52 protein-coding genes, 1 tRNA gene and 1 riboswitch (1 of these 54 cut by a window edge) are annotated in these 54588 nt (G+C 31.8%); of the genes, 14 read left to right on the top strand and 39 right to left on the bottom strand.

Annotated elements, in window-relative coordinates; all coding sequences use genetic code 11:
• The 3 genes from DP68_RS05925 to DP68_RS05915 form a co-directional block, all read right to left on the bottom strand.
• A partial coding sequence (locus DP68_RS05925) for an acyl-CoA dehydrogenase family protein (RefSeq protein WP_035307408.1) occupies nt 1-296 on the bottom strand: 296 nt, incomplete at its 3' end.
• Nucleotides 297-309: 13 nt separating this feature from the next.
• The gene (locus DP68_RS05920; protein ID WP_035307406.1) at nt 310-1095 is read right to left on the bottom strand and encodes a short-chain-enoyl-CoA hydratase; all 786 of its coding nucleotides are present in this window, start codon (nt 1093-1095) and stop codon (nt 310-312) included.
• Between the two features lie 263 nt (nt 1096-1358).
• Nucleotides 1359-1994: a redox-sensing transcriptional repressor Rex gene (locus tag DP68_RS05915; protein WP_035307404.1), complete on the bottom strand. Its 636-nt coding sequence runs from the start codon at nt 1992-1994 to the stop codon at nt 1359-1361.
• Nucleotides 1995-2175: 181 nt separating this feature from the next.
• Here DP68_RS05915 and abc-f point away from each other — a divergent pair, with 181 nt between their 5' ends.
• From abc-f to DP68_RS05900, 3 genes are all read left to right on the top strand, one after another.
• Nucleotides 2176-4101 carry a ribosomal protection-like ABC-F family protein gene (abc-f, locus tag DP68_RS05910; protein ID WP_035307402.1) on the top strand — a complete coding sequence of 642 codons (1926 nt, stop codon included), beginning with the start codon at nt 2176-2178 and terminating at the stop codon, nt 4099-4101.
• 87 nt (nt 4102-4188) lie between these two features.
• A complete protein-coding gene (locus DP68_RS05905; protein ID WP_052085665.1) occupies nt 4189-5154 on the top strand; it encodes a DMT family transporter in 966 nt (321 codons plus the stop codon).
• A complete protein-coding gene (locus DP68_RS05900) occupies nt 5135-5461 on the top strand; it encodes a DUF1904 domain-containing protein (protein WP_035307400.1) in 327 nt (108 codons plus the stop codon). The genes DP68_RS05905 and DP68_RS05900 overlap by 20 nt, the downstream gene beginning before the upstream one ends.
• A gap of 25 nt (nt 5462-5486) precedes the next feature.
• Here the strand turns inward: DP68_RS05900 and proC are convergent, their stop codons facing one another.
• From proC to tsaD, 7 genes are all read right to left on the bottom strand, one after another.
• Nucleotides 5487-6296, bottom strand: coding sequence for a pyrroline-5-carboxylate reductase (proC, locus tag DP68_RS05895; protein ID WP_035307398.1), 810 nt, complete (start codon nt 6294-6296; stop codon nt 5487-5489).
• Nucleotides 6297-6462: 166 nt separating this feature from the next.
• Nucleotides 6463-7431: a dipeptide ABC transporter ATP-binding protein gene (locus tag DP68_RS05890; protein WP_035307396.1), complete on the bottom strand. Its 969-nt coding sequence runs from the start codon at nt 7429-7431 to the stop codon at nt 6463-6465.
• A gap of 2 nt (nt 7432-7433) precedes the next feature.
• A complete protein-coding gene (locus tag DP68_RS05885; protein ID WP_035307394.1) occupies nt 7434-8411 on the bottom strand; it encodes an ABC transporter ATP-binding protein in 978 nt (325 codons plus the stop codon).
• A gap of 11 nt (nt 8412-8422) precedes the next feature.
• Nucleotides 8423-9313 carry a nickel transporter permease gene (gene nikC / locus DP68_RS05880; protein ID WP_035307392.1) on the bottom strand — a complete coding sequence of 297 codons (891 nt, stop codon included), beginning with the start codon at nt 9311-9313 and terminating at the stop codon, nt 8423-8425.
• Nucleotides 9314-9329: 16 nt separating this feature from the next.
• Nucleotides 9330-10334 carry an ABC transporter permease gene (locus DP68_RS05875; protein WP_035307390.1) on the bottom strand — a complete coding sequence of 335 codons (1005 nt, stop codon included), beginning with the start codon at nt 10332-10334 and terminating at the stop codon, nt 9330-9332.
• Between the two features lie 145 nt (nt 10335-10479).
• Nucleotides 10480-12051 carry an ABC transporter substrate-binding protein gene (locus DP68_RS05870; protein WP_035307389.1) on the bottom strand — a complete coding sequence of 524 codons (1572 nt, stop codon included), beginning with the start codon at nt 12049-12051 and terminating at the stop codon, nt 10480-10482.
• A gap of 444 nt (nt 12052-12495) precedes the next feature.
• Nucleotides 12496-13521, bottom strand: a complete 1026-nt coding sequence (tsaD, locus tag DP68_RS05865; protein ID WP_035307387.1) for a tRNA (adenosine(37)-N6)-threonylcarbamoyltransferase complex transferase subunit TsaD — start codon at nt 13519-13521, stop codon at nt 12496-12498.
• A gap of 214 nt (nt 13522-13735) precedes the next feature.
• Here tsaD and DP68_RS05860 point away from each other — a divergent pair, with 214 nt between their 5' ends.
• Nucleotides 13736-14356 (top strand): RusA family crossover junction endodeoxyribonuclease, encoded by a 621-nt coding sequence (locus tag DP68_RS05860; protein WP_035307386.1) that lies wholly within the window; start codon nt 13736-13738, stop codon nt 14354-14356.
• 33 nt (nt 14357-14389) lie between these two features.
• Here the strand turns inward: DP68_RS05860 and DP68_RS05855 are convergent, their stop codons facing one another.
• On the bottom strand, nt 14390-15655 hold the full coding sequence (locus tag DP68_RS05855) for an FAD-dependent oxidoreductase (RefSeq protein WP_035307385.1): 1266 nt from the start codon (nt 15653-15655) through the stop codon (nt 14390-14392).
• Between the two features lie 186 nt (nt 15656-15841).
• On the opposite strand from DP68_RS05855, the gene DP68_RS05850 reads away from it, so the two are divergent.
• Nucleotides 15842-15917 (top strand) — tRNA-Trp (locus DP68_RS05850).
• Between the two features lie 134 nt (nt 15918-16051).
• Here DP68_RS05850 and DP68_RS05845 read toward each other — a convergent pair.
• The 3 genes from DP68_RS05845 to DP68_RS05835 all read right to left on the bottom strand — a co-directional run bounded on the left by DP68_RS05845 (nt 16052) and on the right by DP68_RS05835 (nt 18100).
• Nucleotides 16052-16429, bottom strand: a complete 378-nt coding sequence (locus DP68_RS05845; protein ID WP_035307383.1) for a hypothetical protein — start codon at nt 16427-16429, stop codon at nt 16052-16054.
• Nucleotides 16430-16803: 374 nt separating this feature from the next.
• Complete coding sequence (locus DP68_RS05840; protein ID WP_035307381.1) at nt 16804-17184, bottom strand: zinc-ribbon domain-containing protein; 381 nt, start codon at nt 17182-17184, stop codon at nt 16804-16806.
• 7 nt (nt 17185-17191) lie between these two features.
• Nucleotides 17192-18100 (bottom strand): metal ABC transporter substrate-binding protein, encoded by a 909-nt coding sequence (locus tag DP68_RS05835; protein ID WP_035307379.1) that lies wholly within the window; start codon nt 18098-18100, stop codon nt 17192-17194.
• A 141-nt stretch (nt 18101-18241) separates the two neighbouring features.
• Here DP68_RS05835 and DP68_RS05830 point away from each other — a divergent pair, with 141 nt between their 5' ends.
• The 4 genes from DP68_RS05830 to rimI all read left to right on the top strand — a co-directional run bounded on the left by DP68_RS05830 (nt 18242) and on the right by rimI (nt 21201).
• Complete coding sequence (locus DP68_RS05830; protein WP_035307377.1) at nt 18242-19492, top strand: HD domain-containing phosphohydrolase; 1251 nt, start codon at nt 18242-18244, stop codon at nt 19490-19492.
• Nucleotides 19493-19584: 92 nt separating this feature from the next.
• Nucleotides 19585-20043, top strand: a complete 459-nt coding sequence (tsaE, locus tag DP68_RS05825; protein ID WP_035307375.1) for a tRNA (adenosine(37)-N6)-threonylcarbamoyltransferase complex ATPase subunit type 1 TsaE — start codon at nt 19585-19587, stop codon at nt 20041-20043.
• Entirely contained in the window at nt 20040-20753 is a 714-nt protein-coding gene (gene tsaB, locus DP68_RS05820; RefSeq protein WP_035307373.1) for a tRNA (adenosine(37)-N6)-threonylcarbamoyltransferase complex dimerization subunit type 1 TsaB, read from the top strand. The genes tsaE and tsaB overlap by 4 nt, the downstream gene beginning before the upstream one ends.
• Nucleotides 20719-21201: a ribosomal protein S18-alanine N-acetyltransferase gene (gene rimI / locus DP68_RS05815; RefSeq protein ID WP_291547581.1), complete on the top strand. Its 483-nt coding sequence runs from the start codon at nt 20719-20721 to the stop codon at nt 21199-21201. The genes tsaB and rimI overlap by 35 nt, the downstream gene beginning before the upstream one ends.
• Before the next feature lie 171 nt (nt 21202-21372).
• Here the strand turns inward: rimI and tyrS are convergent, their stop codons facing one another.
• From tyrS to DP68_RS05800, 3 genes are all read right to left on the bottom strand, one after another.
• A complete protein-coding gene (tyrS, locus tag DP68_RS05810) occupies nt 21373-22593 on the bottom strand; it encodes a tyrosine--tRNA ligase (RefSeq protein WP_035307371.1) in 1221 nt (406 codons plus the stop codon).
• Nucleotides 22594-23006: 413 nt separating this feature from the next.
• Nucleotides 23007-23444: a hypothetical protein gene (locus DP68_RS05805; protein WP_035307369.1), complete on the bottom strand. Its 438-nt coding sequence runs from the start codon at nt 23442-23444 to the stop codon at nt 23007-23009.
• A gap of 219 nt (nt 23445-23663) precedes the next feature.
• Nucleotides 23664-24812 (bottom strand): RNA-binding domain-containing protein, encoded by a 1149-nt coding sequence (locus DP68_RS05800; RefSeq protein ID WP_035307367.1) that lies wholly within the window; start codon nt 24810-24812, stop codon nt 23664-23666.
• 339 nt (nt 24813-25151) lie between these two features.
• Here DP68_RS05800 and DP68_RS05795 point away from each other — a divergent pair, with 339 nt between their 5' ends.
• Both DP68_RS05795 and DP68_RS19435 read left to right on the top strand, forming a co-directional pair.
• Complete coding sequence (locus DP68_RS05795) at nt 25152-25313, top strand: zinc-ribbon domain-containing protein (RefSeq protein ID WP_035307364.1); 162 nt, start codon at nt 25152-25154, stop codon at nt 25311-25313.
• A 150-nt stretch (nt 25314-25463) separates the two neighbouring features.
• The gene (locus tag DP68_RS19435; RefSeq protein ID WP_186428922.1) at nt 25464-25616 is read left to right on the top strand and encodes a lmo0937 family membrane protein; all 153 of its coding nucleotides are present in this window, start codon (nt 25464-25466) and stop codon (nt 25614-25616) included.
• A 134-nt stretch (nt 25617-25750) separates the two neighbouring features.
• On the opposite strand, the gene DP68_RS05790 is transcribed toward DP68_RS19435, so the two are convergent.
• The 9 genes from DP68_RS05790 to DP68_RS05750 all read right to left on the bottom strand — a co-directional run bounded on the left by DP68_RS05790 (nt 25751) and on the right by DP68_RS05750 (nt 33181).
• The gene (locus DP68_RS05790) at nt 25751-27343 is read right to left on the bottom strand and encodes a peptide chain release factor 3 (RefSeq protein WP_035307361.1); all 1593 of its coding nucleotides are present in this window, start codon (nt 27341-27343) and stop codon (nt 25751-25753) included.
• A 333-nt stretch (nt 27344-27676) separates the two neighbouring features.
• On the bottom strand, nt 27677-27904 hold the full coding sequence (locus DP68_RS05785; protein WP_035307357.1) for a thioredoxin family protein: 228 nt from the start codon (nt 27902-27904) through the stop codon (nt 27677-27679).
• A gap of 56 nt (nt 27905-27960) precedes the next feature.
• The gene (locus DP68_RS05780; RefSeq protein WP_035307354.1) at nt 27961-28977 is read right to left on the bottom strand and encodes a permease; all 1017 of its coding nucleotides are present in this window, start codon (nt 28975-28977) and stop codon (nt 27961-27963) included.
• A 36-nt stretch (nt 28978-29013) separates the two neighbouring features.
• Nucleotides 29014-29361 carry a metalloregulator ArsR/SmtB family transcription factor gene (locus DP68_RS05775; RefSeq protein WP_035307351.1) on the bottom strand — a complete coding sequence of 116 codons (348 nt, stop codon included), beginning with the start codon at nt 29359-29361 and terminating at the stop codon, nt 29014-29016.
• Nucleotides 29362-29542: 181 nt separating this feature from the next.
• Complete coding sequence (gene arsB / locus DP68_RS05770) at nt 29543-30613, bottom strand: ACR3 family arsenite efflux transporter (RefSeq protein ID WP_035307348.1); 1071 nt, start codon at nt 30611-30613, stop codon at nt 29543-29545.
• A 44-nt stretch (nt 30614-30657) separates the two neighbouring features.
• Nucleotides 30658-31068: an arsenate reductase ArsC gene (locus DP68_RS05765; RefSeq protein ID WP_035307346.1), complete on the bottom strand. Its 411-nt coding sequence runs from the start codon at nt 31066-31068 to the stop codon at nt 30658-30660.
• 38 nt (nt 31069-31106) lie between these two features.
• Nucleotides 31107-31478: a metalloregulator ArsR/SmtB family transcription factor gene (locus DP68_RS05760; RefSeq protein WP_035307343.1), complete on the bottom strand. Its 372-nt coding sequence runs from the start codon at nt 31476-31478 to the stop codon at nt 31107-31109.
• A 155-nt stretch (nt 31479-31633) separates the two neighbouring features.
• Nucleotides 31634-32644, bottom strand: coding sequence for a tryptophan--tRNA ligase (gene trpS, locus DP68_RS05755; protein ID WP_035307341.1), 1011 nt, complete (start codon nt 32642-32644; stop codon nt 31634-31636).
• 162 nt (nt 32645-32806) lie between these two features.
• Nucleotides 32807-33181 carry a desulfoferrodoxin gene (locus tag DP68_RS05750; RefSeq protein ID WP_035307339.1) on the bottom strand — a complete coding sequence of 125 codons (375 nt, stop codon included), beginning with the start codon at nt 33179-33181 and terminating at the stop codon, nt 32807-32809.
• A gap of 273 nt (nt 33182-33454) precedes the next feature.
• Between DP68_RS05750 and DP68_RS05745 the strand changes: the two genes are divergently transcribed.
• Nucleotides 33455-33661, top strand: a complete 207-nt coding sequence (locus tag DP68_RS05745) for a hypothetical protein (RefSeq protein ID WP_035307338.1) — start codon at nt 33455-33457, stop codon at nt 33659-33661.
• A 59-nt stretch (nt 33662-33720) separates the two neighbouring features.
• Here the strand turns inward: DP68_RS05745 and lysA are convergent, their stop codons facing one another.
• Together lysA and DP68_RS05735 are read right to left on the bottom strand one after the other, a co-directional pair.
• A complete protein-coding gene (lysA, locus tag DP68_RS05740; protein WP_035307335.1) occupies nt 33721-35016 on the bottom strand; it encodes a diaminopimelate decarboxylase in 1296 nt (431 codons plus the stop codon).
• A 118-nt stretch (nt 35017-35134) separates the two neighbouring features.
• Nucleotides 35135-35302: riboswitch (Lysine riboswitch) on the bottom strand.
• 119 nt (nt 35303-35421) lie between these two features.
• Complete coding sequence (locus DP68_RS05735) at nt 35422-36723, bottom strand: M18 family aminopeptidase (RefSeq protein ID WP_035307332.1); 1302 nt, start codon at nt 36721-36723, stop codon at nt 35422-35424.
• A gap of 168 nt (nt 36724-36891) precedes the next feature.
• On the opposite strand from DP68_RS05735, the gene DP68_RS05730 reads away from it, so the two are divergent.
• Both DP68_RS05730 and DP68_RS05725 read left to right on the top strand, forming a co-directional pair.
• Nucleotides 36892-38076 carry a cation diffusion facilitator family transporter gene (locus DP68_RS05730; protein ID WP_035307329.1) on the top strand — a complete coding sequence of 395 codons (1185 nt, stop codon included), beginning with the start codon at nt 36892-36894 and terminating at the stop codon, nt 38074-38076.
• A gap of 159 nt (nt 38077-38235) precedes the next feature.
• Nucleotides 38236-39318 carry a PRK06851 family protein gene (locus DP68_RS05725; RefSeq protein WP_035307326.1) on the top strand — a complete coding sequence of 361 codons (1083 nt, stop codon included), beginning with the start codon at nt 38236-38238 and terminating at the stop codon, nt 39316-39318.
• A 43-nt stretch (nt 39319-39361) separates the two neighbouring features.
• Here the strand turns inward: DP68_RS05725 and DP68_RS05720 are convergent, their stop codons facing one another.
• The 11 genes from DP68_RS05720 to DP68_RS05670 form a co-directional block, all read right to left on the bottom strand.
• The gene (locus tag DP68_RS05720; RefSeq protein WP_035307324.1) at nt 39362-41506 is read right to left on the bottom strand and encodes a UvrD-helicase domain-containing protein; all 2145 of its coding nucleotides are present in this window, start codon (nt 41504-41506) and stop codon (nt 39362-39364) included.
• Between the two features lie 61 nt (nt 41507-41567).
• Nucleotides 41568-43490, bottom strand: coding sequence for an ATP-dependent zinc metalloprotease FtsH (ftsH, locus tag DP68_RS05715; RefSeq protein WP_035307322.1), 1923 nt, complete (start codon nt 43488-43490; stop codon nt 41568-41570).
• A 198-nt stretch (nt 43491-43688) separates the two neighbouring features.
• Nucleotides 43689-45050: a sodium:alanine symporter family protein gene (locus DP68_RS05710; RefSeq protein WP_035307320.1), complete on the bottom strand. Its 1362-nt coding sequence runs from the start codon at nt 45048-45050 to the stop codon at nt 43689-43691.
• A gap of 168 nt (nt 45051-45218) precedes the next feature.
• Entirely contained in the window at nt 45219-46826 is a 1608-nt protein-coding gene (sulP, locus tag DP68_RS05705; RefSeq protein WP_291547613.1) for a sulfate permease, read from the bottom strand.
• 225 nt (nt 46827-47051) lie between these two features.
• The gene (locus DP68_RS05700) at nt 47052-47942 is read right to left on the bottom strand and encodes a glycine betaine ABC transporter substrate-binding protein (protein WP_035307314.1); all 891 of its coding nucleotides are present in this window, start codon (nt 47940-47942) and stop codon (nt 47052-47054) included.
• A gap of 146 nt (nt 47943-48088) precedes the next feature.
• Complete coding sequence (locus DP68_RS05695; RefSeq protein WP_035307312.1) at nt 48089-48910, bottom strand: proline/glycine betaine ABC transporter permease; 822 nt, start codon at nt 48908-48910, stop codon at nt 48089-48091.
• Nucleotides 48907-50094, bottom strand: a complete 1188-nt coding sequence (locus tag DP68_RS05690) for a glycine betaine/L-proline ABC transporter ATP-binding protein (RefSeq protein ID WP_035307309.1) — start codon at nt 50092-50094, stop codon at nt 48907-48909. Before DP68_RS05690 ends, DP68_RS05695 begins: the two co-directional genes overlap by 4 nt.
• 224 nt (nt 50095-50318) lie before the next feature.
• A complete protein-coding gene (locus DP68_RS05685) occupies nt 50319-50951 on the bottom strand; it encodes a TrkA C-terminal domain-containing protein (protein WP_035307306.1) in 633 nt (210 codons plus the stop codon).
• A 52-nt stretch (nt 50952-51003) separates the two neighbouring features.
• Nucleotides 51004-52107 (bottom strand): Ger(x)C family spore germination protein, encoded by a 1104-nt coding sequence (locus DP68_RS05680; RefSeq protein WP_035307303.1) that lies wholly within the window; start codon nt 52105-52107, stop codon nt 51004-51006.
• Entirely contained in the window at nt 52104-53195 is a 1092-nt protein-coding gene (locus DP68_RS05675; protein WP_035307301.1) for a GerAB/ArcD/ProY family transporter, read from the bottom strand. Before DP68_RS05675 ends, DP68_RS05680 begins: the two co-directional genes overlap by 4 nt.
• Nucleotides 53196-53205: 10 nt before the next feature.
• Nucleotides 53206-54588, bottom strand: the 3' portion of a protein-coding gene (locus tag DP68_RS05670) for a spore germination protein (protein WP_052085663.1). The gene runs 81 nt beyond the window's last position; 1383 of the gene's 1464 nt are visible here — the last part of the coding sequence; the start codon falls outside the window, past its right edge; its stop codon occupies nt 53206-53208.

The raw sequence follows: 54588 nt of genomic DNA, 5'->3' as shown, positions 1-54588 counted from the left end.
TTTATTACTGATGCACATAATGAAGTGTGAGCTGAAACAATAACACCTGTTGAAGCGCAAACTCTTGATAATTCTTCAACTGTTATTGCATAGGATATAACGTCTCCACCTGCTCCACCATATTCCTTTGAAAATGGTATTCCCATCATTCCAAGTTTAGCCATCTTCTTTACGTTTTCCATAGGAAACTCTTCTGTTATGTCGATTTCTGCTGCTAGTGGCTTAACTTCAGTTTCAGCAAACTCTCTTACCATCTGTCTTACAAATTCTTGTTCTCTTGTTAATGAAAAATTCATTATACTTTACCTCCTATCTATTTTTGAAGTTCTTTTCTTTTCTCTTTTCAACAAATGCTGTCATACCTTCTGTCTGGTCTTCAGTTGAGAAACATTCTCCAAACACTTCTGATTCGTAGGATAACGCTGTATCTATATCACATTGCATTCCTCTGTTTATAGCTGCTTTAGAAAGCATTACAGCTACAGGTGCATTTGCTGCTATTTTATTAGCTAAAGCTTTAGCTTCATCCATTAGACTTTCTACTTCTACAACTTTATTTACAAGTCCAATTCTTAAAGCTTCTTCAGCATTTATTATGTCTGCAGTATATATTAACTGTTTAGCCATTCCCATTCCTACAAGTCTTGGTAATCTTTGAGTTCCACCAAAACCTGGAGTAATTCCTAGGCCAACTTCTGGTTGTCCAAATTTTGCCTTTGTAGTAGCTATTCTTATATCACAAGCCATAGCTATTTCGCATCCGCCACCAAGAGCAAATCCATGAATAGCTGCTATAACAGGTTTTTCTAAAGTTTCTAACTTTCTGAATACTTTATTTCCAAGTATTCCGAATTTCCTGCCTTCCATTGTGTTTAACTCTTTCATTTCAGTGATATCTGCACCTGCTACAAATGCCTTATCTCCACCACCAGTAAGTATAACTGCTAATACTTCATTATCATTTGCTAAATCATCAACTATTATGTCTAATTCCTTTAAAGTTTCTGAATTTAGTGCATTTAAAGCTTGAGGTCTATTGATTTTAACAATAGCAACCTTGCCTTCTTTTTCAAGGATAACATTTTTAAATTCCATATCAAATTGTCCTCCCTATAATTTTTTTATAAATCTTGTTAATATTATAACAAACATTTATAAAAAATAAAATATCTATACTCATTTTTATTATATAACGTAGAAATTTACTTTTCAACAAAAAAGTTTATATTTTTTTAAATAAATTAAAAAAATAATTTGGAAATAACATTAGTTTATTCCAAATTATATTGATTTATAACACATTAAATTGTTTAAAATTAAACAAACGACATTTTTCCACAAACTTAATTATTTTTCTTTTAATTCTCATCCTGGCTCATTAAATAACTTAAAGTAAGTAAGCTTTCGCTTAAATGGACATTTTCAGTGTGTACTTCTTCCGGAACCTTTAAATCAATTGGAGCAAAGTTCCATATGCTCTTAATGCCATTTCTTACAAATATATCTGCAACATTTTGGGCCGCTTTACTTGGAACACATATTACTCCAACATCTGTTGAATTTTTCTTTAAATAATCTTCCAAACCATCTATATCGTTTATCTCGATATCTCTTATTTTTAGTCCTACAAGTTTAGGATTTATATCAAATATAGCCTGCAAGTTAAAACCCAGTCTATCAAATTTAGTATAATTCGCTATTGCCTGCCCTATATTTCCTGCCCCTACTATTATAGTTTTATACTCTCTGGTAAGACCTAATATTCCACTTATTTGGTTATATAATTCTTTAACATTATATCCATAACCTTGCTGTCCAAAATCACCAAAGCAGTTAAAATCTTGTCTAATTTGAGAAGCAGTGAAGCCTATTTTTTTACTTAATTCTTTTGAGGAAATTCTATCAACTTCATTTTTAAGTAAATCCCCAAGATATCTATGGTATTTAGGCAGTCTTTTTATTACAGCCATTGATATATCTTTTTTCTTGTCCATCACTACACCTCTTAAATCTTATTTTAATCATCTTTATATTTTACCACAATTTTTATTTCTATACTATAATATATTGTGAAAAATATAGCGAAATTATTAATAAATATTTATAAAATAATTTATACCTACAAAAATTTAGCTTTACATAGTACAATAGTAATGGTAAAGAGGTGAATTAATAATGATAGTTTTAAGTTCAAAGGAAATTCATAAGACTTTTGGAATAGATATTATATTAGATAATGTTACTTTTAGTGTAAATGAAGGTGATAAGATTGGGCTTATAGGTCCTAACGGCGCCGGTAAATCTACATTATTTAAAATACTAATAGGAACTATGGAATACGATAGCGGAGAGTTATTTATAGATAAGAATAAAAATTTAGGTTATCTTTCTCAGCATCTTTCCTTAGATTCTAACAATACAATATATGACGAAATGCTTAAGGTGTTTGAAGATATAATAAACCTTGAAAACAAAATGAGAAATTTAGAAATAAAAATGAACGAACCCTATGACCCATCTAATGAAGAATATCATAATAAAATAATAAAAGATTACTCTGTAGCTACAGAGTTATATAATAATCGTGGCGGGTACACCTATAAAGGTGAAATAAGTAAGGTATTAAAAGGACTTGGATTCACTGAACAAGATTTTGATAAAACCATAAATCTTCTAAGCGGAGGCCAAAAGACAAGAGTATCCTTGTGTAAACTCCTACTAACAAATCCTCAAATATTATTACTTGACGAACCTACTAATCATTTGGACTTAGAGGCAATTGAATGGTTAGAAGATTATTTAAAGACATATAAAGGAACCATTATAATCATATCTCATGATAGATTTTTCTTAGATGCAATAACCAATAGAACAATGGAACTTTTAAACGGCCGCATGAATTCTTATGATGGTAATTATACTAAATTTATTGATTATAAGAAAAAAGATTATGATGTAAAACTAAAAGCTTTTAATTTGCAACAAGCTGAAATTAAAAGGCAGGAAGAAATTATAGAGAAGTTTAGATCCTTTAATCGTGAAAAAAGTATAAAAGCTGCAGAAAGCAGACAAAAGGCTCTAGATAAGATAGACAGAATTGATGCTCCTGATAGAAATCCTAAAGCTGCTAAAATCACCTTTTCTACTCTTATAAAAAGCGGTAATGATGTACTTCACGTAGAAAATATGAGTAAAAGCTATGGTGATAAGTTACTTTTTGAAGACTTAAACTTAGATATTAGACGTGAAGAAAAAGTAGCTCTCATAGGTGAAAACGGTAGGGGTAAGACCACCTTGCTTAAAATAATCATGGATAACATCAATGCTGATACGGGCTTAAAACTACTTGGTAAAAATGTATTTTTAGGCTACTATGATCAAGAGCAATCTGATTTAAACCTTGAAAAAACAATACTTGATGAAGTATGGGATGAGTTCCCAGATATGACCACCACACAAATCAGAAGTGCACTGGCAGCCTTTTTATTTACTGGTGACGATGTATTTAAAGAAATAAAGAAATTAAGTGGTGGAGAAAAGTGTAGAATCAATTTACTAAAGCTCATGCTTTCTAAATCTAACTTTTTACTTTTAGATGAACCAACTAATCATTTAGATATTATGTCTCGTGAAGCACTTGAAGATGCCATAATGGATTACGATGGAACTGTTTTAGTTATCTCTCATGACAGATATTTTCTAAATAAAGTTATTAACAAAATATACGAGTTAAACCAAGATGGAGTTAAGGAATACCTTGGCAATTATTCTTACTATATAGAAAAGAAGAAAAATCCACATAGATTTATGATAGAAGAAGAACAAGAAGGTAAGACTAAAACTCAGATACATCTAGAAAAGAAGAAAAAACGTGATATAGAAAAAGCTGAAAAAGAGAAAAAGCTTAAAGTTAAGCATATTGAAGGCTCCATAACTGATAAAGAAGAGTTGCTTGTAGATCTTCAAAATCAACTATGTCTTGAAGAAGTTTATTCTGATCCTTTAAAAAGTGAGGACGTAAATAAACAGATCCTTAAAATTCAAGAAGAAATCGAAAATCTATACGAGGAATGGGAAAACCACTTATCCGAGGATCAATAATTTTAAAATAAGTTTGTAAAGTTTAGGTGAAGACCTCTTCATCTAAACTAATTTTTATGTACAATAAAAATATCAGGAGGTAACCTTATGAATTCTAAAAAAGAATTTCTACCATATATTGCATCTATATGCTATGCTACCATATTTGGACTTAGCTTTTTATTTTCTAAAAAAGCTCTTAATCACTCTTCTCCCTTTGAACTATTATCATATAGGTTTTTAGTTGGGTTTATATTTATGTCTTTACTAATATTATTTAAAGCAGTAACCGTAAATTACAAAAACAAAAACTTAAAACCTTTATTCTTAGTTGCACTAGCTCAGCCTGTTTTTTATTTTATTTTTGAAACCTACGGACTTAAATTTTCCTCTAGTTCCCAAGCTGGAATTATGATAGCCCTAATTCCCATATGTGTAACAATTGCAGCTATATATTTCTTAAATGAGAAATCCAACATATATCAGTGGATTTTTATAGTTTTATCAGTGATTGGAGTAGTACTCATTACAATATATAACGGAAACAGTAATAGCTCAAATAGTGTTTTAGGAACATTTCTTTTACTAGGCGCAGTTATTTCTGCATCTGTTTTTAACATACTTTCCAGGAAGGTTTCTATAAGATTTTCTTCTTTTGAAATCACTTACTTTATGATGGGTATAGCAGCACTAACCTTTAACTTTTTATCCTTATCCACTCATTTAGTAAATGGAACCCTAATAAATTATTTCGCCCCACTAAAGTCTAAAGACTTTTTAATATCAATATTTTATTTAGGATTACTTTCATCAGTTGTAGCCTTCTTTCTTGTAAATTATAGTTTATCAAAATTAGAAGCTTCAAAATCTGTAGTTTTTACAAACTTATCTACTATAGTATCTATAGTAGCAGGTGTAGTATTTTTGAAAGAAAAGTTTTATACTTATCATATAATAGGTTCTCTACTAATACTTGGTGGTATATGGGGAACCAACCATATGAATATATCAAAACAAAAAGAAAAAAATACTTTATTTAAAGGAGAGGAAAGTTATGCCACAGATAAAAATTAGAGGTCTTAAGGAATCTGAAGTATGCAAAATAAGCAAAGATATGGTAGATGAGCTTCAAACTCTTTTAAAATGCCCTAGAGAATACTTTACCATAGAACTTATACCTACTACTTTAATAAAAGATGGTGAAGTTGTAGCTCCTTATGCTTTTGTTGAAATAGGCTGGTTTGATAGAGGGCAACAAACCCAAGATATGGTTGCTGGTATAGTGACAAAGCACGTGCTTGAAACCGGTCATGAAAGTGTCGACATAATGTTTACCGCATTTAAAGAAAGCAGTTACTACGAGAACGGAATGCACTTTTAAAAAAGTTGCCTCAAAGGCAACTTTTTTACTTACCACTCATCTTTTTAGATTTTTCTCCACAGACTTTTACTGCTTCAATTATAGTTCCTCTAAAATTATTCTTTTCTAAGGAATATACAGCTTCAATTGTAGTTCCTCCTGGTGAACACACCTTATCTTTCAATTGTCCTGGATGCTCTCCTGTTTCAAGAACCATTTTTGCAGAACCAAGCACTGCTTGAGCCGCCATTTTATAAGCTTTGTCTCTAGTAAGTCCTTGCATAACTCCGCCATCTGCTAAAGCCTCTATGAACATATATACATAAGCAGGTGAAGAGCCACTTATAGAAGTTACTGCATCCATAAGTCTTTCTTCCACCCACTCTACTTTTCCCAAACTTTCAAATATCAAAGATACTTCTTTTTCTTCTTCCTTAGTTAGAGACCCATCATGACATATTGCTGCCATACCTTCTCCTACTAAAGCTGGAGTATTTGGCATAACCTTCACAAATTTATTTACAGTATTAAAAGACTCCTTTAAAAAATCTATGGAAATCCCTGCTCCTATGGTAATAATAATTGCATCTTTTTTAACAGTCTCTTTTATTTCATCTATTACTTCCTTATGTTTATTAGGCTTTACTGCAAGTATTATAATGTCGCTAAGCTCAGCAACGTCTCTATTATTAGTAGTAATAAGCACTCCGTGTTCACTCTTCACCTTTTCAAGTTCAGGCATAGTAGGATTGCTTACTAGTATTTTTTTGTTTTCAACAATATTAGATTTAACTAATCCTCCAATGATAGCTTGCCCCATGTTGCCACATCCTATAAAACCTATACTTTTATTCATATGTTTACCTCCACATTATTAAATAATAATCCTTCTCTTCAAGTTTTATATGTATAAAATACGCCTTAGTTCACTTCATTAATTATATCATATGCATTTATGTTATATAATAATCTGATGACAAAAATACAGAAAGCCGACCTCTGTCGACTTTCACCTTAGAATATTAACTATTATACAAGTGGCAGGCTACACTATGTCTTTCCTCAATCTCTATCATTTTAGGTTCCTCCACCTTACATATATCCATGCACTTAGGGCATCTAGTATGAAACCTGCAGCCAGACGGAGGGTTTAAAGGACTCGGTACATCTCCCTTTAATATAACTCTTTCCTTTTGCACTTTAGGATTAGGCACAGGAATTGCAGAGAGAAGCGCCTGAGTATATGGATGTTTTGGAGCATCATATAATTTCTTATCATTTGCTATCTCTACAAGTTTTCCTAAATACATTACCCCTACTCTATTACTAACATGCTTCACAACATTTAAACCATGAGCTATAAAGAGATATGTTAAATCGAATTCTTTTTGAAGATCATGTAGCAAATTTAAAACTTGAGCTTGTATAGAAACATCCAGCGCTGATACTGCCTCATCACAAACTATAAGTTTTGGATTTACAGAAATTGCTCTTGCTATTCCAACCCTTTGTCTTTGTCCACCACTAAATTCATGAGGATATCTGTCTTTATGATAGCTTGCAAGTCCTACGTAATTTAATAGATTTAAAACTCTTTTTTCTATTTCTGTGCTTTCTGCTATCTTATTTATTTTCATAGGCTCAGCTATTATATCTCCTATTGTCATTCTAGGATTTAAAGATGCATATGGATCTTGGAATATTATTTGTATATTTTTACTTAGACTTCTTTTATCTCTTTTGCTTAGCTCTCTTATATCCTTACCTTCAAATAATACATTACCGCTGGTTGGATTCATCAAATTTACAAGCATTCTGCCAGTAGTAGATTTACCACAGCCTGATTCTCCTACTAAGCCTAAGGTTTCTCCTTTATATATATTAAAACTTACATCATCCACAGCTTTAACATATCCCTTATTGCTGCTCAAAAATCCAGATTGCACAGGAAAGTATTTCTTTAAGTTTTTTACTTCCATCAAAAGTTCCATAGTTATACCTTCCCCCTTTCTTTGCTACTATACAAAAAGCATCTTACTTGTCTTCCATTTTGATCTATCAGAGGAGGCTCTTTTGATGTGCATCTCTCACTACATTTACTACATCTACTACTGAACGCACAACCTTCAGGCATTTCTAAAGGATTGGGAACCATCCCAGGTATCATAAATAATTTTTCACACTCCTCATCTATCTTAGGAATAGAATTTAACAATCCCTGGGTATATGGATGCATTGGATTTTCAAAAATTTCATCTACTGTTCCATTTTCAACAACCTTTCCACAATACATGACTACAACCTTATCAGCCGTTTCTGCAACTACCCCTAAATCATGAGTTATTAAAAGTATTGATGTACCTAGTTTTTCCTTAAGCTTAACCATTAAATCTAATATCTGAGCTTGTATTGTAACATCTAGTGCAGTAGTTGGCTCATCTGCAATTAAAAGTTCTGGATTACAAGTAAGAGCCATAGCAATCATTACACGCTGCCTCATACCTCCACTTAATTGATGGGGATAATCCTTAATCCTCGTTTCTGGAGAAGGTATTCCTACTAATTCAAGCATCTCTATTACTTTCTTTTCTGCTTCTTTTTTAGATAGCTTCTCATGCCTCATAATAGATTCAGAAATTTGTTTTCCTACAGTAAATACAGGATTTAATGATGTCATAGGCTCCTGGAATATCATGGAGATCTTATTCCCTCTTATATCCTGCATTTCTCTTTTGTTTTTATTTAATAAATTTTCGCCCTTAAATAATATCTCTCCATCTATAACTTTTCCCGGAGGACTTGGTATAAGCCCCATGACGGATAAAGAAGTAACACTTTTACCACTGCCGGATTCTCCAACAATTGCTACAACTTCTCCTTTACCTATACTAAAGTCCACACCATCAACCGCATTTACAAGTCCGCCTTGTACCTTAAATTGAGTTTTTAAATTCTTCACTTCTAGCAACATTTCAATCACCTCTATTTTTTAGACCTTGGATCTAATGCATCCCTAAGTCCATCTCCAAATAAATTAAAAGCTAATACGGTAATAGTAATAGCAATACCAGGGAACAATATTATATGAGGAGCGTTATAAAAATATCCTCTTCCTGCTCCAAGCATGCTTCCCCATTCGGCAAAAGGAGGCTGAACTCCTAGCCCTAAAAATCCTAAAGCTGCAGTATCTAAAATAGCTGAAGACACTCCGAGTGTTGCACGTACTATTATAGGGGACATAACATTGGGTAAAATATGCTTAAATATAATATTAAAATCGTTATTTCCTATTACCCTTGCCGCTTGAACATATTCACTTTCTTTAACTGATAGTATGCAACTTCTAACTATTCTCGCATACTCAGGTATTGTAACAATACTTATTGCAATTACAGCTTTATCTATTCCCTTTCCTAATGCACTCATAAATGCTATAGCCAAAAGCAATGATGGAAAAGCTAGTACTATATCCATTATTCTCATTAATAACATATCTATTTTCCCACCATAATACCCAGCTAGTGCACCAACTACGGTTCCAATACTTAATGCAATAGCAACTGATGTTACCCCTACCCTTAAAGATATTTTTGTTCCATCTATAATTCTACTTAATATATCTCTTCCTTGTTCATCGGTTCCAAATATATGTGCGGCCGATGGGGCCTGCAAGCTTTTTGAAAGCTCCCCTACGTAAGGATTATAAGGCATAATAAACTTTCCAAATAAAGCTACTAAAGTTAATAATAAAATTATAATCAATCCCACTAGAGCCGCTTTATTCTTTATAAGAACACTGAATGTATTTTTAAAATATTTATATTTTTCTTCACTTTCTTCAACTCTGCCATTTAATTCTGCATTAGTCTCCATTTATAATTACCTCCTATTACGAATATTTTATTCTAGGGTCTAAATATGCATATAGTAAATCTACTATCAAATTTACAAGTACAAATACAATCGCTAAAATCATTACAGCTCCTTGAACCACTGGATAATCTGATTTCATTATGGCATCAATTGTATAACTCCCAACCCCTGGCCAGGAAAAAACTGTTTCAGTAAGTACAGCACCCCCAAGAAGAGAACCTAATTGAAGTCCTATTACTGTAGTTATAGGAATTAATGCATTTCTCAGTGCATGCTTAAGTATTACAACTTTTTCAAATAATCCCTTAGCTCTTGCTGTTCTTATATAATCCTGCTTGACAATTTCAAGCATTGTAGATCTTGTCATGCGGGCTATAATTGCAGTAGAATAAGAAGCTAACGCTACTGCGGGTAACGTTAAATGCATGAGTGCACTTTTAAATGCAGCCATATTTCCAGTTATTAAACTATCCAAAAGATAAAACCCTGTAACATGAGCAGGTTCCATACCTATTTGTATTCTTCCCGATACAGGAAGCCAATGAAGTTTAACTGAAAATAATACTATAAGCATAAGTCCAAGCCAAAATATTGGCATAGAAACTCCAAGCAATGCTCCTATCATACTAAGGTAATCCACAATAGAATTTTGTTTTACTGCAGATATTACTCCTATAATCACCCCAACTATAGAAGCAATAATAATAGCTGCCAAAGCAAGTTCAATAGTCGCTGGAAATCTTGCTAGAATTTCTCCTGTAACTGAAGTCTTAGTTATGAGCGAATTTCCTAAGCTCCCTTTAAATACACCTCCTATAAAATCAAAATATTGTAAATATAGGGGTTTATTTAACCCAAGCTCTTCTCTTAAGTTTGCTACCTGCTCAGCTGTAGCATGTTGTCCTAATATAATACTTGCAGGGTCTGTTGTAAAAACATGCATTACTAAAAACACAAGTATTGATACCCCAAGTATTACAGGCAGTAATAGTGCTAATCTTTTAAGTATATACTTTAGCATATCTTTGGCCCCCTTCTATAATATCCAATGTATAGTCACTAATAATATGTAGTGGTTTATAATTTGTAATAAAATCGTAGCTTTCTACAAATTATGCCTATGTAGAAACCCCGTGGCTAAACGGGGTTTCTTAATCTTGTGTTAATTATTTTTCTACATCCTTTAAGAATACGACTCCTGTTGGATGAAGTTCAAAGTTTTTAACCTTTGATGAGTAAGCTGCAATACTTTTTGCATAGGATATTGGAAGCCAAACTGCCTCTTCATCTACTATCTTTTGTATTTCTTTATAAATATTATTTCTCTCTTCTCCATTTGGAGTTTTTCTTCCCTTTATAAGAAGTTCATCTACTTTAGGATTGTTATATCTAGCAGCATTTAAAGTAGATTTTATTTCTTTTGAATCAAATAATGATAAGAAGTTGTCCGCATCTCCATTATCTCCATTCCATCCATAGAATAGTATATCTCCTTCTCCTTGAGCTATTTTTTCTTTGTATTCCTTCCATGGATAAACATCAATTGTAGCCTTTATTCCTACTTTTGATAAATAGTTTTGGATGGCTTCAGCTAACTTTTGTCCATTTACTGGATTATATGGTCTAGGATTTGAGTAAGTAATCATTTTAACTTGTAGATTTTCTTTTCCCGCTGCCTTCAATAACTCTTTTGCTTTTTCTGGATTGTACTGATAAGACTTTAACTTATCATTAAACCCTGGCATAAATGATGGCATTGGAGTATATGCTACATCCGCAAAACCTTGATATAAATATTTAACAAGTTCTTCTCTATCTATAGCATAACTTATGGCTTGTCTAAGTTTAACATCATTAAATGGCGCCCTAGATGTGTTAAATGCCATATAATTTATATTCATTCCTTGTTCATTGAATAATTCCATCTTGCTGTCTGTAAGTTTTTTAATATCATTAGGATCAACTCCATCTATTATATCCACAGACCCTGTCATAAGTTCACTTGCACGTACTGAATTTTCCTTAGTAAACTTAAATACTACTTTATCTGATTTGGCTTTTTCTCCCCAATATTCAATATTTTTTTCTAAAGTTACTGCTTCACCCTTTTTCCAAGATACAAATTTAAACGGTCCTGTTCCTACAGGATTTTCATTTAAGTTGCCGTTATTCTTCTTTATAGCATCAGGACTTGCCATTGGTGCCGCAAGACTCATTGCAAGGTTAGCCAAGAAAGGAGTATACGGTTCCTTTAATGTAACTTTCACTGTATATTCATCTACTTTTTCAACCTTCTCCACTGGGGCAAAAGTAAATGAGGCATATGGCATATCATCTTTTGCTTGAGGTGGGATTTGTCTGTCTATATTAAACTTTACTGCATCTGCATTAAATGGTGTTCCATCATGGAATTTCACTCCTTGACGTAGTTTAAATGTATACTCTTTTCCATCATCACTTATCTTCCATTCTGTTGCAAGACATGGCTCTACCTCTGTTGACCCCTCTTTATATTGAAGTAATCCTTCATACACATTTACAATTATCTTAGCTGATTCTCCATCATCAACATAAGCTGGATCTAATCCTCTAGGATCAGAACCCTGAGCATAAATAAGTGTTTTCGGAGCAGAAGCATTTCCACTAGTTGTCTGTTTATCTCCTCCCCCACATCCTGCTAGAAGCGTTGTTGTTATAACCATACTGGTTATCAATAATGCTAGTACTCTTCGTTTCATTTTTTAGAAGCCCCCTTCATTTTTCTTAAACTTGAATAATACTTTAAAACTCAATCTTTTACTCCTCTGATTTAAAACATTAAAGCATTTAGTTTTTAGCATATTTAATACATCTCAATTATGTTTATGCACAAAACTATTAAAACAATTAACCACCTATAACCCTTTACCACCAACGCATTACCATTGATTTATGTAAATTCAAATCATAAGCCGATTATTAATTTTTATTATTTTCCATTATAGACCCATTGACTAAAAATTGCAATTTTGAAAATCCCAAATTTCACTTTTTATAGTTAATGTAATCAATTTCATTTAGAAATTCTTAACATTTTGTACCTAATTTATCCTTTTAGTTTTCGTATTGAATTCACTTGTTTTTTCACTAAGGATTCTGCAACTAATTTAACAAAAAAATAAAAAAGCTGCAAAACAGCTTTTTTATCTTTGCCCTAATTTTAAATTTGGCACTGCATTTAACTCCATGGAAGATACCCTTCCCTTTAAAAACTCAAAATACGCTGAACTTCCTATCATGGCAGCATTGTCTGTGCATAGTATAGGTTCTGGAAATAACACCTCTATATCATTTTCACGACCTCTATTAATTAAGGTACTTCTCAAGCATGAGTTAGATGCCACTCCTCCTGCTACTGCTATTTTGTTTACTTTTTTAATCTTGCAAGCTTTCATTGCATTATCAACTAGAAACTCAACTACTGCCTTTTGGAAAGATGCTGCCACGTCAGCCTTATTGATCTCTTCACCTTTCATTTCCATAGAATTTAAATAGTTTAAAACTGCAGATTTTAATCCACTAAATGAAAAATCCAAGGATGTATCATCATGAAAGTTTGCTCTTGGAAATTTTATTGCATCTTCATTTCCTTCTTTAGCAAGCTTATCAATTTTAGGTCCACCTGGATATCCTAATCCTAACGCCCTGGCTATCTTGTCATAAGCTTCTCCTGCTGCATCATCTCTAGTTTGACCCATTACTTCAAATTCACCGTAATCTTTCATATATACTACAAATGTATGCCCCCCTGATACTACAAGACACACAAAAGGTGGCTCCAAATCTTTATGCTGAATAAAATTTGAACTTATATGACCTTCAATATGATTTACTCCAATAAGTGGTTTATCCAAAGCAAAAGCCAATGCCTTAGCATATTGAAGACCTACAAGCAATGCCCCTACAAGACCTGGTCCATACGTAACACCTATTGCATCTATATCTTCAAATGTAATGTTTGCTTTATCTATTGCCTCCTTAGCCACTGCACCAACTACCTCAATATGCATTCTTGAAGCTACTTCAGGAACAACTCCTCCAAACTTTTTATGTGTATCTATTTGAGAAGCTATAACATTTGAAAGTACATCTCTTCCGTTTACCACTACCGCTGCAGAAGTCTCATCGCAGCTACTCTCTATAGCAAGAATTTTAATTTTATTCTCCATACTTTTACCTCTCTTATATTTCAATTATTAGATATATTTAAATTTGTTTTCATTTTAAATTTTATATTGTAAGTTCAATAAATTATTATACTTTATTAGTACCTTATAATCAAATATTTGTATCGATGGAACTTATTATGCTATTATTAAATAAGATTTCATTTCAATATTGAAATTTATTGTACATAAATTATATAAACAAAAGGTGATTAATATGAATAAGTATGCCAAGGTTATAGTAAAAGGTTCTCCTATATCCAAATCGAACTTTAAGCTATCAAATTTAAAGGGACGAGCAATTTTACCTTATAATTCAGGGAAATACCATGATAGATACGCCCTTTATGAAGAAGAAATTGCCTATGCTGCTAGAATTCAAAATCCTCATATAGTACTTACAGAAGCATTAATTGCAGTCCTCAAGGTTTATTATAAAAGTCAAAAAAGACATCCTGATACAAACAATATTACTAAAAGCATTTTTGATGGTATAGAAAAAAGCGGATTAATTATAAATGATGCTCAGATCAGAAGACTTATAATAGAAGAATATTACGATAAAGAAAATCCTAGATTTGAACTAGAATTATTTGCTGAAAGTATATATACCATGAGATATGATATATGCAAAAAGGGAACCAATGACATACCAATAGAATATGAACTTCCTTCTAATAAAAAGAACCTAGGTAACTCTGCTAAAAAAAATATCCCCTCACCCAATAATTTAACTTCTTGTAACATATGCGGAAAAGGAATCACTGCTGAAAATTCTATTTCAGCTAATAAAGGGAAAATGCTTATATGTAAAGAGTGTCTAAAAAAACTTTTTTAGACACTCACTTTAATATTTATAGAAACTTAACTTCTACTCTTCTTCTACATTTATAGTAATCTTACTGCAATTTGGATGCTTTAAAAACATATCCTTTGTTACCTTTAATATTTCCATTTCTCCTGGTGTAAGTATTTCCTTTTCAATACGCTTCTCTAGCAAATCATCAAAATAAATATCCATATGGCTATTCTTAAATACATTATTTACTCTAAGGCTTAATTCAACATATTCTTCTACATTTTTAACATTTATATATTTAGGTACCGTATATGCTACGCCTTTACCTGATACTATTTCCGTCACATCTTCACCATTTTGAAAATTCATCCCCATTACATATAATGCTGCATTTTTTCCAGCTATGTGACTTTCCATACTTACATTATCCACTAGGTCATGTACATGAAGAACATTCCCACAAGCAAATATACCATCTATATTAGTTTCTAAGCTTTCATTTACTATAGGACCTCCTGTAATTTTAGAAAGTTCAACTTCCGCTTTTCTCGATAGTTCATTCTCAGGCAAGAGTTCTACAGATAAAAGTAACGTATCACACTCAATAAATTCTTCTGTCCCTTTTAAAGTTCTCCCATTTTCATCTACCCTTGCTATGGTAACTCCTTCAAGACGGTCTCTTCCTTTTATATCTATAACTGTATGACTTAACTTTAGAGGAATGTCAAAGTCATCAAGACATTGTACAACATTTCTCTTAAGCCCTACAGGATAATTCATAAACTCTACTACAGCCTTAACATCGGCTCCTTCAAGAGTCATCCTTCTTGCCATTATAAGCCCTATATCTCCAGAACCCAAAACCACAACTTCCTTCCCAGGAAGATATCCCTCAATATTTACAAATCTTTGCGCCGTTCCTGCAGTAAATATCCCTGCACATTTACCACCTGTTATATTTAATACTCCTCTTGGCCTTTCTCTGCATCCCATAGCCAGCACTACTGCCTTTGCCTTTATTTCTAATATGCCTTCATCTGGATTCACAGCACTTATAATCTTATCCCTACTTAAATCTAATACCATAGTATTTAGCTTATATTCTATATTTGATTTTTCTATCTTATTTATATATCTTTGTGCATATTCAGGACCTGTGAGTTCTTCCTTAAATGTACGAAGTCCAAATCCATTATGTATACATTGATTTAAAATTCCTCCAAGCTCATTTCCTCTCTCCAGTATAAGGATATCTCCTACCCCTTCTTCCTTTGCAGAAATTGCAGCTGCAAGTCCTGCTGGACCTCCACCTATTATAACAATATCATATTCCTGCATAATTTAATTCCTCCAATTTAAAGTAGCTCTTTAAAAGCCTATTCTATAGTAATTTTTAACAAATACATTTTATCATTATGATTTATAGGTTTCAAGAAATACTCTTGTAAAACTAACATATATAATTATTATATAAAAAAGTGTTGACATATTCCCTCCTTGATGATACAATAATCTTCGTAATGAAGGGGTATAGCTCAATTGGTAGAGTAGCGGTCTCCAAAACCGTTGGTTCCGGGTTCAAGTCCTCGTGCCCCTGCCAGATATAATATAGAAGCGCTTAAAATAAAAAGTTCTAATAGATTATAAAATCTACTAGAACTTTTTATTTGCTTTTATTAGTATTTTCTTAACCGCTTATAAACCAAAGCAGCTAAAGATTCTTTGTTTATATCGTTATACTTCTCCAAATTCAATTTCATGTTCAAGTATTTCATTAATACGTTTTTCAATTTTATCAAGGTCAAAGTCAGCTTCCTTCTTAATGCTCTTTCTAAGCATGGGTCCTATTTGTTGCACATCATCTCGTATATCGTATAAAAGTTCTAAAGCTGCTGCTGCTTCGAGTTCACTTCTTGGTACTTCCACCATACTTGCTAGTATGGAGTTTTCAGTCCTAGAGGCTATTATTGGAGATCTAACTTCCTCTACATGTACCACAGTTCTTCTTCCAGGGCCTCGCTCATCTTCTATACGTTCTAAGCTAATAATTTTATCAGATCGAGCAAATTTCCCATAACCTAATGCTACCATTATACCTTCTTTAATTTCCATCAAAATCACCTCCTACTTTTAAAATTTCTAATAAAGTGTAGCTTCATAAACACTTCTTACATTCTAACTGTAATTACTTCATGCTGTTCTTATTTTCGTTAGCATTCTAATCATTATTCAAATCCACATATAGGTTCCCTAAAGTATCTACTTGGGCGATCATTACCTTGGAGTAATCATATATATTCTGTTCTGCAAGCTTAAATGTATCTTTTCTCTTAATTTTCTCATAAATTCATTAGAATTATTCCTAGACTTTAACATATTTTTAGTGTACTTCTAAAGGTTCTAGTTTATACCCTTATTCTGTTATCTTTTGAGCAAAAAACAGATAAAGCTAAGCATTGTCGCTTAGCTAAAATTCTTAACATAATCTATAACTTGTGTCCACAATGTGGGCAGTATTGAAATCCCGTTTCCATCTCTCTTCCACAATTACTACATCTAATAAGTGTTGTATAATTTTCTCCCCTAAACATAGGATTTAAATCCACATCATTAATTACTGGATTTTCACCTACCTTTAGTCTTTCTCCAAGCTCCTTAGGTATTTCAAAAACCGCAGTGCAGCTTCTGCATTTTAAATAATATCCATAGTTCCACTTAAATATAGGTATAAAAAAGAAATGAAAAAAGTTATATTTTTCTATAAGCTCATATGTAGTCATTCTTTCGCAATCTTTACAAACCATATTTTGAATATTTCTTATTTCCTTATGCTTTTCTTCAATTCCAAATACACCTATAAAAAACATAATTAAATCACTCTTTCTTTACTTTAATTTTTTTCAGGTTAGATAAGTTATTTTTTAATAGATCTATGTAAGTAAAGTTTTCCTCGTATACATGTATCTTTACTGGATGCATATTATATTTTTTTATTATTTCCTCGTTTTTCTTTAGTTCTTCATTATTATTATACATAAATAAAATATTTTCTTCGGCATTTAGTTTTTCTTCTAAATCCTTATCATTCTTAATAGTTAATGAATTAATACTCTTTAATCCTACATATTTTATAAAGTATTCCAATTCCTCTTCGCTAAAAAATATTACATTTCCCTCAAGTTCTTTTGAAATTTTTTTAAAATCCTTCTCATAAGGCTCTATTTTTTTTAAATGCTCCATGAAATTTTTTTCGTAATAATCATTATTTCGAGGGTCCTTATCCTGTAATGCATTTTTAATATTTAAAATAGAAATTTTATAATTATCTATATTAAGCCAGTAATAAGGATTATCTTTTATTGTTCTCTTACCATATTTTTTTTCTTTATTATAAGCTATAAGTTTTACACCTCTAGAAGCACTTGTGACTCCTAATTTATTTTTGCTTAAACTATCTATGAAATCCTTGTCCCAAGGCTCTAACCCTACTCCATTATATATAAATAAATCCTGTTTCGAAATGTTACTTAAGCTATCATCTGTATATTTAAAATTCATGCCTTGTGAGGGATCTTTAAACATATAACTCACATAGTGTCTATCTTTAGTTAATTCTACTGTCATATTATATATAAATTTATTTGTAGTTACTATATTTAACAAGACTTGTTCTTCTTTTTCTATAGGCTTCTTCCATTCATTATTAATTGTACTCTCCACAGGAGTACAGCTATATAAAAACGCTGCCATATATAAAATTACTACATAAAATAATTTTTTCAATTATTTCACCTCTTAATGTATACATATATTTAATATATATTTTACCTAAAGTATCCATATAATGCAAAGATGTATTTACTTAGAATAACTTACAGGTTATTATAAAATAAGTTATTAATTTAAGAAAGGATGTTTATAATTATGAAAATAAATATGAACAAAATTATAAGAGCACTTTCTTTGGCATTAGATTTGGCTCAGATGAGCGCATTAGATGACAATAACAATAATATTATTATAGAAGAAGTATCTAATATCAATTATTCCAAACATGCAATTACAAATCATTCAAAACGAGTATGTTATATAAGTTTGGAGATAGCTCACTCTTTACATTTAGACTACTCAACAATAAAAGAATTATACATTTCTTCTTTACTTCACGATATAGGAGCTTCAAATTTCTTTAGCCAAAGTCATTCTAACCCTAATTTTATAAAGGATCATTGTACAATAGGCGCACAAATAACTTGCGACTTTCCTAAGCTTGATAATTTAAGTACTTTTATATTATATCATCATGAAAATTATGATGGTACAGGCCCTATGAAATTAAAAGGTAATGATGTTCCTTTAATAAGTCAAATAATAAGACTTTCAGATCTACTAGATCTTTTATATGATAACTCTAAACCTTGTTATATGCAAAAAGAGTTTATGTCTAGCTGGATAAAAAAATATACTAATGTGATTTTTTCTCCTGATTTAGTTCAAGCATTTTTAGAATGCTCCAGTAAAGATTATTTTTGGTTTAACTTAGCTAATATTGATCTTATGGATATTACAATAAGAGACCTCTTGCCTAAATTTGATATATACTTAAATTTAGATGAATTTGAAAAAATAGCTCATATTTTTGGAAATATAATTGATAATAAAAGCAATTTTACCGCTCGTCATTCTAAAGGAATATCTGAACTTGCTTATAATGTATCTAAACATATAGGTTATAGTAATGAAAAATGCCAGAAAATGAAAATTGCGGGATTGCTTCATGACATAGGAAAACTTGCTACCCCAAATGGCATTTTAGAAAAGAACGGTTCACTAAGTACAGAACAGTTTTGTATAATAAAATCTCATGTTTATTACACTAAAGTTATCTTAGATAAAATAGAAGTTATACCGGATATAAGTGATTGGGCTTCTAATCATCATGAAAAATTGAATGGAAAAGGCTATCCACGAGCTTTATCTTCAAATGAACTTTCAGAAGAGAGCAGAATAATGGGAGTATGCGATATTTATCAAGCTCTCACTGAAGAACGTCCCTATAGAAAGAGCTTATCTGATAAAGAAGCTTTTTCTATTATGGACGACATGGCAAAAAATAATTTCATATGTAGCAAAGCAATATCTTATTTAAAAGAAGCAGTAGCTTGTATAAAGTAATATTGCATCTATATATTTTACGCTTAAGTTTTCTTTTTTAATAAATTAGGATAAAATATTATAATAAAGGATATTAGAAAGTAGGTTTTTTTATGGAATTTATATGCAAAAATATAGAAGATACCTTTAAAATAGGTAAAATGATAGGAGAACTTTGTAACCCTTCTGATATAATTTGCCTAAATGGAGACTTGGGTACTGGGAAAACCCATCTAACTAAAGGTATTGCTGAGGGCTTAGAAATAGATGATAATATAACAAGTCCTACATTTAACATAGTAAATGAATATGATGGCCGATTAAAACTATATCACTTTGACGTGTATAGAGTAAACGATCCAGATGAAATTGCAGCAATTGGTTTTGATGAATACATATTTGGTGAAGGTGTAAGCGTAATTGAGTGGTCTAACCTTATAGAAGAACTTATTCCTGATGAACACATTGAGATAAATATTGAAAAAACTTCCGGAGATGATATTCATAAAAGGAAAGTTTCAATTACCTATGTTGGCAAAAGATATGATTACATAAAGGAGATTAAACTATGAAAATTTTAAGTTTAGATACAGCTACAGAATCTGCAACCTGTGCTATTTTAGATGATACCAAGCTCTTAGGTGAAATAATCTTTAACTATAAAAAGCAGCATTCAGTTATTACGATGCCAATGATTGAGTATTTGCTAAAAAGCTTACATTTATCTATAAAAGACATAGATGGCTTTGTGGTTTCCAAAGGCCCTGGTTCTTTTACAGGTCTTCGAATTGGAGCCGCAACCATAAAGGGGCTAAGCCAAGGCACAGGTAAACCCTTTGTTTCTGTATCTTCTTTAGATGCACTTGCAGGTGCTATGGCATATACTAATGGTATAATATGCCCTATACTGGATGCCTTAAGAGATAATGTTTACACTGCCTTATATAAGTTTGAACAAGGCAATTTAACACAGATCTTAGAGCATTCAGCTATTTCATTAAAAGAGTTACTAGAAATAATAAAAAACAAAAATGAAGATGTATGTTTTATAGGAGATTGCACAGATAAATTTAGAGATGAAATTTTATCTCAAATTCCAAATGCCAATTTTGCTCCTGCAAGTTTAAATGTGGTAAGAGCATCTTGCATAGGAGAAATAGGGATGTCCCTTCTAAAAGCTGGTATTTACGAAGATATTTACAGCTTTGCTCCTATATATCTAAGAAAGTCTCAAGCTGAAAGAGAATATGAAAGGAGAAATTCTTGTAATAAAGATGAATAATAACGAAATTGAAATTAGAGTAGCCGATCTCGAAGACATTTTTTCTATATATGAAATAAGTACGCTATGCTTTCCAATATCCTGGAGTATAACTTCTATTAAAGGAGAACTAACATCTAATACCCATGCAAGATACGTGGTAGCCGTGGAAAATGATATTGTGGTAGGCTTTGCAGGACTTTGGATTATAGTTGATGAAGGCCATGTCACAAATATTGCAGTACATCCAGATTTCAGACGTAAGGGAATTGGAACTTTATTAATGGATAAGTTAATGTTCATAAGTAAAAATGAAAACCTAATAGGTCTTACCTTGGAAGTTCGCAAATCCAATTTATCTGCTCAAAATCTTTATAAACAATTTGGCTTTATAGAAGAAGGCGTTAGAAGAAACTATTACAGCGATAATGGCGAGGATGCCATAATTATGTGGAAACACTATATCTAAATTATAGTGCATATTTAATAATTAGTACTTAATAAAAAGCAAAAAATCGGACGTGATCCGATTTTTTCATTAATGCTTTGTAATAAGTTTTCACACCTTATTTGTATGAAATTTACATCTGGTAAAATGAACCTTTCCCTAGATGTAAATTTCATGCTTCAAGGAATCCATCTATTCAATTACTATTCTGTTATAATTTTTCTTTCCTCTTTTCACTATCATAGCTCCATCTTTAAAATCTTCTTCGGTAACTATTCTAGCTGCATCTGTAACCTTTTCATCGTTTATACTAAGTCCACCCTGCTGAATTAATCTTTTAGCTTCACCTTTAGAAGGTAATACTTTAGTTTCAACAAGTATATCTAATATACTTAAGTTTAACTTTTCTCTAGTTATAGTTGCTGTAGGAACATTACTCATGTCCTTTCCTGCTCCAAATAAAGCTTCTGCAGCTGACTTCGCTTTAACTGCTTCTTCTTCTCCATGGATAAGCTTTGTAACTTCAAAAGCTAGAACCTTTTTTGCTTCATTTATTTCTGCACCTTCTAAGGCTCCTAGTTTTTTAACTTCATCCATAGGTAAAAATGTTAATAATGCTAAACACTTTTCTACGTCTGCATCATCTACATTTCTCCAGTATTGATAAAACTCATATGGAGTAGTTTTTTCCTTATCAAGCCACAATGCTCCCTTTTCAGTCTTACCCATTTTCTTTCCTTCACTATTAGTAAGCAAAGTACAGGTCATGGCATATGCTGCCTTACTTTCTTTTCTTCTTATAAGGTCAGCTCCAGCTAACATATTGGACCACTGATCATCTCCGCCTAACTGCATAGTACAGCCATATCTTCTGTTAAGCTCTAAGAAATCATATCCTTGCATTAGCATATAGTTAAACTCTAAGAAAGAAAGTCCTTTTTCTAATCTTTGCTTAAAGCACTCTGCTGTAAGCATTTTATTAACTGAAAAATGCACCCCTATTTCTCTTATAAATTCCACATAGTTCAGTTTTAGCAGCCAATCTGCATTATCAGCTAAAATTGCCTTATCATTACTGAAATCTATAAATCTTGATAATTGACCTTTTATACTCTGTACATTTTTATTAATGGTCTCTTTATCAAGCATCTTTCTCATATCTGTTTTACCTGAAGGGTCTCCTATCATTACAGTACCGCCACCTACAAGTGCAATAGGTCTGTGTCCTGCTCTTTGCATATGTGCCATCATCATCATGGGAAGAAAGTGTCCTATATGTAAACTATCTGCTGTGGGGTCAAAACCTATATAAAATGTAACCTTTTCCTTTCCCAATGCTTCTTTTATTTCTTCTTCATGAGTTAATTGTTTTATGTATCCACGTTCCATTAGTACATCAAATACATTGCTCATTAAGCTTACCTCCTTATTGCTTAGTTTAATATCCCAATTTTTATATATGTATAGTATATATATAAATGAAATTTTTATCAACCTTATCAAGTGATTCTTAGGTTTAGGTGGAGTTTGCTTATAAGGAATATTTGCTCCATCTGAACCTTAGAAGAACTTATCCAGGCGCGTATCAGTGCTTATCCCTGTTAGCAATAGCATCGATCGGAGAAAAAACCTTAGGGCTGAATTAATTTTCAGCCCTAAGGTTTTCTCCAATATTTTAACATAAAAAGTATCCCATTCTTAAACCTTATTTGCAACTTAGAAATATTGATTTTCAATCAAAACATACGTTTACATTATATATGAACTTAAAGTAATTTTCTCCCCTATTAACTAAAAGTAATTTTCTCATCCATCAGCTTAAGTTATTAAGCATACACTAAATCATTTACATACAAATCACTCATGTATTTTCTCATACACTCAGGAATATTTTCTTCCTCATTAACACTTATATAAAAGTCTACGTTATAATCTTCACTTAACTGTTCTAAGTGATAAAACAAATGTGCCGCACTATCCCTATCAAGATTTACAACATTAAATAAGCCATCAACGAAAATGGTGTCAATATCGTAATCTTGTGACACTATGCCGCACAAAAATCCATAAAAATTCTCATAGTTTTTAATTTTAAAATCGCAGGTTGGTATAAATCTTATCTGTCTGTGTAATTCAAATAGAGCCCTTTTGTCATCGTCAATATAAACAATGTGTCCTTTTTCTGTCTCAACTTTGCTGTTTGCCATTTGTATCAATGCTTTAGTCTTACCTGATCCTCTCTGGCTGCAAAATACTTGAATCATGATTACCACCCCTAACTATATTTTTTAGGTTTTTAGGTTACCTGTAACTAAATTATATAATACAAGAAATATTATTTCAATACAATTGACTGAATATTTTAAAAACATTTTTCTACCTTTATTTACTTTTATTTTTCATGTATTATACAACCATTTTCAGCACCTATTTACGCCTTATATTATTACTTATTATTATTATATCCTTGCCGAAATATTCCGTTACTTATAAAATTTAGTTCCTGGATAAATAATTTTAAACTTCTCTTCTTTTAAAGAATTTACGAAACTCACTCTAGCTTTGCCCTTAAATTGTGCCTTAATTCTTGCAAAACCTCTTCCTGAATTTAAAAATCTTCCTTTATCATCTAAGGTTATAAGCTTTTCATAAATCCACATGTTTCTTTTTAAAAAGCTATGATTATTTTCTAAATGTTTAGACAATAGATTTCCTGGACTATTTAAAATTATGTTATTTGATTCTATAATTACTTCTATTTCTGTATAATATAAAGCATAATTCCTGTATAATATGGCATTGCTTAATCCCTCATATATAGCCTTAACTGGATATGTCTTAGGAAGTATCTCTCTTATTACATCTTCACCTTCATCTAACATGGAGAGTAGATCTCCTTGAATCACCATGCTCTCTGGAAAATTCTTATTTACTTTATTAATTATTTTTATCATACTGTGAGGCGCAAACAAGTAACTCATTCTAGAAAATACTAATACTCCTCCTAAAGTTAAAACATATTTATTCATATCTCCATCAAAATTTATTATTGATGCACCTTCCATAAGTTCTATTCTATTATTATCATTTGATTCAATTCCTTTAAACATAAAATACTTATCTACTAAAGAATTATCTATGCAGTCTAAAGTACTATTTACAATTGGACAAAGTTCTAAATTTAAACTTAAGTTTTCTTGAAGGGCTGATATAATTTCCTCTTTTCTCATAGTATCTGTAGTAGATCCTCTTCTTATATAAAAAGCTCCAGTTTCTCTAATTTGATAAGGTTTTTGTGGCCCATCATATATATTTATTATAGCTATCCTCTTATTTTCTATATCTACGAATTCTAAATTTATTGGTATAGGGGGCTCACATCTTGAGCTTACTATTTGTTGAATTTGTTCTTCACTGTATTTATACTCATCACCTATTCCGATAATTTTCTTTGTTTTATCTTCTACTCCTATTATTAAGTATCCTCTTCCACCTTTGGAATTTGCTATAGCACATATATCCTTAGCTAATTCCTTTCGTGAACTTTCCATATCTAGCTCTAATTTTTGCTTAAAATCTAGCTTTATTCCTTCGCCTTTTTTTATTAAATTTATAAGCCTTTTCTTATCCATATATACCCTCTTAACTCACCTTATAAATTACTATAAATATATTATAACATATATATTACTTTAATTTTTAATTATGAATCCTGAATTTTTAATGCATAATTTATTGGTTATTATCTTGCCCAAATTTCTTAAAACATTGCCAAAATATGCAGTTTAAAATTGCATAACTTTACTAATCCTAGTTGTTTTTTTATTAAATTATGCTATAATATTTTTTAGGAGAGCTTCTCCGGTTTTAATAAGGAAGGTTAATTTATTCAGATAGATATCTCCTTTATCGTAGGAGGATTATCCGTGAAAAATTACCCTGTTCCTATGATATTAAGGAGGTTGTTTTAAATGGCAGATAAGACTATCGTATGTAAAGATTGTGGCAAGGAATTCGTATTCACTGAGGGAGAACAGGCTTTTTACAAAGAAAAAGGATTTGAAAACGAGCCAGTAAGATGCCCAGAGTGCAGAAAAGCTAGAAAAGCTAACAGAAACGACAGAAGATACTAAGAAAATATAGAGAAAAATCTCAAAAGAGATTTTTCTCTTTTTTATTTGTTAAGTGCCACCCACATGGCAAGTGGCACGTTGGATAAAACCATAAAATTATGTTAATACTATAAACATGTTATAACCAATAATAAATGTAGAGGTGATTTTATGGGTATTTTAAGATGGATTGGTGGAATTGTAGTTTTATTTTGGATTATAGGTCTTATATTTAGAATTGGTGGTAGTCTTATACACTTATTACTGATAATTGCTGCAGTGATATTTGTGGTAGATGCTTTATTTGGAAGAAGGAAAATATAAACGCAGTATTTTAAGATAATATTGACCCTTCCACATAAAACTTGCATAATTAATGAGCACATCTCAGCAAATTGAGATGTGCTCATTTATAACGAAATCGTGGATTACTATAAGTTATGCAACCCGTTAACTAATTACTCACTCTTACCAATATCGGATAAAACTACTCCTTTATTGTGATCCAACGCCCAGCTTATAGCCCAATCACTTTGGAATAACATTAAGCTTCTATCCTTTAAGTCTTTTACAATCTTAGTATCACTAGTTATACTAAGGGATTCTACATCTATATCAGTATTTTCAATCCATCTTACATATCTAAAAGGAAGTCTTTCCATTTTTATATCTACATTATATTCACTTTTCATTCTATATTCTAATACTTCAAATTGTAGTACACCTACAACTCCAACTATTATTTCTTCTATTCCTATATTTATCTGCTTAAATACTTGGATTGCACCTTCCTGGGATATTTCCGTAATTCCCTTTACAAATTGCTTTCTCTTCATAGTGTCCATAGTTTTAACTCTAGCAAAATGTTCTGGTGCAAAAGTTGGAATGCCCTCAAATTTAAACTTTTTAGGGCTCTTACACAAAGTGTCTCCTATGCTAAAAATACCTGGGTCAAAAACCCCTATGATATCTCCTGCATAAGCCTCTTCTACTATTTCTCTATCCTGTGCTAAGAATTGTTGTGGCTGTGCTAGCTTAATTTTATTTTTGCCTTGAATATGGAATACTTCCATTCCCTTTTTAAACTTACCGGAACATATTCTCATAAACGCAATTCTATCCCTGTGCGCAGGATTCATATTAGCCTGAATTTTAAATATGAAAGCTGAAAACTCCTCTTCGAAGGTATCAACTTCTCCTTGATCTGATTCTCTTGGAAGTGGTGATGTGGATAGATTCAAAAAGTCCTTCAAAAATGGCTCTACACCAAAGTTTGTAAGGGCACTTCCAAAAAATACAGGAGTAAGATCACCTTTTCTTACCTGCTCTATATCAAAATCGTCTCCAGCTATATCTAATAGTTCTATATCTTCTATAAGTTTATCATGAAGTGCACTTCCTAAAAGCTCTTTAAATACTGGGTCGTTTACTTCTCCTTCTAAAGCTTCTACTTGAGTCTGTCCGTGATTACCACCATTAAATACTTCAATTACATTTCTGTTTCTATCATATACTCCTCTAAAATCTGCCCCAGATCCTATAGGCCAATTCATAGGATAGGAACGAATTCCAAGTACGCTCTCTATTTCTTCCATTAATTCAAAAGGATCTCTGCTTTCTCTATCCATTTTATTTACAAATGTAAATACAGGTATTCCTCTTAAACTACATACATGGAAAAGTTTTTTAGTTTGTTCCTCAACACCCTTTGCAGCATCTATAACCATTACAGCACTATCTGCCGCCATAAGTGTTCTATATGTATCCTCACTGAAATCTTGGTGACCTGGGGTATCCAATATGTTTATGCAGTATCCATCATAGTTAAACTGCATAACAGAAGAAGTTACAGATATACCTCTCTGTTTTTCTATTTCCATCCAGTCAGATACTGCATGCTTATTAGCTTTTCTAGCTTTAACGGAACCTGCAAGTCTTATGGCACCTCCGTATAAAAGCAGTTTTTCAGTTATGGTAGTTTTACCAGCATCCGGGTGGGATATGATGGCAAAAGTTCTTCTTCTCTCTATTTCTTTAACTAAATCTTCCACGCAAAACTCTCCTCTTCTTAAACTTGTGAGTATTTCCTACAATATTATAACATTTATTATTTATTTTTAAACCTTAAATATATATTTTCTCATAGTTATATTGTTTCCTATATAATCAATTAGTATCACTCACTTTGAGTTAACTTCATAATCATATATTAAATTAAAGATTAAATACACTAAAAATCACTTCAATATTTGAATAAAAATATAGGATACATAGTAATACTTCACCATGTATCCCTCAAATTATAAATTAGCACATACCGCTGTATTTTTTATAGAACTCCTTTAAAAGTTCTCTTATATCCTATCTTTTATTAGTTAATTTTTCTATAGGTACTTTTTTATTTCATCAGATGTTGCAACTCTTCCCATAATTTTCACCTTTTCATCTACTACAAGTGCAGGAGTTTTCATTACCCCATATTTCATAATATCTTTAATTTCAGTTACCTTTTCAATAGTAGCATCTAATCCCAATTCTTCTACTGCCTTTCTTGCGTTTTCCTCTAGTTTTTTACAGTTCGTACATCCTGTTCCTAAAATTTTAATAATCATAATTTATTCTCCCTCCAAATTTTATATTTTAATGGCTACTTCTAACCATTGAATGTTTATATAAACATATATGAAAATGCGTTAAATAAATATCCTATGATAACTATACCTATTGAAACTATAATTATAAACATCTTTAAAAGTTTAGGTTTTACCACCTTGCTAAGCATAATCATTGATGGTAATGAAAGCGCAGTTACAGCCATCATAAATGATAAAATAGTTCCTACTGGAACACCTTTTGTGAGCAAAGCTTCAGCAATTGGAATAGTTCCAAAAATATCAGCATACATTGGTATTCCTATAGCTGTTGCTAAAATTACAGCAAATGGATTATTACTTCCAACAACCTTTTCCACAACTGATTGAGGTATCCAATTGTGAATTACAGCTCCTATACCAACTCCAATTAATACATATAGCCAAACTTTTCTAAATATATCTTTAACTTGATCCTTTGAATAAGATATTCTCTCTTCACGAGTCATTTCGATTATTTCACCATCGACATTTTCTATATCACGAACATACTCTTGTATTTCATCTTCAAGACCTAACTTATCAATAATACTTCCACCTAACACTGCAAGTATTAATCCTACCACAACATATCCTATAGCAATCTTAGCTCCAAAGAAAGACATTAATATCAGCAATGAGCCTATATCTACAAGCGGTGATGATATTAAAAATGAAAATGTTATTCCAAGTGGAAGTCCTGCTGAGGTAAATCCTATAAATATAGGGATACTAGAACAACTGCAAAATGGAGTAATAGTTCCAAGCAATGCTCCTAATATATTTCCCTTAATCCCCTTTATTCCCCCAAGAATTTTCTTTGTTCTTTCTGGCGGAAAGTAACTTTGAATATAAGATATTATAAATATCAATAGTGATAATAATATAAAAATTTTTATAGTGTCATAAATAAAGAAATGTATACTTCCTCCCAACTTTTCTTTAATAGATAATCCAAATAGATTTTCTATTAACAAGCGCACTAGTTCTGAAAGCCACTTCATTTTTAATATTTGATCATTAAGTAATCCAAATAAACTAGAAATTATACTCATTTTATTCCTCCTATCAGCTTATTTACCATTGAGCTGTTACGCCTGCCCTTTACATGAATCAAGATAAACTTCCGCATAAACAATCTTTTCAATATCCTTCTTCAATGTCTCATAGTCATTAATATTGTCTACAATTTCTTTTAAAATGTTCTCAAGTACCTTATTATTAAAATTTAAGCAATAATATATAAATTGTTCTTTTCTTTCATCTTTAACAAATCCCATATCCCTAAGCTTTGCTAAATGTTTTGATATCTTAGGCTGTGTTTCTTCCATAATGCCGCACATTTCGCAAACACAAAGCTTCTTATGATATAAAAGTACTAAAATTCTTAAACGAGTTTCATCGGATAGTATTTTAAAAAAGTTTATTAATTTCTCCATTGTTCTCACTTCCCTTAAAAATTTACTTGTAATATGTATATATACCCACATGGGTATATATACATATTATGCTTTACATGATATTTTGTCAACCCATTAACTATAAAATTTTATAAACATAAAGCCCTTGGTTTATCCCCAAGGGCTTTGTGTTTATTTTGAATACTATATCAATTATATTTTAACTTCTTAATTTTTCACTTGGAAACCAGTTTCTAGTATTATTGGCTATTTTAACAAGAGTAAGCATTACAGGCACTTCTGTCAAAACACCTACAACTGTAGCAAGTGCAGCACCAGATTTTAATCCAAATAATGATATTGCAACAGCAACCGCTAGTTCAAAAAAGTTACTTGCACCAATCATTCCTGCAGGCGCAGCAATTGAATGAGGTAGTTTCCATGCTTTAGCCCATCCATAAGCAACTGCAAATATTAAGAAAGTTTGAATTGTTAGAGGTATTGCTATTAAAAGAATGTGTAATGGATTATTTATGATTATTTCTCCTTGGAAAGAGAATATAATAACTAAAGTTAATAACAATCCTATAATTGTAGTATTATCAAACTTCTTTAAGAATACATCATTAAAGTATTCTAAACCTTTGTTTGTTATTACAGACTTTCTAGTAAAGTATCCTGCTGCTAATGGTATTACAACAAATAATATAGTTGATAGTATTAATGTTCCATAAGGAACTGTTACATCACTTATTCCAAGTAAAAATGCTACAATTGGGGTAAACGCTATTAATATAATTAAGTCATTTACTGCTACTTGAACCAAAGTATAAGCCGGATCCCCCTTAGTTAAATAACTCCATACAAATACCATTGCGGTACATGGTGCTGCTCCTAGAAGTACTGCCCCTGCTAGATACTCTGTTGCTAAGTTTTCAGGTATAAATGCCTTAAATACAACCTTTAAGAAAAATGCTGCAATTAAATACATTGTAAAAGGCTTAATAAGCCAGTTAGTAACGCAAGTTACTATTAATCCTTTTGGTTTCTTTGTTGCATTTACGATACTTGAAAAATCAATTTTAAGCATCATAGGATATATCATAAGCCATATTAATATAGCCGTTGGTATAGATACATTATAATATTCAAATTTATTAAGGGTATTTGGTATAATTGGCATGAATTTACCAATAAGTATTCCTACAACAATGCACAACGCTACCCAAATAGTAAGATATCTTTCAAATACTCCAAGGGCCTTACCGCCTTCTTTATTTTCAGTAGTCATTTAAAATCCTCCTTTTACCACTCCAGTGGTGCGATTTTTACCAATTATAACTTAATCTCATTGTTTTCAATCCTTCTTGCTAAATCTTTTATTTTCTCTTCAATAGTTCTTGCAGTTTTTATAAATTCTTCATCACTCTTACCTGATGGGTCATCTAGTCCCCAATCCTCTACGTGTTTTGCTGGTAAATACGGACAAACCACATTACATCCCATCTTTATAACAATATCTACCGCTGGTATATCATCTAATAGCTTAGATTTTTGCGTTTCATTCATATCTACATTATATAAATCTTTTATGATTCTTACTGCATCCTGATTTATTTGTGGTCTAAGCTCTGTCCCTGCTGAGTAGGACTCAAATATATCAATTGCAAATAACTTTCCTAGCGCCTCTGCCATTTGTGATCTACAAGAATTGTGTACACATATAAATGCTACCTTTGCTTTCATAAAATCATCCTCCGTATTGTAATATTATTTATTTCAAGTTAATTATTAAAGCAAACCTTACCTTCTTTTAAGTCATCGCAACTTAAGTTACTTTCTCTATATTTCATTAACCTTTCATAATCTATTCTGCACTGATTTAACTTGATAGCATGCTTTTCAATTATCTGTTTTAAAAAAGGAAACTCTTTAATTGTATCTTCATTTATTTTGTAATAAACATACTTAGCTACCTTGTAATAATCTAGAATTTTTGCATTTGTTAATTTGTTTAGATGTCTCGATGCATTAGACTGGTTTATATCAAGTAAAACCTCTATTTCACAAACACATAAATCTCCTTCTTTGAGTATATTAAGTATTCTCATACGTGTTTCATCAGATAATGCTTTCATCACCTGTATTAAATCCAACTTTCTCACTCCTTATATTATCATATTCGTTTATAATCATATGATATACAAAAACTATGTATTTTGCAACCCCTTTAAATAAATAAAGTGCATGCTTAATAAAAACGAGCATACACTTTTATACATTATATAATTTTCTACTAATAGCATTTTTATTATCTTGATACTGGTATAAATCCTATCTTCTTTTGCATCTTTCTAAGGGTTTTATTTGCTACGTAGCTTGCCTTTTCTGCTCCCTTTTTATAAATACTTTCTAAGTATTCCTTATTTGCTACCAAATCTTTTACTTTTTTCTGTATTGGCTCAAGTTCCATAACTATTGCTTCTGCTACGTCCTTTTTAAACTGAGCATAACCCTGGCCTTCATATTCCTTTTCTATTTCTTCCATAGTTTTTCCCTTAATTACACTTAAAATAGTCATTAAGTTCTTAACTCCTGGCTGCTCATCGTTATATTTAACTACCCCTAAGCTGTCAGTTACTGCTCTAGATACCTTTTTTCTTATTACTTCTGGTGGGTCCATTATAAGTATATATGAATTAGGATTATCAGAGGACTTAGACATCTTTTTAGTTGGCTCTTGAAGATCCATAATCTTAGCTCCTGCCTCAGGTATATATGGTTCTGGTATTTTAAAAGTTTCACTGTATGTATTATTAAATCTTTCCGCAACATCACGAGTTAACTCTAAGTGCTGCTTTTGGTCCACTCCCACCGGCACTAAATCTGCTTGATATAAAAGTATATCTGCTACCATAAGCACTGGATAATTAAAAAGACCTGCAGAAATATTATTTCCATATCTTTGAGACTTATCTTTAAATTGTGTCATTCTTGATAATTCACCCATATAGGTATTACAGTTTAAAAGCCATGCTGCTTCTGCATGAGCTGGTACATGGGATTGTATGAATAAAGTATTCTTTTCTGGATCTATCCCCGCTGCAATGTATATAGATAAAACTTCTAAAGTTCTTCTTCTTAAATCCTTTGGTTCTTGTTTTACTGTTATAGCATGCATATCAACTATGCAATAGTAACAATCATATTGGTCTTGAAGCTTTACCCAGTTTTTTAACGCTCCTAGGTAATTTCCTAAAGTTAATTCACCAGAAGGCTGTATTCCACTAAATATAACTTTCTTTTGTTCTGTCTGCTCCATTGTAAATTCCTCCATTTTATAATCTTCTCATTTACGATAATATGTTACATTTATATGTTATTCCTTAATATACTATTATAAAACTAAAATCCCTATATAACAATTATTTTGTTATATAGGGATTATTATATACCTTAATTATTTTTATTAATCATCAATAAACTATTTTTTCCATAAACCATGCAAATTGCAATATTCCCTAGCTGCAATTATTTCTTCATCAACTTTAAAGATAGCTTCTGGCTTTTCGCCTACTTTTAAATACTTTCTATAAACTTTATCAACTGTTAGAACTTCTATCCATTCTATATGATGTTCTTCTAGCATAGGATGCTCAACTTCTCCTATCTTTACTAAAACGCCACCTTCGATCTTTTCTATTACAGGAACATGTTTTTCCTTTGCAGCATCTACTGTATTTTCCTTAAGATGTATCATTTCTTTACCGCAGCATACTAAAGTACCTACTGATTCATGTACCACTTCAACTATATTCCCACAAATTCCACATTTATAAATTTCATTTAACTTAGTCATTTTATAATCCTCCCTATTAATAATAATTATTACCCTATTATTATTATTCTATAAAGCATCATTTTATCCTTCTTAATTAAAATATTTATTTATTTAACTTTTTTTATACTTTATGAACATATTATGAATATACCAATTTAATATACCTCCAAAATTAAAACATATACTTAAAATAAAAGTAATTTTTTTTAATAGCTGTGGAATACTAATCTTGAGGATAATATATTTTCCTCTATTTAAATTCTCCAAACTAATTTATAAGGAGGGATTTCCATGACAGAAAAGAATAGTGGATATCTCGCAATGGACAGGGACTATTTAGAAGCTCCACAAAAGATAGTTAAATCATATTCTAAAACTGATTATACAAAATTGCCGGACAATGTACGAGACCCAATTGTGGCAAATAATATAGCCACCTGGGAATTTGACAACACCTCTCAAGAATTAGCTGCCGACAGCGACTTATTCTTACAGTAAAAAAGTGTAAGGAGAAATTTCTCCTTACACTTCAATTTTTTAAATACTAAAACTAATATTTAAAACATTTCATTTCCAATTAAGTCCTCATAGCTTTGTCTTTTACACACAAGTCTTGCTTCTCCATCTTTTACAAATACAACAGCTGCTTTAGGTATCTTATTATAGTTACTGCTCATGGAATATCCATATGCACCAGTTGTAAACATTGCTAAAACATCTCCACTTTCAGAGTCTGCTATATTTGTATCATTTATAAGTATATCTCCAGACTCACAACACTTACCCGCTATAGTTACAAAGTCATTTTTTTCATTTTCCATTCTATTTGCAACAACACACTCATATTTAGCATTATATAACGCAGGTCTTATATTATCTCCCATTCCTCCATCTACTGATATATATTTCCTTACTCCTTGAATATTTTTTGTAGATCCTATAGTGTAAAGAGTTATCCCTGCATTTCCCACTATAGATCTTCCAGGTTCTATAGTAAGCATTGGAAGCTTTATCCCTAATCTCTTATGAGCTTCATCTGCTTTATTTATTATAGTTTCACAGTATTCCTTAGTACTTCTTGGTTCATCTTCTTCTGTATAATAAATTCCAAACCCACCACCTAGGTCTAGCTCTTCAATTTCATAGTTAAATTCATCTTTTATAGTTTTTATAAATCCCATCATTATTTCTACTTCATCTTCATATGGTGATAAGTCAAAAATCTGAGAACCAATGTGGCAGTGTAACCCTGCAAGTTCAATACCAGGGAGATCTAACGCCATGTTAACTCCTTTTAAGGCATCTTCATTTGATAAAGTAAATCCAAATTTAGAGTCTATCTGACCGGTTTTTATATAATCGTGAGTATGCGCTTCTATCCCTGGAGTTATTCTTAATAGTACCTTTTGAACTTTATTTTTTCTTGTTGCAATTTTATTTATTTGTTCTAGTTCATAAAAATTATCTACTACAAATCTTGAAACTCCATAATCTATTCCCATTTCTACTTCTTCTAGAGTCTTATTGTTTCCATGAAAATAAATTTTATCTGCTGGAAAGTTTGCCTTCATAGCAGTGTATAGCTCTCCGCCAGATACTACATCTAAACAAAGACCTTCTTCTTCAATTAACTTACACATAGCTAAAGTCAAAAATGCCTTTCCCGCATATGCAACCCTATTGTTTGACTCATTTACTTTAAAATACTTGTAATAATCTTTGCATGTGTTTCTCATAAGCCCCTCATCAAAAACATACAAAGGAGTTCCGTATTTTTCGGCAAGCTCAACAGTGCTTATTCCACCTATATAAAGTGTATTTTCTCTTATTTCCATGCTTCCAAATAAATTCATAATGTTGCCCCCTAAACTTTTATTGTGTTTGAGTTATTTCTTAAAATCAAATAAATCTTACAAAAAAACAAGCAGCTAAGGTTATACCTATAGCTGCTTTTTAGCTTCTATTGTATGTAACCTCTGTAGCTCTCCACCATTATAGTGACAACTTTGCATATATTTTATACAAAGCCAGAAGATAACTTCCTACATTATTCTTCTTCGGCTATAATTCCTTTCTTTATTCCTCATCGCGCGGCCGCTAAGAATAAATACTATTAATTACAGCACCTCTACCCCAGGTATATTTATTTTTTCTTTTTAGTTTATCACATTAGAGTTTTAAAATCAACATAAACTTCAGAACTATCTCAAATGAATTGATGCATGCTGCTTTATAATATAATCCATAATCTCTATATGTTATATAGAATAAAATCCTTCAAAGCTTTTACATATATAGTAATGATCATCTACTCCGCCAAGCTCTCTTATAGAATGCATTGCAAGTATTGGAGTCCCTATATCTACAGATGGAATATTCACATGAGACCAAGATATAGGTCCTATAGTTGAACCTCCTCTTGAGTCAGACCTATTTACAAATTTTTGAACAGGAACACTTTGTTCTTTACATATCCCTTCATAAACAGCTGAACTATAAGCATCTGTAGTATAACTGAAGTTAGCATTTATTTTAATTACAGGTCCCTTATTTATTATAGGTCTATTAGTAGGGTCTGTTTTTTCTTCCCAGTTAGGGTGTACCGCATGAGCTAAATCTGAAGATATTATGAAGGAGTTTGCCAAAGTTCTAAAATATGCTTCCTTCCCACTTTGCTCCTTTTCTACTATTCTTTCTAAAATACTTGATAAGAATATAGAATCTGCTCCTTGTTTTGTAGTACTTCCTATTTCCTCATTATCAAAGCACACTAAAACATTTGTTGCGATCGATGGCTTTGAATTTATAAGGGCTTCTAGAGCTGCATGCACCATAGCCAAATCATCTAATCTTCCACTGGATATAAACTCATCATTTACTCCCATTATACAGCCCTTTTCATATTCATATAAAAACAAATCAAAATCTAGTATCCCACTTTTATCTATATTCAATTCCTTTGCTATAATGTTTAGCAAGAAATCTTCCTTCGAAAGCTTATCATTAATCATTCCAACCAAAGGTAATGTATGCTTTTGGGCATTTATTTCAAATCCCTTATTTACCTCTCTGTTCATATGTATAGCTATGTTAGGAATTATAAGTATTGGCTTTTTTATATTTACCAATTTACAATTTGGTTTCAAAGGATTATTGGATTTTAAAATAACTCTTCCTGCTATAGACAATGGTCTATCCATCCAAGTATTTAAGATTGGTCCCCCATAAACCTCCGTATTTAACTTTAAATAATTCCCCTCTGATGTCATTTCAGCATGAGGTTTAACTCTGAAGGTTGGAGAATCTGTATGTGCTCCTACTATTCTAAATCCATTTTCTACAATACTTTCTCTTCCTACAACAAATGCTGTTATTGCTGAATTATTTTTTATTACATAATACTTTTCTTCAGCTTTTAAATTCCACTGCTCTGTTTCTTTAAGTTCATTAAATCCATTTTCATCTAGAATGCTCTTCACAGTTTCTACAGCATGAAATGCCGTTGGGCTTTTATATATAAAGTCTATCAAATCCTTAGCTAATGTAACTTTATTCTCCATCCACAATCAACCTTTCTTTCACTTTAATTGAAAATTTAATAAATTTAGCATAACATAATTATGTTCTTCTTTCAAATAATAGATAATAGTTAATTGGTAATTGTTAATTGGTAATTGTTAGTGGTATAATCTATAATTGTATTTAATTAAAGTTACGAGGTGTTTAGAATGGTTTCTCAATTATTAGTTAAGCGTTTTATAAAAGACTCTGAAAATATTGAAAATGAAAAAGTTAGAAACTCCTATGGATTTTTAGGAAGCATTATTGGAATAGTAGTTAATGCTATACTTTTTGGAGTAAAACTTGCAGTTGGAATTGTATCTGGAAGTATATCAGTTACCGCAGATGCCTTTAACAATCTTTCAGATACCACTTCTTCTATAATAACTATGCTTGGATTTAAGCTGGCTTCTAAACCTGCAGATGAAGAGCATCCCTTTGGTCATGGGAGAATAGAGTACTTATCTGGACTTATAGTATCCTTTATGGTTCTCTTAGTAGGATTTGAATTTGTAAAGTCTTCCTATTCAAGAATTATTAATCCTACTCCTGTAAAATTTGAAATCATCCCATTTATCCTTATTGTTTTATCTGTATTTACAAAAGTATGGCTTAGCAGATTTAATAAATATATCGGTAAAACTATAAATTCCTCAGCTCTTCAAGCTTCCTCTATGGATGCATTGGGAGATGTTTTTACCTCAAGCTGTGTAGCATTGTCATTACTATTATCTAAATGGATTGCTTTTCCTATAGATGGCTATATAGGAATGCTTGTATCATTATTTATACTTTATTCAGGATATTCACTAATAAAAGATACCTTAGATCCTCTTTTAGGTACTGCACCAGATTCTGATTTAGTTGAGAAAATAACAAGCAGCTTATTGAGTTATGAATACATAACAGGCACTCATGATTTAATAATCCATAACTATGGACCTAATAAATTTATAGCTACAGTTCATGCCGAAGTGCCACAGGATATATCAATAGTTAAAATTCATGACGTTATCGATAGAGCTGAAAAGGAAATTTCTGAAAAGCTAAATGTGGTACTTGTTGTTCATATGGATCCCATAAATACTAATGATGAGGAAGTAAATTATGCTAAAAGTGAAGTTGAAAGCATAATAACTAAATATTCTATGATTAAATCACTTCATGATTTTAGAATGGTTGGCGAAGGTGATACTAAGAATCTTATATTTGATATAGTTGTATGTTATACACAAAAACTCACTGATCAATTTATAGAAGAAATTAAATCCAGTTTAAATAAGGATATAAAGAATATCCACCCTCACTATAATGCTATAATTACAATAGATAGGGATTTTGCTAATAACTAGCCATTAATCCATAATCGTTAACTTATAATACATATTATATTTTAGCGATTATGGATTTTTTATTTTTGTTAATACCTTTTTAAATATTATGCTCCACAATCACATAGAACTAAATTTTGCATATTATATTGTATAATTTTTTTTATGGAGTGTGAAATTATGACCGGAAGAGAAAGACACTTATTTCCTGGAAGCAATACACCTTTAGGTCCATATTTCTTCTTTAATTATATAATTCCTACTAAGGAAGCTAGAAGAGTAATATATTTTAAAGGTGGTCCCGGAACTGGCAAGTCATCTGCAATGAAAAAAATAGGTAATATATTTCAAAATAGAGGATATGATGTAGAATACTTTCACTGTTCTTCTGACAACGAATCCTTAGACGCAATACTTATTAAGGGCCTAAATGTAGCCTTGATTGATGGTACTGCTCCTCATATGCAAGATCCTGTATATCCTGGTGCTGTAGATGAAACATTTAATCTAGGAGTATGCTTAGATGAAAAGGGATTGTCATCTATAAAAGAAGAATTATATCCAATTTATGCTGATAATAGTCGCTCCTATAAAAGGGGCTTTAACTATTTTAAAGCTGCTGCTGCAGTTCATGAAGACTGGAGAAACTATAATCTTGAAGCGCTAGATAAAGTAAAATTGAATGATTTAAAGAAAACACTAAGGGATAAGATTTTCAAGGATAATGTTCTTGCTATAGGAAAAGAACGACATCTATTCTGTACAGCACTTACTCCTAATGGAATAATAACCTTTATTGATGAACTTGTAGCTCCTTTTAAAAATGTCTATGTGCTTAATGGCGACCCCGGCACTGGCAAAACAGAGGTTTTAAACTTCTTAAAAGATGAAGCTCTAAATCGCGGATTTTTTGTAGAAATATTCCATGATGTAATAAATCCAAATAGAATAGAACACATCTTTATTCCAGATTTAAATGTAGCTATTGTAACTTCTAATGAAGTAAATAGAAAATCCTTTGAAGGTGAGAATATTAAGATGGCCGATCTTTTGAATAAAGATTATTTAGATAAATATAAAGCTGAAATTCAAAAGGATGAGGCTAAGTTCTATGATCTTTTACATGAAGGCTTACAATGTATAACTAAATGCAAGAAAATTCATGACGTACTAGAAGCCTACTATGTTTCAAATATCAATTTTGAAACAATTAATGTAATGGTAGATGAGCTTGTACAAAGACTAATTTCTTATGAAAACTAACTCACTTAGCTTAAATGGTAAAAAAATTGCTAGGAGTAAACTCCTAGCAATTTTTTTCATATACATATAGTTCATGTAATGCTCTTGTACTCATTACATAAAGCATTTTATCTTTATTTTCTATTTCATTATTAGTATCTATAACAATTACTGCATCAAACTCCAGCCCTTTAGCAAAGTATGAAGGCATTATAACTTCCCCAGAAGTATATAATATCTCCTCATTATCTATTACCTTTATATACATCTTATCTTTTAATAATTCCCCAATCTTATTGGTTTCCTTTAGGTCTCTGCATATGATTGCTATGCTTTCATGGCCCTTTTCCTTTAATTTGCTTATATTTATTAAAAGCTTTTCTTTGATATCTTCATATTGCTTAAACTCAGTTACTTCTACTCTTTCACCACTTCTCACCAAAGGTACTATATTATCACTCTGAATATACTTATTTGCAAATTCCATTATTTCTTTAGTAGAACGATAGCTCTTATCAAGCTTAAAATGTTGTACATTTTTATTTGATAAATACTTTTCTATATAACGCATAGGTACTTCTCCCCTCATAGGAAGTAACCTTTGGTTGCTATCTCCTACTATAGTTAAAGACTGGCACTTAGTTAACTCATTTATAACCATAAATTGAAGTTTGCTATAATCCTGTGCTTCATCTATAACAACATGTTTTACCTCTTCTGGTGCTGTAAATCCTTCTAATTTTATCTTTAAATAAAGCACCGCTGCTAAATCGTCATATGTTAAAGTTTTTTCTTCATTAAATCTCATATATATATTAATTATTTCTTCACTATTTATCCATCTTAAGCCTTGTTTAGCCTTTATAGATTCTTCAATGGCTTCTCTTATTTCTAATCTTTTTTTAAATTCCAATTCGCTTCCTTCTAAATTTAAGGATTCTTCAGAAAGGGCATTCATTTTTTCCTTATATTTCTTCTCTATAGCCTTTACTGCATCATTTCTTAATTCATTTATTCTAGTATAAATTATTCTCTTAGTTCTTTTATTTCTTTTGAACAGTGGCATAGCTTTAAAATGATTTTGAAATAAATCCCGAAGTTCTTGTTTACTTATAATCATTTTATTATATATAGTGATATCTCTTAGTTCAAAATAATTATCTTCAAGGTCACTTATTAATAAATCAAGCTTTTCAATGTATTCATCGGAATTCTTATAAAGCATCTCATTTATAAATTCTTTATTTCCGCTTAATACATTTTCCATATACTCCTTAAATGACATTATACTATCTATCTCAGATAGTTCCATAGCTAAATCTCTAAAGGTAGTTTGCCTAACTCCTACCTCTCCTAAACTTGGAAGTACCGTAGATATATATTCCATAAAGACTTTGTTAGGTCCTAATATTAACACCTTATCTTGCAAGGTTTTTCTATTGTTATACAGCAAATAAGCTACCCTGTGAAGTGCTATTGTAGTTTTGCCACTTCCTGCTACACCATCAACTACTATGGTTTTATCCTTTGGCTGTCTTATTAGATTATCCTGTTCAGCTTGTATTGTCATTACTATATCTTTTAGCTTTGATGTAGCATTCTTACTTAGCACCATTTGAAGTATGTCATCTTTAATGTCTATAGCTGAATCAAACATTCCTAGAAGCTGTGCCTTTTTTATAACAAATTGCCTCTTATTTAAAACTTCAGTTCTAATCTCTCCATTTGGAGAAGTATAATAAACTTCCCCCGTTTTCCCAGCATAAAACAGTGAAGATATTGGCGCACGCCAATCTACAACTATTGGTTCAAATTCATCCTTAGGAATAACACCAAATCTTCCAATATACATGCTTTCTTCTAGTCCTATTTCTTCCTCAATAAAATTCACCTTTCCAAAATAAGGACTAGGTTTCAGTATAACAAGCTCCTTTAATCTTCTATCTATAACCTTAAACTGTTCTTCTGCTACGAACCTTTCATGGTCAAAATACTCAATTATTTTATCTTCATCATCTTTATATTCTTCTAATACTTCTTTTCTATACCCAAGTATATATTCTGATATCTCATGTCTCTTTTCTATATAATTGTTTATTTCCTGATTGATTATATTTATAGTCTCTTTAAGTCTTTCTTTTTCCATACCAAGGTCTAATTCTTTTTGAAGTTCTTCTTTTAATTCCCTCTCTAATTCTTCTCTTTCCATATTTGTATCACCCCGTTTAAATTTAGTAACCGATAGCAAGTACTTTTAATTTGTTATAATGCTAAACTAACTTATGTGTAGCTTCATCGCTATCTTCTGCACTTGTTACATTTTCTACATTGTCTTTGCTCTCTATATTTTCATGTATTTCTTTTCCTTCTACCATAGCCATAAACTCATCACCCATGATTGTTTCTTTTTCTAATAGTCTTTCTGAAACTCTTCTCAGCAGTTCATGATTTTCCTTAAGTATATTTATTGACTTACTATGAGCATCTTTTATTATCTTTAAAGTTTCCTCATCAACTATAGCTGCCGTTGTTTCACTACAATTCTTAACAGCTCTACCATCTAAATATCTATTTGATATAGACTCTAGTCCCATCATATCAAATCTTTCACTCATTCCATATATAGTTACCATATTTCTAGCTGTTTCTGTTGCTCTTTCTATATCATTTGATGCTCCTGTAGAAATCGTATTAAATTCAACCTCTTCTGCAGCCCTTCCTCCAAGCATAACTGATATTTGATCAAGCATTTCTTCTTTAGTACTCAAATACTTTTCCTTAACAGGAACTTGAAGAGTATATCCAAGGGCCCCCATAGTTCTTGGTACAATAGTTATTTTATGCACTGGATCTGTATGGGTTAAAAGGGCTGCTACTAATGCATGACCTACCTCATGAAATGCCACCGCTCTCTTTTCCTGTGGAGATAATATTCTATCCTTCTTTTCTTTTCCAGCAATTATTATTTCAACAGCCTCTTCCAAATCCTCTTGTATTACTTCTTTTCTATTATTCTTTACTGCCCTTAATGCTGCTTCGTTTATAATATTAGCAAGATCTGCTCCTACAGCTCCAGGAGTTGATTTTGCCAGTGCCTTTAAGTCTACATCCTTATCCATTTTAACCCCAACTGAATGAACCTTTAGTATGTCTTCTCTTCCCTTAAGGTCAGGTCTATCTACAATTACTCGTCTATCAAATCTACCTGGTCTCAAAAGTGCCTTATCAAGTACCTCTGGCCTATTAGTTGCAGCAAGGATTACTACTCCCTTAGAGGAATCAAACCCATCCATTTCTGCAAGAAGCTGATTTAGCGTTTGCTCTCTTTCGTCATTTCCACTAATATTCCCTTCACGGCTTTTGCCTATAGCATCTATTTCATCTATAAATATTATACATGGTGCCTTTTCTTGAGCCTGTTCAAACAAGTCCCTGACTCTTGAAGCTCCCATACCAACAAACATTTCTACAAAGCCCGAGCCTGATATAGAAAAGAAAGGCACTTTGGCTTCTCCTGCAACTGCTTTAGCAAGAAGGGTTTTTCCTGTTCCCGGAGGACCTACCAGCAATGCTCCTTTGGGAAGCTTTGCTCCTATTTCAGTATATCTTTTAGGATTATGTAAAAAATCAACTATTTCTACTAGTGATTCCTTTGCTTCTTCCTGTCCTGCTACATCTTTAAATGTTACACCAGTTTCATTTTCTGCATAAATCTTAGCTGTATTTTTACCAAAAGACATAACGCCACTGCCCATTTTCTTATCAAGCATTCCAAATAAATATCTTCCTATAAACATAAATATTACAAAAGGAAGTATCCAATTAAGTATAAAGCTCCTTACCGGATTATCTTGCTTTGGAATTATGGTATCATAAGAAATACCTGCTTTATTTAATTTTTCTAAAAGCTCTGTATCATTTTCAACCTTTCCTGTATATAAAAGTTTTTCTTCATATCCTGATTTTTCATTAGGATATATTATAACCTTATCTTTTGAAAACTCCACTTCTTTAACTTGCTTTTGCTCTATCATATTTAAAAAAGTTGTGTATTTAATATGTTTTGTCTGAGTATTCATTATATAGTCATTAATAAAAAACACTACAATTGCTGCGGCAATGACATAGTAAATTATATACTTCATCTTATTGTCATCAAATTTCTTGTCCTTATTCTTTTTATCTGTAGGCATTTAAAAACCTTCCTCCATTTTATTATGACTTATTTCCATTTCATGATTATAAGACCATACAGCAAGATTAGCCCCTTTTATAAATCATGCTAGCCTAGCTATATTATAATACAAGAATATCCTTTTTAAAACAAATAAAGCTTGGTATTAAAGAATTATTACATTCAATTCCCTAAACCAAAGCTTTACTTATGTTTTTTAAATTGCTATCTTTTCATCATTACATTCTCTATCTAAGTTATCTTCCCATAGATACTTCTTTGTTTCCTTTACTATAACACTGTTTAAGGCAATTAAAGAAATTAAATTTGGTATTGCCATAAGTCCATTTGCCAAATCAGCAAAGTTCCATACAACGTCAAGTGAAAAAACTGAACCTACATATATCATAATAATCCAAAGTAACTTATACGGAAAAATAGCTTTCTTGCCAAATAGATATTCTATTGACTTTTCTCCATAGTAAGACCACCCAAGTATCGTTGAAAATGCAAATGTTATAAGTCCTATAGTAAGAACAATGGGTCCCATCATTGGTATGGTTCCAAATGCCTCCTTTGTAAGCTGTCCTCCTTGGAGTCCTTGGTTCCATACTCCTGTGTTTGTAAGTACTAATCCTGTTATAGCACAAACAATTACAGTATCCCAAAATGTCCCAGTTGATGCTACAAGAGCTTGTCTCACAGGATTTCTACTTTGTGCAGCAGCAGATACTATAGGGGCACTTCCAAGTCCTGATTCGTTAGAAAAAAGTCCTCGAGATACTCCAAATCTCATTGCCATCATTATTGTAGAACCTGCAAATCCTCCAACTGCAGCTTGCCCCGTAAACGCAGAGCTTATTATAGTATATAGAGAATTTGGTATAGTTTTATAGCCAAATGCAAGTATTATTAAACATCCTAAAATATATGAACCTGCCATAAAAGGAACAAATACTTCACAAACCTTAGCGATACTTTTTATTCCTCCAAGGATAACAACTGCTGTAAGTACTGCTAGTATTACTCCAGTTACAGCATAAGGCACCTTAAATGTATCATTTATCATAGCAGAAATGGCATTTGACTGAACCATTCCCCCCGTTCCTATAGCAGCAATACTTGTAAATATAGCAAACAGTACACCTAGCCATTTCTTTTTCATACCATGTTCTAAAACATACATGGGGCCTCCCGCCATTGTACCATCTGCAGTTTTAACTCTATACTTAGTTGCGAGTAAACTTTCTGCATATTTAGTAGATATCCCAAATACTCCTGTGATCCATGTCCAAAAAACAGCACCAGGACCTCCAAGTGATATCGCTGTAGCAACTCCAACTATATTTCCTGTCCCTATGGTAGCTGCAAGCGCTGTAGTAAGTGCACTAAATTGACTTACATCTCCATTTGCATTATCATCTTTTGTTACTGAAAGTTTGATAGCCTTTCCCATATACCTTTGTATAAATTTTAATCTAACCGTTAAAAACACATGAGTTCCTAAGAGCAAAATTAATAGCGGCCAATTCCATAAAAAACTATCAATTTTTTCGACTAGTTTTATAGCCCCTTCCATACGTCTAAGCTCCCCCTTAAAGTAAAATAAGCTTTACTGTACAGTAAAGCTTATTATTAAATATATTATTTTTTTATTATATTACAGTAAGATTATATTTTCAATTTAAAATTACTTTATGTATAAATATACCAAATGTTTGAGCTTTATGTAGTGATTAACTCGGCGCTATGCTACGAACTCCATTGCTTCATCCCTACTTTCAAATACGCAATCTTTCCCAATCAACTCTATAAAGCCCATGTTTTCTAAAACACTATATGGCTGCTCCTTTACATTTGCAAGCAATACTTTTACCTCATGCTTTTCACATCTTGCATACAATCTCTTTAAAGCATCCATTCCAGTAGCATCAATACTTGTAGCATTTTTCATATCTAATATAAGTACATCATAAGATTTGTTTATTTCATTCATAACTTCTAAAAATTTGTGTACTATCCCAAAGAAAAATGGTCCATTTATTTCATAAATTAATATTTTATCACTACGATTAGTGTTTTCTACAACTTCATCTTCTTCACTGCAATTTTCACATATAGAAGTCTTTATAGTTGTGGTATCTGCTATTCTCTTCATAAATAAAAACATAGCAAGCACCATTCCAATTTCAATTGCTACTACTAAATCAAATACAACTGTTAATAAAAATGTTAATACAAGTATCACCATATCGCTTTTTGGTGCTTTCATAAAGGAATAAAAAGACTTCCATTCCCCCATATTATAAGAAACAATAATCAGTATTGCAGCCAATGTTGTCATTGGTATAAGCTTTGCAAGGGGCATAAATACAAGCATTATTAAGAGCAAAGTTATAGCATGTACAATTCCTGATATAGGGCTTCTTCCTCCATTTTTTACATTTGCAGCTGTTCTAGCTATGGCACCAGTTGCAGGTATACCTCCAAACAACGCTGATACAATATTTCCAACTCCTTGAGCTACAAGTTCCATGTTGGAATCATGTTTCCCACCTATCATACCGTCAGCTACTACCGCTGAAAGTAATGATTCTATAGCCGCTAAGATAGCTATGGTAAATGCAGGTCCTATAAGCTCTTGAATAGTACTAAAGCTAACTAAACTTATAGAAGGCATAGGTATTGATGAAGAAATATTACTGTATCTACTTCCTATAGTTTCAACAGGCAGCTTAAAAAGACTTACTGCTGCAGTTGCAATTACAAGTGCTATTAGTGAGCCTGGTATTGTCTTATTTACTTTAGGCCATAAAATCATTATCCCCAAAGAAATTAATCCTACTAATAATGTAGGCATATTTATGGTGTTAAAATGCTGAAAATAAGTTTGCCATTTAGGAATAAATTCTGCTGGTACACTTTCAATTGAAAGTCCTAAGAAATCCTTAACTTGTGTAGAAAGTAGTGTGATTGCTATACCTGATGTGAATCCTATAGTTATAGGGTGAGGTATGAATTTTATTATGCTTCCCATTCTAGCAAGCCCTAAAATTATGAGTATCACTCCCGCCATCATAGTTGCTATAATAAGTCCTTCTATTCCGTGCTTTTCAATTATTCCATATACAATTACTACAAATGCTCCTGTAGGCCCTCCTATTTGAACTCTGCTTCCTCCTAAAAAAGAAATAAAAAATCCTGCCATAATTGCAGTTATAAGTCCTTTTTCCGGAGACACCCCAGAAGATATTCCAAGAGCTACTGATAATGGTAATGCTACAATTGCAACTATTATCCCTGCAACTATATCCTTTAAAATTCTCTCTCCAGTTAGCTCCCTTCTCTGAAACATTTTTAATAATTTGGGTTTCACGATATATTCCCCCTAATTTTTGTATTTTTATTCACTTTTATTGTATCATAAAATTGTTCGCATATTATTTTTTTAGTAATAATCCCAATATTGCGAAAATAACCTTCTCTCTTTCTTTTTTATTCTTTTTATAACGGTAATTATTCAAAGGTAAAATGGCAGGTAGTTTTAGTCAAACTACCTGCCATTTAATTTGCCCTTAAGCTATTTTTTTGGTATCCATGAATTTACTACATCTTCATTATTGTTCATCCATTCCTTTGCAGCTTCCAATGGCTTTTGACCATCTGCTATAGCTGCCATTAAATCTCCAAGCTGCTTTTCGTTCATTGTAAAGTTCTTTAGGAATTCTGCCACTTCTGGCATATCCTTATCTAATTCAAGTCTTGCTAGTTTATGAATGTCTTCCGCATCACCATAAACCTTCTTTGAATCTTCTAAGAACTTTAAATCCCATTTAGCAAACTTCCAATGTGGAGCCCATCCTGTTATAACTATAGGTTCTTTTTTATCTATAGCATCTTTTAACATTGTAAGCATAGCTGGCTCACTGCCTTCCATAAGCTCCATATCAAGTCCATATTCTGAAACAGCTTTTTTACTAGTTTCCATTATACCTGCTCCAGCATCTATTCCTATTATCTTACCATCAAATTTATCCTTATTAGCCTTAAGTTCCTCAATGCTATTTATATTTACATATTTAGGTACTACAAGACCTATTTTAGCCCCTTTAAAACTAGTTCCTAAATCCAATAATTTATCCTTATATTTATCCATATAACTTTTGTGAGTAACAGGGAGCCATCCATCTAAAAATGCATCTGTATCCCCTTCTGCAAGGGATGTAAATATTACCCCTGGATCTGCCTCTGTCATTTCCACTGTATATCCCATTTTTTCTTCTAGTACAACCTTTGCAAGGTTTGTCATAGCTACACCTTCTGCCCAGTTTACGTAGCCAAGTTCTACCTTCCTAGATGAATCTCCGCCTTTACCTTTATTTGACGCCCCACAGGCAGCTAATGACACCGCAGTTATCGCTCCAATAGACATCAATGCAATTGATTTTAGTATACCTTTTCTTAATTTCATCAAATCACTCCTTTTATTATGGAAATTCAGTTCGCTGAATTTCTTCCTTTTTATTTTTAGCTTATAGATATTAGCCGTTTTTAGCGAAATTAACCGCTTTCCTAGGTACAAATCCTATACTTGAGGTTCAACATTATCATAAAATATTACGCAGTTTTTCCAAGAGATTGAGTTATCCTATCCAGTATCATTGCAAGAATCACCACTGCAAGTCCACTTTCAAAACCTGTACCTATTTTCAACTGAGTTATCCCTGTTAAAACTTCTCTTCCAAGACCACCTGCTCCTATCATGGCTGATATAACTACCATAGATAAGGATAACATTATAGTTTGATTCACTCCTGCAAGTATTGTAGGAAGCGCTATAGGAAGCTGAACTTTATACAGCATTTGGCTTCTAGTTGATCCAAAGGACTTAGATGCTTCTATAACTTCCTTTGGTACTTGTCTTATTCCTAAGTTTGTAAGTCTTACAGCTGGCGGCATAGAAAAGATTACAGTAGCTATTGCCCCAGGGACCTTTCCCATACCAAAGAAAAGTACTGCTGGTATTAAATATACAAAGGCTGGCATGGTCTGCATAAAATCTAAAACTGGTCTCATAATCCTATTCATTCGATCATATCTTGCTGAAAGTATCCCAAGTGGAACACCTATAATAAGCGCTAGTAGTGTAGATACTAAAACTAGAGATAATGTGCTCATAGTCTGACTCCAAAGTTCCATGCTATTTATAAAGAAAAGCCCTAAAAAAGTAAATACTGCTGTTTTTCTACTAGCCATATAATATGCTAGCGCAGTTATTAAAAGTATAACAACTAAAGCTGGCAGCGCAGTTAGTATTCCTTCTAATCCATCTATTAAAAACTCACTTATCATCTTTATTCCATCAAAAAAAACTTCCAAATTTGATTTTAACCACTCAATGATGACCTCAAAATAAGGTCCTATATGAAATGTCATTATCTACATTCCTCCTCTCCTATGATTCCTGCGATAATTGTAGATCTTTTAATTATTCCCAGCATCTTATTTTCTTTATCTACCACAGCTATTGGATATGATATATCCTTTGCTATAGGAAGAAGCTCTGCTATTGAAGTCTCTGGAGAAGTTATAGCTACTTCTTTTATTATTATATCTGATATATCTCTCTCTCCTTTTTTATAGCTTTCAATAGCATCATCAATTTTTACTATACCTTGAAGAATCCTATCTTTATCTATTACATATATACTTGAAATTCCTTGCTCTTCCATAGCCCTTGCTGCTGCCTTAGGGCCATCTTTTGTTGATATAATTACATTTGTTCTTTGCATTATAGCACCTGCTGTCATAACCTTAGTTCTATCAACATCTTGAGTAAACTTCCTTACGTATTCACTTGCAGGATTGGCCAGGATATCCTCAGGAGTTCCTATTTGTTCTATTACTCCGTCCTTCATTATTGCAATTCTATCACCTAGCCTTAACGCCTCATCTAAATCATGGGTGATAAATATTATAGTTTTTCTCATTTTAGATTGAATCTCTATCATTTCTTGTTGCATATCCTTTCTTATTAAAGGATCTAACGCACTAAAAGCTTCATCCATCAAAAGTATCTCCGGCTCTGTAGCAAGTCCCCTTGCAAGTCCTACCCTTTGCTGCATACCACCACTAAGCTCATGAGGCATTTTTTCTTCATATCCCTTAAGCCCTACAAGCTCTAATGCTTTATAAGCCTTTTCTGTTCGTATTTTTTCGTCTATACCTTGTATTTCTAATCCAAATTCAACATTTTTACATACAGTTCTATGAGGTAATAACCCAAAGTTTTGGAATACCATAGCCATTTTCTTTCTTCTAATTTCCCTAAGCTCTTCTTCTTTGCATTTTAAAACATCTTGTCCGTCAATTAATATTTCTCCAGAAGTTGGCTCTATAAGCCTATTTAAGCATCTTAAAAGAGTTGATTTACCGCTTCCCGACAACCCCATAATTACAAAAAATTCACCTTCATTGACTTGAAAACTTGCATTATTAACTCCTACAGAATTACTCGTCTTTTTTAATATTTCTTCTTTATCCATACCTTCTTCTAGAAGGGGAATAACCTTTTTGGGATTTTTACCAAATATCTTATATAAATTTTTAATTTCTATCTTCATAAATAACATTTTCTCCTTCCATTATTATGAAACAACTTTTTATCATCATCAAGTTGTCTTATGCAACAACTTTATATTATCACTAAGTTGTCAGTATGTCAATAAAAAAAGATAGCTTTCTAAGTAAAATATGGTTAATTTTTACTTAGAAAACTATCTTTTTATATGCATATATGATAAAACTATTAATTGCATAAACTTAGTTTCAATATCTAGAACCCTACTTAATAATTATCATAGTTTTCTAGAAACTTTCTTATTCTTTCGCTTACCCATTCATCTCCAACTGCCAGTATTATATCTCCTTGAGTAAATACTAGATATGGTCCCGGAGAAATAAGTATTGTATTTTCCCTTTTAACTCCAACTATAGTTGCTGCAGTGTTGTACCAAAATTGTACTTCTCCAACGGTTTTTCCTATTATTTTTGATTCTATTGGCACTTCAATTTCTAGTATTTCTACTAAATTTGTGCTCTTATATCTATAAGAATATTCAAGTATTTTTGAATTTACTTCTTGTATCTCCCTTTCTATTTCATCCCTTTTATCTGTTAAATTTTTTAGTGAACTTCTTAGGTCACCTATATGTTCCTTTTCTTTAAAACTATCTATAAATTGCAGTGCATTTTTAGACGACTTTACTATAACTCCTATACCCTTGCTTACCTCCACAACCCCTTTATCCTCTAAAAGCTTCATGGATCTTCTTATAGTTTCAGGAGATACATTATACTCACTTGCCAGTATAGATCTGCCCTTTAAAGTACTTGCTTCCTTTAGAGAGCCTTTATATATTCTTGAAGCTACATCAACTGCAATTTTTATGTATCTAGGCAGTTCTATTCTATCCGCCATTTTAAAAACCTCCAAATGTATATATGTTTAAGCAAATAGATTATAGCACAAATTACTCAGTTTTTCCTCCTATAGAACCTATTTTAACTTTTACATCTACATCTATTTGGGCGTTTTTAAAGTTTTCATTGCTTCCATAGCCACTTAATCTTCCATACTTAGCTACTGCATATTTACTTAAATCCAGCCAATCAACTCCATATGATTGCTGGACTTTTTTTATCTCTCTCTCTAAATCCTTCTTTAGTACTTTCTCGAAATCTTTCTGTATCTCCTTAACTTCTTTTTTTGTTATAGTTTTATTAATTACAGTGTTAACTTTCAAGTTTCCTTTAAGCGTTACACTTATTGAATACTTTAAATTCTCTTCTTCCTTGGAAACCTTAACTTTCCTATTGCTTGTAAAATATCCTTCGTAATAAGTATTTTTTTCTGGGAGGTTCACACTTAAATGCCCCTTTGTTCCGTTATTTCTTAAAAGGTTTATAAGCTTTGCTTCCCCTAAGTCTACAGAAGTTATCATTCTATCGGCATCAAATAGTGCAAGTCCTGTTACTTTAACTCTATTTTCCTCTATCCCAAGATAAGGAAGTATAATTTCTCTTGCTTCTTGATGATACATTTCCAATACATCACTAATTCTGGCATCTTTACTAAAGAAACTTTCTTCCCAAGCAAATTCTAAAGTACCATGAACATCTTCTGCCATGGTTGAATACGCCTTAGGTTCTAAACGAAGCAATTGCTCTGACGCCTGCTTACAAACAGCTACTGATGCTCCTCTTCTTCTATCGGCATCTCTCATCATTGCATCAATTATATCCTTAATTCCATACTCCGCTCTTTCTTTTCCTATCAGATATACTAATTCACTTCCTATAATCCACTTTCTGCTGGACTTGGATTGAAGCTCATCTTGAGTGCTGTATATGGACTTTCCTGGTCCTGTTACTACTTCATGATCAATTTGCTGCTGTCCTCTAAAAACAAATGTTTCTGACGTATCTCTATATCTAACCATTACTCCATCACTTTCCAAATCATGGCCCAAACCCACAATTATCCCCAGCCTTTCTTGTGGGTATCTATCATAGCATCCAGAAAATAGAAAAACAAGTGTTATAATTAACCCTATCCATATACTCCTTTTCATCATTTTGTCTCCTCCTTATAATTCTTTTTCTTAATTAAAATAGTTATGGAGGTGATGATTCCCCAGGCTAATCCTACTATTATTAAATACGGAGTAAATTTGCCTACAACTTTCACTCTATTATGTTCTGGTATTAACAAAAAACTTAGTGGTATTAATACGGCTGTTATAACGATACAGCTTTTTTTATAACTTATATTAGTTATTTTAGATAAACAAAATGATGCTGCAAATACCTCACATGCAAGAATCCTAAATATAACCAAACTCCATATAGTCATTACTACCGTTCTGGCATTTTCAATTAAAGGTATTTCTAAACTTGATGATATGAATAAAGGGGGATACGAATATTTGGCTGTCATTTCCCAGCCTATACACAAAATAGTTACAAACACATTTATACTATATAAAACTATAACTGTTAGTACACCATAAATTCCATGATTTTTGGTATTTCTTTTATTAGTTATAAAGGATATAATCACATAGCTAAGCTCCACCCCTGCATATGAATATAAACTGTCAGGTACAGCAGCTAATATGTTTTTGAATGAACTAAAAAATGGCATCACATTTGTAATATCACCTTGAAAAAGAAGAGATATTGGCATAATTGTAAAAACCATTACCAAATAAAACACTATTTCACATAGTCGCGCTACTATATTAAGTCCATTTATAGCAGTATATAAAGTTAGCATCATAATAGTAACTATACTTACATACTTCGGTAAATAAGGAACTAGTACTGCAGTTATTACATTTATATATCCAGATATTATACTTAAGTTAGAAAAAGAAAATACTAAAATAAATATTGTAATTATTATGTAAGATAATAACTTTCCATATAACTCATTATTTATCTGCCAAAAGTCATGGTGATTCATTTTTTTATCAATAAAGGACGCCATCATTACTATAATTACTGGGTATATCCCCCCAATAATTACTGATACCCATGCATCTTGATAAGCATACTTGGCTACACCTCGACTAAGCGTTAACACTCCTATAGCAATCATAGAGCTTTGAACAACTGCCATATACTGATTTTCGGTTATTTTATTATTAGTTGCTTTATCCACAATTACCCTCTTATTGTTTCTTTTTATTTTCGTTTAATTTAAATCCCGCTGCTCTTGTGTTTAAATTTTCAATTTTAGTTCTAATTAATGTATCTTTTAATCCACTAAATCTTAATGGTGCTATAGGCGAGAGATAAGGAACTCCATATGAATCCATTTTCATTAGCCTTACTACTATTAATTGTATCCCTATTAAAAGCCCCAATATACCTAATAAAGCAGTTGAAATAAGCATGGCAAATCTTAAAAGTCTTATTGAAAGCACCATATCATAATTAGGAATAACAAATGTACATATAACTGTAATAGCAATAACCACTAAAGTTGTAGGACTTACAATTCCAGCTGCAGTAGCTGATTGCCCAAGTATAATACCTCCTATTATACTCAGTGTTTGACCTACAGGAGTTGGTAATCTTAATCCCCCTTCTCTAAGCACCTCAACTACTATCTCCATCATAAGTATTTCTACAAATGGAGGAAGCGGAATATCAAGCCTTGATCTTATTATTATCTTTGACAAGTTTAGCGGTGTAAGCTCACTATTATATTTAAGAAGTATAAGATATATGGATGGTAAAGTTAAAATAATTACTAAAGCTAGAAGTCTTACTGCTCTATCAAAATTTGCTAAAAGCAGTCTGTTCCCATAATCCTCAACTTCCTGAAAAAATTCCATAAAAACAACTGGCATTATCATTACATAAGGTGAACCTTCTACTATTAACACTGCTTTTCCCTGAAGTATATCTGACACTGCCTTTGTAGGCTTTTCGGTAGTTTTTGATTGAGGGAAAATTGAATACGGAAACTTTTCTACCAATTGCATTACAACACCCGGCCCTAAAACTTGAGGCATTTTTACGGAACTTAAGTCATCCTTTATCCTTTGTAAAATTTGTTTATCTATAGCATTATCTAAATACATTAAAACTCCATCTGCTTTATTTTCTTCGCCAAACACATATTTATCAATTTTTAAATGTTCATTTTTAATTCCCTGCTGTATTAAGGCTATGTTTACACTTAAGCTTTCAATAAATGCTTCTTTCCCGCCCTTTATTACTTTTTCAACTTGAGATTCTGTAATAGATCTATGCATAGGACCTGCTGTATTACAAATTATAGCCTTATCTTCATCTCCAATTAAAACAGCACATTGTCCATGCATCAGTTCACTAGCTATAAAATTTACATCCTTTGTTATTTCAATTCCACTTGATACAATAAACTTTTTAGCTACAAACTCCACTTTGTTTACAACACTATCTATTGACGATTGCACCTGAAACAACAAAGGGTATATTACATTACTTTCCAAATACTCCTGCTTTACAAGAGTACTTATATATAAAACAATACAAGGTACTCCGTTCTTAATAACTAATTCCCT

The organism is Clostridium sp. HMP27 (genome assembly GCF_000765165.1).
GTDB lineage: Bacteria > Bacillota > Clostridia > Clostridiales > Clostridiaceae > Clostridium_AK.
This window is presented reverse-complemented; position numbering and strand designations above follow the sequence as displayed.

What these genes read in the sequence shown, in the direction of transcription:
- DP68_RS05885 (WP_035307394.1), bottom strand. Translation starts at nt 8,411, where the DNA reads ATGTTGCTAGAAGTGAAGAATTTAAAAACTCAATTTAAGGTACAAGGC.
- DP68_RS05855 (WP_035307385.1), bottom strand. Translation starts at nt 15,655, where the DNA reads ATGCAGGAATATGATATTGTTATAATAGGTGGAGGTCCAGCAGGACTT.
- DP68_RS05920 (WP_035307406.1), bottom strand. Translation starts at nt 1,095, where the DNA reads ATGGAATTTAAAAATGTTATCCTTGAAAAAGAAGGCAAGGTTGCTATT.
- DP68_RS05710 (WP_035307320.1), bottom strand. Translation starts at nt 45,050, where the DNA reads ATGGAAGGGGCTATAAAACTAGTCGAAAAAATTGATAGTTTTTTATGG.
- rimI (WP_291547581.1), top strand. Translation starts at nt 20,719, where the DNA reads ATGAAAGGAGAAATTCTTGTAATAAAGATGAATAATAACGAAATTGAA.
- abc-f (WP_035307402.1), top strand. Translation starts at nt 2,176, where the DNA reads ATGATAGTTTTAAGTTCAAAGGAAATTCATAAGACTTTTGGAATAGAT.
- DP68_RS05785 (WP_035307357.1), bottom strand. Translation starts at nt 27,904, where the DNA reads ATGATTATTAAAATTTTAGGAACAGGATGTACGAACTGTAAAAAACTA.
- DP68_RS05870 (WP_035307389.1), bottom strand. Translation starts at nt 12,051, where the DNA reads ATGAAACGAAGAGTACTAGCATTATTGATAACCAGTATGGTTATAACA.
- DP68_RS05720 (WP_035307324.1), bottom strand. Translation starts at nt 41,506, where the DNA reads ATGGAAAGAGAAGAATTAGAGAGGGAATTAAAAGAAGAACTTCAAAAA.
- DP68_RS05765 (WP_035307346.1), bottom strand. Translation starts at nt 31,068, where the DNA reads ATGAAAGCAAAGGTAGCATTTATATGTGTACACAATTCTTGTAGATCA.
- tsaD (WP_035307387.1), bottom strand. Translation starts at nt 13,521, where the DNA reads ATGGAGAATAAAATTAAAATTCTTGCTATAGAGAGTAGCTGCGATGAG.
- DP68_RS05830 (WP_035307377.1), top strand. Translation starts at nt 18,242, where the DNA reads ATGAAAATAAATATGAACAAAATTATAAGAGCACTTTCTTTGGCATTA.
- DP68_RS05685 (WP_035307306.1), bottom strand. Translation starts at nt 50,951, where the DNA reads ATGGCGGATAGAATAGAACTGCCTAGATACATAAAAATTGCAGTTGAT.
- DP68_RS05745 (WP_035307338.1), top strand. Translation starts at nt 33,455, where the DNA reads ATGACAGAAAAGAATAGTGGATATCTCGCAATGGACAGGGACTATTTA.
- DP68_RS05915 (WP_035307404.1), bottom strand. Translation starts at nt 1,994, where the DNA reads ATGGACAAGAAAAAAGATATATCAATGGCTGTAATAAAAAGACTGCCT.
- ftsH (WP_035307322.1), bottom strand. Translation starts at nt 43,490, where the DNA reads ATGCCTACAGATAAAAAGAATAAGGACAAGAAATTTGATGACAATAAG.
- DP68_RS05780 (WP_035307354.1), bottom strand. Translation starts at nt 28,977, where the DNA reads ATGAGTATAATTTCTAGTTTATTTGGATTACTTAATGATCAAATATTA.
- DP68_RS05700 (WP_035307314.1), bottom strand. Translation starts at nt 47,942, where the DNA reads ATGAAATTAAGAAAAGGTATACTAAAATCAATTGCATTGATGTCTATT.
- DP68_RS05680 (WP_035307303.1), bottom strand. Translation starts at nt 52,107, where the DNA reads ATGATGAAAAGGAGTATATGGATAGGGTTAATTATAACACTTGTTTTT.
- DP68_RS05795 (WP_035307364.1), top strand. Translation starts at nt 25,152, where the DNA reads ATGGCAGATAAGACTATCGTATGTAAAGATTGTGGCAAGGAATTCGTA.
- DP68_RS05735 (WP_035307332.1), bottom strand. Translation starts at nt 36,723, where the DNA reads ATGGAGAATAAAGTTACATTAGCTAAGGATTTGATAGACTTTATATAT.
- arsB (WP_035307348.1), bottom strand. Translation starts at nt 30,613, where the DNA reads ATGACTACTGAAAATAAAGAAGGCGGTAAGGCCCTTGGAGTATTTGAA.
- sulP (WP_291547613.1), bottom strand. Translation starts at nt 46,826, where the DNA reads ATGTTTCAGAGAAGGGAGCTAACTGGAGAGAGAATTTTAAAGGATATA.
- DP68_RS05800 (WP_035307367.1), bottom strand. Translation starts at nt 24,812, where the DNA reads ATGGATAAGAAAAGGCTTATAAATTTAATAAAAAAAGGCGAAGGAATA.
- DP68_RS19435 (WP_186428922.1), top strand. Translation starts at nt 25,464, where the DNA reads ATGGGTATTTTAAGATGGATTGGTGGAATTGTAGTTTTATTTTGGATT.
- DP68_RS05730 (WP_035307329.1), top strand. Translation starts at nt 36,892, where the DNA reads ATGGTTTCTCAATTATTAGTTAAGCGTTTTATAAAAGACTCTGAAAAT.
- DP68_RS05845 (WP_035307383.1), bottom strand. Translation starts at nt 16,429, where the DNA reads ATGGAAATTAAAGAAGGTATAATGGTAGCATTAGGTTATGGGAAATTT.
- proC (WP_035307398.1), bottom strand. Translation starts at nt 6,296, where the DNA reads ATGAATAAAAGTATAGGTTTTATAGGATGTGGCAACATGGGGCAAGCT.
- lysA (WP_035307335.1), bottom strand. Translation starts at nt 35,016, where the DNA reads ATGAATTTATTTGGAAGCATGGAAATAAGAGAAAATACACTTTATATA.
- DP68_RS05890 (WP_035307396.1), bottom strand. Translation starts at nt 7,431, where the DNA reads ATGGAACTTTTGATGGAAGTAAAAAACTTAAAGAAATACTTTCCTGTG.
- tyrS (WP_035307371.1), bottom strand. Translation starts at nt 22,593, where the DNA reads ATGAGCAATGTATTTGATGTACTAATGGAACGTGGATACATAAAACAA.
- DP68_RS05840 (WP_035307381.1), bottom strand. Translation starts at nt 17,184, where the DNA reads ATGTTTTTTATAGGTGTATTTGGAATTGAAGAAAAGCATAAGGAAATA.
- tsaB (WP_035307373.1), top strand. Translation starts at nt 20,040, where the DNA reads ATGAAAATTTTAAGTTTAGATACAGCTACAGAATCTGCAACCTGTGCT.
- DP68_RS05750 (WP_035307339.1), bottom strand. Translation starts at nt 33,181, where the DNA reads ATGACTAAGTTAAATGAAATTTATAAATGTGGAATTTGTGGGAATATA.
- tsaE (WP_035307375.1), top strand. Translation starts at nt 19,585, where the DNA reads ATGGAATTTATATGCAAAAATATAGAAGATACCTTTAAAATAGGTAAA.
- DP68_RS05805 (WP_035307369.1), bottom strand. Translation starts at nt 23,444, where the DNA reads ATGATTCAAGTATTTTGCAGCCAGAGAGGATCAGGTAAGACTAAAGCA.
- DP68_RS05905 (WP_052085665.1), top strand. Translation starts at nt 4,189, where the DNA reads ATGAATTCTAAAAAAGAATTTCTACCATATATTGCATCTATATGCTAT.
- DP68_RS05775 (WP_035307351.1), bottom strand. Translation starts at nt 29,361, where the DNA reads ATGGAGAAATTAATAAACTTTTTTAAAATACTATCCGATGAAACTCGT.
- DP68_RS05860 (WP_035307386.1), top strand. Translation starts at nt 13,736, where the DNA reads ATGAATAAGTATGCCAAGGTTATAGTAAAAGGTTCTCCTATATCCAAA.
- DP68_RS05690 (WP_035307309.1), bottom strand. Translation starts at nt 50,094, where the DNA reads ATGAAGATAGAAATTAAAAATTTATATAAGATATTTGGTAAAAATCCC.
- DP68_RS05875 (WP_035307390.1), bottom strand. Translation starts at nt 10,334, where the DNA reads ATGCTAAAGTATATACTTAAAAGATTAGCACTATTACTGCCTGTAATA.
- trpS (WP_035307341.1), bottom strand. Translation starts at nt 32,644, where the DNA reads ATGGAGCAGACAGAACAAAAGAAAGTTATATTTAGTGGAATACAGCCT.
- DP68_RS05900 (WP_035307400.1), top strand. Translation starts at nt 5,135, where the DNA reads ATGCCACAGATAAAAATTAGAGGTCTTAAGGAATCTGAAGTATGCAAA.
- nikC (WP_035307392.1), bottom strand. Translation starts at nt 9,313, where the DNA reads ATGGAGACTAATGCAGAATTAAATGGCAGAGTTGAAGAAAGTGAAGAA.
- DP68_RS05725 (WP_035307326.1), top strand. Translation starts at nt 38,236, where the DNA reads ATGACCGGAAGAGAAAGACACTTATTTCCTGGAAGCAATACACCTTTA.